Origin of the sequence: Streptosporangium amethystogenes (assembly GCF_000721075.1) — a bacterium.
GTDB lineage: Bacteria > Actinomycetota > Actinomycetes > Streptosporangiales > Streptosporangiaceae > Streptosporangium > Streptosporangium amethystogenes.
The window spans coordinates 170588-223539 of record NZ_JOEQ01000024.1; the positions used below are offsets into that span (position 1 = coordinate 170588).

A 52952-nucleotide genomic window follows, 5' to 3' on the forward strand; every position below is an offset into this window, starting at 1 on the left:
GTATACGGCCACCGCCGGGGCGGTGGCCGTTCGCGCGTGTGTCGATCAGGTGGGGTTGGAGACCGCCGCCCCGATGGTGTGCACGCGCAGGGCGTTGGTGGAGCCCGCGGTGCCGGGAGGGGCGCCGGCCACGATGACGACCTTGTCGCCCTTCTGCAGGCGTGAGTGGGCCAGTAGCGCGGCCTCTACCTGGCGGACCATGTCGTCGGTGTGGTGGACGAACGGCACCTCGAAGGTCTCCACGCCCCAGGTCAGCGCGAGCTGGTTGCGGACGTGGCTGGCGGAGGTGAAGGCCAGCAGCGGGATCGGGGAGCGGTAGCGGGCCAGGCGGCGGGCGGTCTCGCCGGACATGCTGAACGCCACCAGCGCCTTGGCGCCCACGATGGCGCCGACCTCGGCGGCGGCGCGGGCGATGGCGCCGCCGGTGGTCTCCGGCAGCCGTTCGAGGCTGTGGGTGGCCTGGAGCGAGCTCTTCTCCGCGGTCGTGGCGATGCGGCTCATGGTCTCGACGACCTCGATGGGGTAGTTGCCGACCGAGGTCTCCCCGGAGAGCATGACCGCGTCGGCGCCGTCCATGACGGCGTAGGCGACGTCGGAGGCCTCGGCCCGGGTGGGGCGCGGTGCGGTGATCATCGATTCGAGCATCTGGGTGGCGACGATGACCGGGCGGGCCTTCTCGCGGCAGAGTTCGATGGCCCGCTTCTGCACGATGGGCACCTCTTCGAGGGGCAGCTCGACGCCGAGGTCGCCTCGGGCGACCATGATGCCGTCGAAGGCCTCGATGATCTCGGGGAGCCGCTCCACCGCCTCCGGCTTTTCGATCTTGGCGAGCAGTGGGAGGCGGATGCCCTCCTGCTCCATGATGTTGCGCACCACGTCGGCGTCGGAGGGACGTCTGACGAAGGAGAGCGCGATCAGGTCGAAGCCGGTGCGCAGGGCCCAGCGCAGGTCGGTCTCGTCCTTGTCGGTGAGGACGGGGGCACTGACCTTGACGCCCGGCAGGTTGAGGCCCTTGTTGTCGGAGATCATGCCGCCGATGATCACGCGGGTGGTGACGCGCTGGCCCTCGACCCGGGTCACCTCCAGGCGGACCCGGCCGTCGTCGACCAGGATGTTGTCTCCGGGGTGGACGTCCTTGGGGAGTCCCTGGTAGGAGGTGGAGACCTGCTCACGGTCGCCGGGGACCTCCTCTGTGGTGATCGTGAAGACGTCACCGAAGCCGAGGCGGACGGGGCCCTCTTCGAATTTGCCGACTCGGATCTTGGGGCCTTGGAGGTCGGCCAGCAGACCTACGCCACGTCCGAGCTCGGCGGCAGCCTCCCTCACCCTGTCGTAAACCTCCTTGTGCAGCTCGTGGCTGCCGTGGCTGAGGTTGAAACGGGCCACGTCCATCCCGGCCGCGATCAGCTCGCGGAGACGTTCGGGAGAGGAGGTGGCGGGGCCGAGAGTGCAGACGATTTTCGCGCGACGAGTCACGGATCCCACCCTAATTGGTACAGACCACTTGGTCGTGACGTTGGTCATGGCGGCGATGAAAAATTCGGTGACATCAACGCTACCCTCGGTGAACGGGAGGTTGCGAATCGCCCCTCGCCTCACGCTCACCGTGACCTTTCTCATCGAGGTCACAGATCCCCGCGTTCCCGGGCGACCGCGGGTTCCAGAACGTGGGCTCGGCCTGTCGCGAAAGCCGGGCCGTACCGGCGCCTTCTCTCTCCGTACCGTGACGTGTCCGGCGGGGAACGGAGGCGCGGATCACTCGTAGATGAGTTCCTCCATGACCAGTCCGGCGCCGATGCCCAGCAGCCAGACGTCCTTGACGAACGGGAGGCCCTGCTGGGTGGGGCGCAGGCCGCTCTCCTCCCGCATGCCCGGTGTCTTGAGGTAGAGCCCGAGCAGCCCTCCGGCGAAGGCGGTCAGCCCGGCGCCCGCCAGCAGCGAGGGCACCGCGGGGACCAGTAGTGCCGTACCCAGGGCGATCTCCGCGGCGGAGAGCAGTTTCACGAACCGCGTCGCTTCGATGTTCTTGAGGAACGGGTAGGTGCCCACCGCCATCCCGTGGACCCCCGCGGCGGTCTCCTCGTCGGCGGACCACTTGCTCAGCCCCGAGTTCAGGATGATCGCACCGGCGGCGGTTCGGGGTGGAATCTGGTGTGGACGCGCTAGAAGTCTCATGGATCCTCACAGTGACGAGATGGAGCCGGAAAACCGTTCTTCTTCCCCGGCCTGACCGCTCCACCCACCTGTTGATCCTCTTTTGAACACGACAAAACGAACATAACGGAGCGCCGTCTCCGTCGTGACACCCTTCCGCGGCCGGCGTTCCCATCGGATCCGCGGTGGGTGGCCGCAGTGGACCTGCGGCCGGGCTCTCCTGGATCCAGGGGAGCCCGGGCCCAGGTCGACCTCGATCTCTGTCACTGCGGCGCCTGACAACCGGGGGCGGCCGCTCCCCAGGAGAACCCCGACGTGGCCCTCGGGGACCTCGGTGCGGCCTCAGGGGGTGACGGAGGCCGCCTTGGCGGCGTCGACGATGCCGTGGCCGTAGAAGCCGTTGCGCGCCTTCGGACCCTCGCACTTGTGAACCTCGTCCGCCAGGAGGTCGATCTTGTAGACGTACTTGCGGGGCGAGGGGCAGGCCGTGCTCGTGGCGGTGGCGTACAGCAGGCGCTGGACGTCGGCGGGAGGCATGGTGAGGCCGCTCTTGTCCGGCTTGCCGAAGCGGCTGATCAGGATGGCGGCCACGCCGGTGGCGTGCGGGGCGGCCATGGAGGTGCCGACCAGGTACTGGTAGTAGGCGCAGACGTTGTCGCGGCACTCCCGAATGATTGATTTGTCCTTCGGCGTGCCGTCGGCGCTGATCCGTCCCTTGGCCCGCAGCGCGTTCTCCGGGGCGGCCGCCAGGATGCCCCTGGTCGGGTCGTAGAGGCCGCCGCCGTCGAACTCGTCGCCGCCGGGTGCCGACAGGTCGGTCTGCTCGATGCCGTAGTCGGAGTAGTAGGCCTTGCGCTTGCTCGGGCCGACCGCGGAGACCGAGATGACGCCCTTGGACTCGGCCGGGACGTTGAGGCAGGAGTTGTCGACCTTGCGGGTGCGCTCGGCCTCGTTGGGGTAGTCGGGACTGGTCTCGTCCGTCTTGGGCCTGCCGAGGTCGGTGGAGCCGTTGCCGATGGCGCTGATGAGGGTGACACCCCGCTTGCGGGCGTAGTCGAGGGCGCGCTGCATGCCGGTGATGACGCCGCGCTGCTCCAGTTGCTCGGCCTTGGAGTCGGCGGGGTTGGCCTTGCAGTTGAACAGCCACGGGTCGACGTAGAAGCTCATGTTGACCACGTCGATCCCGGCGTCCGCGGCGTAGGTGAGCGCCTCGATGCTGGGCTTGAGGAAGAACAGGCCGGAGTCCCGGCCGGCGCGCAGGTTCACCAGGGAGACCCCGGGGGCGACGCCGGCGACGCCCCGGCCGTTGACCGGCGAGGCGATGGTGCTGGCCACATGGGTGCCGTGGCCGTCGTCGTCCCAGTCGACCGGGTCCTTGCAGTTCTTGAACTCGCAGGGCCCGTCGAGGGTCTTGCCGTTGGGGTCCTTGGGCCGGTCGGTCACGAAGTTGCGGCTCAGGGCGTAGTTGAAGTTGGGGGCGATGTCGGGGTGCCTGCCGTCGATGCCGGTGTCGATGACGCCGACCAGCACCTTCTTGCTGCCGGGGGCGGTGGCGTGGGAGCCGTCCGCGGTGGCGCCGATCATCTTCATGTCCCACTGCCGTTCGGCCAGCGGCTCGGAGGTGCCGATTCCGGATTTCCGGATGTCCGGGGTGCCGCTCTGCCCGAAGGCTCCGGAAGGGGGAAGGGCCGCGGGAATCGCGGTGGCGGAGCCGATCCTGCGGTCGGAGGAGACGCCCACGACGGCGTCGCTGCCGGCGAGGTTCTCCACGAACCGGGAGCCTGGACCGCTGGCGACGACATAGCCGAGCCGCGTCTCGGTGGACAGCGCGGTGCCGCCGCTCGCGTCGATCGCGTCGATCGCGCGGTCATGGGCGCCGTTGGCGTAGAAGACCAGGTACTCGCGGGCCTGGCTCGCGACCGTGGTAGCCCCGCCGTCCAGGGCTCCCGCCGTGAGAGTGGCCGCCAGGGCGAGAACCGCTCCCGCGCCCGTCAGGCTTCTGATCCCGCGTCCCATCGATCCTCCGCACCTGGCCTGATCACGAAAATTTATCCTTCAGGGATACGCACGACAAAGCGAACTCAATATCCGCTCTGCCCGTTTTTCCGCGAAGGGGTCAGTGAAACAGCCGATACACACGGCGTTCCCGGGTGCGGCGCCGCACCCGGGAACGCCGTGACGTGCTCATATCGGCCGTGACATAAACGGACCAAATACAACCTACTCAGTGTTCAGACCGGCTGTGCTCAGACCAGTGGCCTCGCGGTCGGCGGGATCGCCACCGGCAGGGCCGTGGAGCCGGTGAGATAGCGGTCGGCGGCCGAGGCGGCCGAGCGCCCCTCGGCGATCGCCCACACGATCAGGGACTGGCCGCGGCCCATGTCCCCGGCGACGAAGACGCCGTCGACCGAGGACATGTAACCCCTGTCCCGGGCGACGTTGCCCCTGGCGTCGAAGAACTCACCCTCGGCGACCTCGGCGAGCTCGGTGAGCAGGCCCTTCTTCTCCGGTCCCACGAAGCCCATCGACAGGGTGACCAGCTCGGCGGGGATCTCCCGCTCGGAACCGGGCACCGGCTTGAACCCGGCGCCGGGGCCCTCCACCTCGACCAGGCGCAGTGCTTGGACGTTGCCGTCGGCGTCGCCGACGAACTCGGTGGTGGAGACCGCGTAGACCCGGTCGCCGCTGCCGTCGGCCAGCTCCTCGTGGGCGCTCTCCATCTTGAACAGGATGGGGAAGGTGGGCCACGGCTGGCTGCCGGGGCGCTCCGCCGGGGGCTGGGGCATGATCTCCAGCTGGGTGACCGAGGCGGCCCCCTGCCGGATCGCGGTGCCGATGCAGTCGGCACCGGTGTCGCCGCCGCCGATCACGACGACATGCTTGCCCTCGGCACTGATCGGCGAGACCGGGAAGTCACCCTCCTGGACCTTGTTGGAGGGCGGCAGGAACTCCATCGCCTGGTAGACGCCCTTCAGGTCGCGCCCGGCGACGGGCAGGTCCCGCCACTGGGTCGCGCCGCCGGCCAGCACGATCGCGTCGAACTCCGCACGCAGCCGCGCCGCCGTGATGTCGACTCCGACGTTGACCCCGGTACGGAACTCGGTGCCCTCGGCCCGCATCTGGGCGAGCCGACGGTCGATGTGCCGCTTCTCCATCTTGAACTCGGGAATGCCGTAGCGGAGCAGGCCGCCGATCCGGTCGGCGCGCTCGAACACCACCACGTCGTGCCCGGCGCGGGTGAGCTGCTGCGCGGCGGCCAGGCCCGCGGGACCCGAGCCGACGACCGCGACTCGCTTACCGGTCTTCGAGGCGGGGGGCTGGGGGGTGACCCAGCCCTCGTCGAAGGCGCGGTCGATGATCTCGACCTCGACCCGCTTGATCGCGACCGGGTCGGAGTTGATACCGAGCACACACGCCGCCTCGCACGGAGCCGGGCACAGGCGGCCGGTGAACTCCGGGAAGTTGTTGGTGGCGTGCAGGCGCTCGATGGCCTCCTGCCAGTCGTCCCGGTAGACCAGGTCGTTCCACTCGGGGATCAGGTTGCCCAGCGGGCAGCCGTTGTGGCAGAACGGGATGCCGCAGTCCATGCATCGTGCCGCCTGCTTGGTCAGTGTGGGCTTGGGGAAGTCCTCGTAGACCTCCCGCCAGTCGCGGATGCGGACGTCCACCGGGCGGCGCGCCGGCAGCTCGCGTCCGTGCGTGAGGAAACCCTTGGGGTCGGCCATCGGTCGTACCTCCCTTATCCCTGAACAGCCTGAGCGGTGTGAACGGTATGGGTGAGCGCGGACATCGGCCTCACCCCTGGACCGCGGCGATCATGACCGCCTCGTCGATGTCACGGCCCTCCAGCCGGGCGGACTCGGCGGCCCGCAGGACCCGCTTGTAGTCCGTCGGCATGATCTTGCCGAACCGGGACGGGTCCCAGTCGGCCAGCAGCGACTTGGCCACCGTGGAGCCGGTCTCGGCCAGGTGCGTCTCGACGATCTCGCGCAGCACCTCGGAGTCGGCCTCGTCGAGCTCCTCGATCTCCACCATCTCGCGGTTGACCCGCTCGACGTCGGGATCGAGCAGGTAGGCGATGCCGCCCGACATGCCGGCCGCGAAGTTGCGGCCGGTCGGGCCGAGGATGACCGCCTTGCCGCCGGTCATGTACTCGCAGCCGTGGTCGCCCACGCCCTCGACCACCGCGGTGGCACCGGAGTTGCGGACGCAGAACCGCTCCCCCACCACGCCGCGGATGAACGCCTCGCCGGAGGTCGCGCCGTACAGGCCGACGTTGCCGGCGATGATGTGCCCCTCCAGCGGGGCCGCCTCGTGCGGCTGGACCGAGATCCGGCCGCCGGACAGGCCCTTGCCGACGTAGTCGTTGGCGTCGCCGGTCAGCCGCAGCGTGACGCCCCTGGGCAGGAAGGCGCCGAAGGAGTTGCCCGCGGAGCCGGTGAAACGCACGTCGATGGTGTTGTCGGGCAGGCCTGCGCCGCCGTACCGCTTGGTCACCTCATGACCGAGCATGGTTCCGACGGTGCGGTTGACGTTGCGGATGGGCAGTTCGAGGGTGACCCGGGAGCCGTCCTTGAGCGCGCCCTCCGCGAGCTGGATCAACGTGTTGTCCAGCGCCCTCGCCAGCCCGTGGTCCTGTCCCACCACGCGACGGAGCGAGGCTCCGGTGGGCAACTCGGGCTGGTGCAGGATCGGCGCCAGATCAAGACCGGCGGCCTTCCAGTGGTTCTCCGCCGAGGTGGTGTCCAGCAGCTCGGCGTGGCCGACGGCCTCCTCCAGGCTGCGGAAGCCCAGCGCGGCGAGATACTCGCGGATCTCCTGGGCGACGAACTCGAAGAAGTTGACCACGAACTCGGGCTTGCCGGTGAACCTCCTGCGCAGCTCGGGGTTCTGGGTGGCGACGCCGACCGGGCAGGTGTCCAGGTGGCAGACACGCATCATCACGCAGCCGGAGACGACCAGGGGCGCGGTGGCGAAGCCGTACTCCTCGGCGCCGAGCAGCGCGGCGATGACCACGTCGCGGCCGGTCTTGAGCTGGCCGTCGACCTGGACGGTGATCCGGTCGCGCAGGCCGTTGAGCAGCAGCGTCTGCTGGGTCTCGGCCAGCCCGAGCTCCCAGGGGGCGCCCGCGTGCTTGAGCGAGGTCAGCGGGGAGGCGCCGGTGCCCCCGTCGTGGCCGGAGATGAGCACCACGTCGGCGTGGGCCTTGGACACGCCCGCCGCGACCGTTCCGACGCCGACCTCGGCCACCAGCTTGACGTGCACGCGGGCGGCGGGGTTGGCGTTCTTCAGGTCGTGGATGAGCTGGGCGAGGTCCTCGATGGAGTAGATGTCGTGGTGCGGCGGTGGCGAGATGAGGCCGACGCCCGGGGTGGAGTGCCGGGTCTTGGCGATCCACGGGTAGACCTTGTGGCCGGGCAGCTGGCCGCCCTCGCCGGGCTTGGCGCCCTGGGCCATCTTGATCTGCAGGTCGTCGGCGTTGACCAGGTACTCCGACGTCACGCCGAACCGGCCGGAGGCCACCTGCTTGATGGCCGAGCGGCGGGCCGGGTCATGGAGCCGCTCGGGGTCCTCGCCGCCCTCACCGGTGTTGGACTTGCCGCCCAGCCGGTTCATCGCAATGGCGAGCGTCTCGTGCGCCTCCATCGAGATGGAGCCGTACGACATGGCTCCGGTGGAGAACCGCTTGACGATCTCGCTGACCGGCTCGACCTCGTCGATCGGCACCGGCTCGCGGACACCGTCCCTGAGCCTGAACAGGCCGCGCAGCGTCATCAGCCGCTCGGCCTGGGAGTCCACCAGGCCGGTGTACTCCTTGAAGATCTCGTAGCGGCGCGAGCGGGTGGCGTGTTGCAGCTTGAAGACGGTCTCGGGGTTGAACAGGTGCGGCTCGCCCTCGCGGCGCCACTGGTACTCGCCGCCGACCTCCAGACGGCGGTGGGCGTTCTCGGCCCGGGGGTAGGCGTGCCGGTGGCGCAGCGCCGCCTCCTTGGCGAGGACGTCGAAGCCGACACCGCCCAGCCGGGAGGTGGTCCCGGTGAAACAGACGTCGACGACCTCCTGGCTCAGGCCGAGCGCCTCGAAGATCTGCGCACCGGTGTAGGAGGCGACGGTGGACACCCCCATCTTGGACATGACCTTCAGCACGCCCTTGCCGTACGCCTTGATGAGGTTGCGCACGGCCTTGTGCCTGTCGACCCGCAGCGCACCGGAGTCGACCATGTCCTCGACGGTCTCGATGGCCAGGTACGGGTTGACCGCACCCGCGCCGTAGCCGATGAGCAGCGCCATGTGGTGCGCCTCGCGCGCCTCGCCGGTCTCGATGACCAGGCCGACCCTGGTGCGGGTCTTCTCGGCGATCAGGTGGTGGTGGACGGCACCGGTGAGCAGCAGCGACGGGATCGGCGCCAGCACGTCGGAGGAGCCCCGGTCGGAGAGGACGATGATCCGCGCCCCGCTCTCGATCGCCTCGGAGACCTCGGCGCGGATCTCCTCGATACGGCCGAGCAGTGCCTCGCCACCGCCCGCGACCTCGTACAGGCCACGGACCACGTGCGGGCGGAAGCCCGGCAGCGCGCCCTCGTCGTTGATGTGGATGATCTTCGCAAGCTCGTCGTTGTCGATCACCGGGTAGGGCAGCACCAGCTGGCGGCAGGAGGCCGGGCCCGGGTCGAGCAGGTTGCCCTCGGGGCCGATGGTGGTGGCCAGGGAGGTGACGAGCTCCTCCCGGATCGCGTCCAGCGGCGGGTTGGTGACCTGCGCGAACAGCTGGCTGAAGTAGTCGAACAGCAGCCGGGGCTTCTCACTGAGCACCGCGACGGGGGTGTCGGTGCCCATCGAGCCGATCGGCTCGGCGCCCGCCCTGGCCATCGGCGCCAGGATGATCCGCAGCTCCTCCTCGGTGTAGCCGAAGGTCTGCTGACGCCTGATCAGCGCCTCGTGCGTCGGGACCTCGTGCGCGCGGGCGGGCAGCTCCTCGAAGCGGACCAGCCCGGCGTGCAGCCAGTCGGCGTACGGCAGCTCGGCCGCCAGCTCGGCCTTGATCTCGTCGTCCTCGATGATCTTGCCGAGCTCGGTGTCGATCAGGAACATCTTGCCGGGCTGCAGGCGGCCCTTGCGGACCACGTCCTCGGGGGCGATGTCGAGCACGCCGGCCTCGGAGGCCAGCACGACCAGGCCGTCGGTGGTGACCCAGAACCGTCCCGGGCGCAGGCCGTTACGGTCGAGTACCGCGCCGACCAGGGTGCCGTCGGAGAAGGTGATCGAGGCCGGGCCGTCCCAGGCCTCCATGAGGGTGGAGTGGAACTCGTAGAACGCCCGCCGGGCGGGGTCCATCTCGGTGTGGTTCTCCCACGCCTCGGGGATCATCATCAGCACCGCGTGCGGCAGCCGGCGCCCGGCGAGGTGCAGGAGTTCCAGGGTCTCGTCGAAGGAGGCGGTGTCGGAGCCGGCCGGGTCGCAGATCGGGAAGAGCCGCGACAGGTCTCCCGGCAGGTTCGCGGTCCGCAGCATGGCCTCGCGGGCCCGCATCCAGTTGCGGTTGCCCTTGACCGTGTTGATCTCACCGTTGTGGGCGATGTAGCGGTACGGGTGCGCCAGCGGCCACGAGGGAAAGGTGTTGGTGGAGAAACGCGAGTGGACCAGCGAGATCGCGGTCTCGTAGCGCTCGTCGCTGAGGTCGGGGAAGAACTGCTCGACCTGCAGCGGGGTGAGCATGCCCTTGTAGACGATGGTCCGGCAGCTCAGCGAGGGGAAGTAGACGTTCGCCTCGTGCTCGGCCCGCTTGCGCAGGCAGAAGGCCAGCCGGTCCAGCTCCAGGCCGGTCTCGCCGTTGGGGGACGTCACGAACAGCTGGCCGAAGAACGGCATCACCGCGCGGGCGCTCGGCCCGGGCAGGTCGGGGGTGGTCGGCACGTCCCGCCAGCCGATGACCGTCAGGCCCTCCTGCTCGGCGATCTCCTCGATCAGCCGCACCGCCCCGGCGCGGGCCGACGCCTCGGCGGGCAGGAAGGCCGTGCCGGCGGCGTAGGCTCCGGCCACGGGCAGGGGGAAGTCCACCACCGTGCGAAAGAAGGTGTCGGGGATCTGGGTCAGGATCCCGGCGCCGTCGCCGGTGTCAGGTTCGCTGCCCTGTGCGCCCCGGTGATCGAGGTTGCACAGGGCGGTCAGTGCCTTCGCGACGATGTCGTGGCTGCGGCGGCCGGCCACGTCCGCGACCATGGCGACGCCACAGGCGTCGTGCTCGTGCGAGGGGTGGTACAGGCCTTGGGGCTCGGGAAAGCCGAGGTGGGCAGCGGGCATGGAATCCCTCCCGTCGTCTTGCTTCATTGGAACAAGCAAGGGACGACGTTGGCCCTGCTGCGTGGTGGGTAGAGGTTACCGTACCCTGCCGGATACCGGCCTACCCGGTCAGGTCACACCGATTTGGCGCCGATTCGCCCGGTTTGTTTAACACGCGCTGATGGCACGACATTCCAGGTCCGGGCTTTAAGGTGGCCGAATGGAACCGACCGCCCCCAGTGGACCGACCGACACCGGAACCTCCGACACCTCGGGCGTGTCGGAGGTGCCAGGCGGCCCGGCCGCCCACGAGGGGGTCGGGGCGCTCGTCGCCCGGCAGGGCGTCGACGGCAGGCGGCTGAGGATCGCGCTGGCGGCGCTGGGCGACGGCCGCTGGTGGACTCTCGCCGACCTGGTCAGGCGGACCGCGACGTCGCGGCGGACCATCGAGGCGCTGCTCCGCGAGGTGGACGGCGAGCTGGAACGCTCCGGCGACCGTTTCAGGCTTCCCGCCCACTGGGCCGGGCAGGAGGTGAGCGCCCTGGCACCGGCCGACCCGGTGGCGCACCTCCTCTCCGACCGGGCGGAACTGGTCGCGCGGATGGACGGGCTGATCGCCAAGGCCCCCCGTGGCCGCCACACGCTGGACCACGTCGCCGCGACCGGCGACACCGTGGTCCGGCGGGCACTGCTGCTGGACGCCCGGTTCTGGCTGGACGGCGCCCGGCTGCTGTGCGTGGGCGACCACGACCTGACCTCGCTGGCCACCGCGATGCTGCACCCCGGCGTCGAGGTGACGGTCGTCGACGTCGACGAGCGCATCCTGGCCTACATCGCCGGCCAGGCCGACCGGCTCGGGCTGGCCGTGCGGACCCGCTGGGCCGACCTGCGCCTGGGACTGCCCGCCTCCGCGCGGGGCTGGGCCGATCTGGCGATCACCGACCCGCCCTACACCCCCGAGGGGGTCGGGCTGTTCGTCGCCCGCTGCGCGGAGGGACTGCGCGACCGTGAGCAGGGCCGGATCATGCTGGCGTACGGAGCGAGCGAGCGCACCCCCGCACTCGCCCTCAAGGTGCAGCAGGCCCTGTCCCAGCTCAATCTGGTCAACGAGGCGATCTACCCCGACTTCAACCGCTACCTCGGCGCCGAGGCCATCGGCTCGGCCGCCGACCTGTACGTCCTGCGCCCCACCACAAGGACCTGGCCGGCCGCTGCCGCCCGTACCGACTCCTCCGGCACCGCCATCTACACGCAGGGCCCCCAGTCCGTGGAGTCCACAGCCGACTCCGCCGCCTCCGCCCCGGATCTCGCGGCCGGTTTCGAGGACGGGTTCGTCCCGGAGGTGCTGGTGGGCGAGTGGCCCCGCGACGTGCTGCCCAAAGCCCCCAGAGCGCGCCTGGCGACCTGGCTGGCCAAACCTTACGCCAGTGCCCCGGCCAGGGTGGCGATCTCCGTACCGGCCGGGCTGGAGGCCGCGCTGCCCCGGCTGCTGCTGGCCACCCGCGCCGGGGAGGTCCGGGTCACCCTGGCCACGGCCCCCGGAAACCTCCCCGCCGACCTGCTCGCCCCCGTCTACGACCTCACCGTCAAGGGCTCGTCCGTACGCGCCGTCCGGACGGCACCTCACCAGGACGACGCGGCCCGGATCCTGCGCCGCGTCCTGGACAACGCGCACGGCAAGCTCGCCAACACCTGGCGCGAGGCCCTGATCAAGGTCAGGGGCGAGTTGACGAAGAAGCAGGCCAGGGCGGTCATCGCCGCCGTCGCCCCGTGGGCGGACGACGTCACGGTCCTCGAACTGCCCGCCCACCGGCTCCTGGAGCTCCGGGCCGCGGTGCAGAGCTCCCTCAGCGCACCAGCCGGCGCTGGAGCGCCAGACTGAGGCCGTCCACGGCGACCTGCGGGTAGGTGAGATCCACCTGGCCCCCCTCGACCACCGGGGCGACCCAGCTCACCGTGGCGTAGTGCCCCAGAGCACGGGCCTGTGCCCAGCTGCGTGAGCCGTCGAAACCCTCGGGCGTGTCGGGGGCGGGCCGGACGAAGCCGTCGCCCCTGAGCGCCGCCACCAATCTGTCCGCGGCGGTGGAGTCCGCGAGGTTGAAAATCAGGAACTGGCCGGAGACCTCGCCGTCCTCGCTCTCGTAGCGGGCCCGCAGCGCCTGCGTGCACCCGTCGAGCGCGTCCAGCGCGCTCCCCCAGGCCGCCTCGGCGCAGTCGGCGAGGGTTTCGGTGGCCTTGAGCGCGAGCCTGGTGGTGCCCGCCGACACCGAGGGGCCGGGGAACATCTCGGCGACGGTCAGCGGCTGGGGGTCGAGGACACGGGTCGCGATGGGCGCGTAGTGGGCCGTGCTGGGCTCCGTGCGAAGGACGGCCGCGCGCGGATCGGGCCTGCCCCCCAGCAGAAGGAAGGCCGCCACCCCGGCGACCACGACCAGCACGGCGACGGTGACGGCGATCCACTTTCGCATGAGGAGAGAGCTTACTTCGACGGGCGGGACGCCAGGGACCACTGAGCCGAGACGGACACCGGGGTGGCGGGGACTACTTGGACGGGGCGGGCACGGGAGAGGCGGCGACGATGCGGCGGAAGATCGCCTTCTCCACACCGCGGACCGTCAGAGCCAGCGAGACGAAGTCGTCCTTCGGGCCGGGATCGGCGCCGTCGGTCCTGCCGATCCAGACCAGGCCCGCGTAGTGCCCCATGGCGTGCCCGCTGGACTCGGTGTGCCCCCCGACGGGGAAGACGGCCTTGCCCGCCTGGAGCGGCCGGACCCAACCGCCTCGGTGCAGGGTGGTCAGCGTGTTCACCAGCGTGTCGGCCGAGGCGGTGTCGCGGAGGTTGAACAGGGTGTATTGAGCGACGTGGCGGCCGTCCGCGCTGACGTAGAGGCCCCTGGCCACCTGGGTGCACCCGCCCTGGACGAGCAGGTCGGCGAGCCCCTGCCCCCAGGTCGCCATCGCGCAGTCGGCCTCCAGGCGGGTGGCCGCCAGCCTCAGCGTGATCCTGCCCTCCTTAAGGGTCCTGGTGGCGAAGAGATCCTTGACCGTCAGCGGCTTGGGGTCGGCCTTGCTCTGCGCGATCGGGGCGAACACCTTGGAGGAGGGCCAGCCCTTGTAGGCGTCGGGCCTCGGCTCGGTGCCGATGACCGAGGCGGTGGCCCGTTCGGGCACGAAGTCGTTGCCGATCGCGGAGATCGCGAGGGTGAGGGCGAGCGCGGCGACCAGCACGCCCGCCACCGCCCCGAGGACCATCAGCAGCCGCTGCTGGCGCCGGGTCAGCCCCCACTCGTCCAGCCGGGTGATGTTCTCGGTCTGGGGCTGCGCCCTGGCGGAGGTGCGGCGGCGCTTGCGCGCGGGTGTGGCGGGCGGGCCGGCCGGAGGGGTCACAGTCCGACCCCTCCCAGGAGGGTGCCCAGGCCGAAGGTCAGGGCCGCGGCGACCGCGCCGACAAGAAGCTGGCGCAGTCCGCTGTACCACCAGCTGCGCGCGGTGACCCGGGAGACCAGCGCGCCCGCGCCGAACAGGGCCAGACAGGAGATCACCGCCGAGGTCGTCAGGCTGGTGACCCCGAGCAGGTACGGCAGCAGCGGCAGGAGCGCGCCCACGCCGAACGACAGGAACGAGGAGATCGCGGCGATCCGGGGCGAGGGCAGGTCCCGGGCGGTGACCCCCAGCTCGGCCTGGGTGTGCACCTCAAGCGCCCGGTCGGGGTCCATCGAGATCTGCCGGGCCACCTCGGCCGCCACGGCGGGCTCGACGCCCCGGTCCTCGTAGAGCTTGGCGAGCTCCAGCTGCTCGGCCTCGGGATGGCGTTCGAGCTCGCGCCGTTCGACGTCGATCTCGGCCAGGGCGAGTTCCCGCTGGCTGGCCACCGAGACGTACTCACCCCCGGCCATGGAGAACGCGCCCGCCGCCAGCCCCGCGACTCCGGCCAGCACGATGACCGTGGTGCCGGCGTTGCCGCCGGCGACACCGGCGATCAGGGCGAAGTTCGAGACGAGGCCGTCCATCGCGCCGAACACCGACGGCCGCAGCCAGCCGCCGTTGACGTCGCGATGCCGGTGGTGCATCTCGGCGCGGCCCCCCGAGTCGTCGCCACTCACCGGGACCCTTTCTCCTCCTGGTCGGCCAGGTCGGACGGGTGGGCCGGATCGACCGAGTCGTCGGCCGCGAGCGTGCCGGAGACGAGCCTCGGCTCATCCTCCTCCTTCGCCGGGCCGCTCTCGTCGGAGTCGGCCAGGTCGGACGGGTGAGCCGGGTCGGCGGTGTCCTCCCCGTCCGAGGCGGCCGGGGTGAGGACCGGCTCGGCATCGGTGTCGGCTCCGGCCTCGCCCTTGTCCGCGTCGCCGGTCTCGACCTGCACGGGCTCGACGGCCGAATCTGACAGCGGGCGGACCTGCTCGGTGTTGCTCTTGTTCCTGGCGTACCAGAAGTAGGCCATCGCCCCGATGAACAGGATGATCGAGGTCCACTGGTTGAGCCGCAGGCCGAGGATGTGGTGGGCGCTGTCGACCCGTAGCCCCTCGATCCAGAAGCGGCCCACGGTGTAGCCGGCGACGTAGAGCGCGAACAGGCGGGCGTGGCGGAGCGCGAATTTGCGTCCTGCCCAGATGAGAACCAGTGCCAGGCCCAGGTCCCAGATCGACTCGTACAGGAAGGCCGGGTGGTAGGTGGCCTCACCCGGCACCGTGCCGGGCCGGTCGGGGTCGATCTCCAGACCCCACGGCAGGTCGGTGGGGCTGCCGAACAGCTCCTGGTTGAAGTAGTTGCCCCAGCGGCCGATGGCCTGGGCCACCGCGATCCCGGGGGCGACGGTGTCGGCCACCGCGGACAGGGAGATGCCCCTGTTGCGGCACCCCAGCCAGACACCGACTCCACCCAGCGCGACGGCACCCCAGATGCCCAGGCCGCCGTTCCAGATGAACAGCGCCTCGATCGGCTCGTTGGGTGCGTCCGGCCCGAAGTAGAGCTGCCAGTCGGTGATGACGTGATAGAGGCGTCCGCCGACCAGGCCGAACGGCACGGCCCAGACGGCGAGATCCACGATGGTCCCCGGCTCACCGCCGCGGGCACGCCAGCGGCGCTCGCCGATGACTACCGCGACGACGACGCCGAGCACGATGCACAGTGCGTAGGCCCGGATGGGGACCACACCGAACAGATACCAGACCCCCTGGGAGGGGCTGGGAATCGAGGCGAGGGGCATGTCAGGTGACGTTACCGTGTCCCGGGCTACTTGGCGGCATCAAGAACGGCCTGACGCAGATCGGCCGGTTTGAAAGCCACGTTCGTGTCCAACTCGGTGCCGTTGAGCTTCAGCGTCGGGGTGCCCGTGAGCTTCTGGGAATCCATGACCTTGGTGCTGTATTCGAGGTGCGCGGGCGCCTTCTCCTGGCTGGTCACGCATGCCTCGAAGCCGGAGTCGGTCACCCCGGCGTCCTTGCCCCAGGCGATCAGATCGGGGATCTTGAAACCCTCCACGAGCTCCGAGGGCTGCTCCTTGAACAACTTGTCGTGGAAGGCGATCCAGGGGGCGCCCCCGGGGATGCAGCGGATCGCCGACGCGGCGCGCAGCGAGTTGGCCCGGGTGATCCCCTTGTTGGTCTGCTCCTGGAAGATCGTGATCGGGTGGTAGACCACCTTGGCCTTGCCCTCGGCCGCCAGGTTCTTGATCGTTGGGCCGCTGGTCTCCTCCAGCGCCCTGCAGGCGGGGCACTGGAAGTCCTCGTAGACGTCCAGGACCGGCTTCTCCACACCCGCCCTGGCCATGACCACCGAACCGTCCCCGGCGACGGTGATCGGCGCGAGTGAGGCCCCGACCTGCTCGGACTTGCTGCTCTGGGCGGCGAACCACCAGCCGCCGCCGACGGCGGCGATCGCGACGACGGCCACGGTCGCGATGGTCGCCACGCGCTTGCGCTTCTCCCTCCGCAACTGTTCCTCGCGCTGCGCCTTGATCCGATCACGCGCCGACTGCTCCCGCGCGGCCTTGCCCATCAGTAAGCCTCCTTCTCCTGAAGCTCCTCATCATCGCTCTCGACGTCCTCGTACGACTCCTCGCCCGGGGTGAGCCCCAGCGCGGAGTCCAGCGCGAAGCGCCCCGGGGGGAAGACCGCGACGAACACGCCGAGTCCGAAGAGACCGAAATCACGCAGGATGTCGATGAGGTAGTCGGGCTCCACCCCGGCCGCCAGCTGACCGCCACCGCCGAAGCAGCCGCAGTCGATGCGCAGCCCGCGCGCCCACGCCGAGGCGATGCCGATGACGAACGCCAGCATGAGCAGCGCCGAGATGACACCCGCCGCTCGGGTGAGCAGCCCGACGACCAGCAACAACCCTACGACGATCTCCAGGATCGGCAGGCCGTAGCCGACCGCCGTGGCGAGCGATTTGGGGAGCAGATCGTATGCCTCGACCGCCTGAACCGAGAGCACCGGAGTGCCGATCTTGCCCCAACCCGCGACGATCAGCACTCCCGCCAGCACCAGCCGCGAGACGGTCGTTACCCAGGGTAGCGTCGAAATCACGATACGCGACCTATTGGGCGCGGGGTTATCAGAGGTCACGAGCACCATTCTCCTATTCCAAGCCCCGTTCACAGACGTCTTCGGCGAATGCCAGGTATTCGAGGAAAACCTCATCACGAGCCCGATAAGCATCGAATAAGCCCGCCTGGCAGGCGCGGAAACCGGAGCGCCCCCTTTTCTTCGAGCAAGGGAGGCGCTCTCGAACGGGCTCGTCAGCCGCGGACACCCGCCGCCAGCTCGGCGCCCAGCTCACGGACCGATGCCAGCCCCGAGGCCTCGTCCGGCGCGTCGAGAACGCGGCGGATGAACGCCGACCCCACGATGACGCCGTCGGCGTACCCCGCCACCTCGGCTGCCTGCCTGCCGGTGCCGACGCCCAGGCCGACGCAGACCGGAAGGGAGGTGTGCGAGCGGGTGCGCTCGACCAGGCCCTGCGCGGCCGCGCCGACCGAGTCGCGGGCACCGGTGACGCCCATCAGCGAGGCCGCGTAGACGAAGCCGGTGCAGCTGTCGACGACCGCCTTGATGCGGGCCTCGGTGGAGCTGGGCGCGACCAGGAAGACCGTGTCGATCCCGGCCCCGGCACTGGCCTCGCGCCAGGGCCCGGCCTCCTCGGGGGTCAGGTCGGGCGTGATGGTGCCCACCCCGCCCGCGTTCGCCAGGTCACCGGCGAAGCGCTCGGCACCGTAGCGGTCGATCGGGTTCCAGTACGTCATGACCAGGGTGGCGGCACCGGTCTTGGCCACGCCCTCGACGGTGCGCAGCACGTCGGCGATACGGGTGCCGTTGGTCAGCGCCCGGTGCACGGCGTCCTGGATCGTCGGGCCGTCCATCAGGGGATCGGAGTAGGGCAGGCCGATCTCGATCACGTCGCAGCCGGCGTCCACCATGGCGGTGGCGACGGCGATCGCGCCCTCCTTGCTGGGGAACCCAGCGGGGAGATATCCGATGAGGGCGGCGCGGCCGTCCGCCTTGGCCTTGGCGAACACCGTCTGAAGAGTCGTCATCGTTGTTTCCGTTGCGGTTCGTCCCCTCCGGCACGCCGGAGGGGAGGCAAGTCGGTCGTCAGAGGTTGAAGTACTTCATCGCGGTGCCCATGTCCTTGTCGCCCCGTCCCGAGAGGTTGACCAGGATCGTCGCCTCGGGACCCAGCTCGCGACCGAGCTTGAGGGCTCCGGCGAGCGCGTGCGAGGACTCGATCGCGGGGATGATGCCCTCGGTGCGGGCGAGCAGCGAGAAGGCCTCCATCGCCTCGGCATCGGTGATGCCGTGGTAGGTGGCGCGGCCGGTGTCCTTGAGCCAGGCGTGCTCGGGGCCGACGCCCGGGTAGTCGAGTCCGGCTGAGATCGAGTGCGACTCGACGGTCTGCCCCTCCTCGTCCTGCAGCACGTAGGTGCGCGAGCCGTGCAGCACCCCGACGGAGCCCTCGGTGAGGGTGAGCGCGTGCTCGCCGCTCTCCAGGCCCCGGCCGCCCGCCTCGTAGCCGTGCAGCTGGACGCCCTCGTCCCCGAGGAAGGCGTGGAAGATGCCGATCGCGTTGGAGCCGCCGCCTACCGCCGCGGCGATCGCGTCGGGCAGCCTGCCGGTGAGCTCCAGCATCTGACGGCGGGCCTCGACGCCGATGATGCGGGCGAAGTCGCGGACGATCTCCGGGAACGGATGCGGCCCGGCGATGGTGCCGAAGAGGTAGTGGGTACGGTCGACGTTGGCGACCCAGTCGCGGAAGGCCTCGTTGATGGCGTCTTTGAGGGTCTGGCTGCCGTTGGTGACCGGGACGACCGTGGCGCCGAGCAGCTTCATGCGGGCGACGTTGAGCGCCTGACGCTCGCAGTCGACGGCCCCCATGTAGATCACGCACTCCAGGCCCAGCAGGGCGGCGGCGGTCGCGGTGGCGACGCCGTGCTGGCCGGCGCCGGTCTCGGCGATCACCCGCGTCTTGCCCAGGCGCTTGGTCAGCAGGGCCTGGCCGAGCACATTGTTGATCTTGTGGGCGCCGGTGTGAGTCAGGTCCTCGCGCTTGAGGATGATCCGGGCACCCCCCGCCTGCTCGGCGAAGCGGGGCACCTCGGTCAGCGTGGTCGGCCGCCCGGCGTAGGTGCGCAGCAGGTGGTCGAACTCCCGAAGGAACGCCACGTCGTTCTTCGCCTTGTCGTACTCCGCCGCGACCTCGTCCAGGGCCGGGATGAGCGCCTCGGGCACGTAGCGGCCGCCGAAGACGCCGAACTTGCCGTGGATGTCCGGGTCGTTGCCGTGGAGGCCGTTCCCGGCGAGATCCGCGGCGGTGAGGACGGTTCCCTCGTGCGTTGTCACTGCTTACTGCCCCTCGGGTCGGGATGCGGGGTGGGCACCGGCGGTGACCAGGTCGACCACGGCGGCCCGCGGATCCTTGCCGGTCACCAGGCTCTCGCCGACCAGGACGGCGTCGGCGCCCGCCCTGGCGTAGGCGAGCAGGTCGTGGGGGCCGCGCACGCCCGACTCGGCGATCTTGATGATCCCGTCGGGAATCTTGGGGGCGAGCTTGGCGAACACGTCGCGGTCCACCTCAAGCGTCTTGAGGTTCCGCGCGTTGATACCGATGATCTTGGCTCCGGCGGTGAGCGCCCGGTCGAGCTCCTCCTCGGTGTGCACCTCGACCAGCGGGGTCAGCCCGATCGACTCGGCCCGCTCGATGAGCGAGACCAGTGCGTTCTGGTCGAGCGCCGCGACGATCAGCAGCGCCAGGTCGGCGCCGTAGGCACGGGCCTCCCAGAGCTGGTACGAGGTGACGATGAAGTCCTTGCGCAGCACCGGGATGTCGACGACGGCGCGCACGGCGGCCAGGTCGTCGAGGCTGCCGCCGAAGCGGCGTCGCTCGGTGAGCACGCTGATGACGTGGGCACCGCCCGACTCGTAGTCGCCGGCCAGCGCGGCGGGGTCGGCGATAGCGGCCATCGCGCCCTTGGACGGGCTGGAGCGCTTGACCTCGGCGATGACCGCCACCTGGTCGCCGCCCAGCGCCGCGTAGACGTCACGGGGGGCGGGCGCCCGCCCGGCCCGCTCCTTGAGCTCGGCCAGCGTCACCCTCTCCTGCCGCTCGGCCAGGTCGGCGCGGACTCCTTCGAGGATTTCCTCAAGAACGCTCATTTGCCCTCCCCGCGAAGTTCAGAGGCCAGGTTCGCGAACGCTGCCGTGCCCGTGGTTCGCTCGCTCCGCTCGCTCACGAGTAAGGCCCCTCCCGATCGACTGCCCTTGTCTCGCCGATGCTATCGGCCCAGCCGGGGTCGCCTCGCCACTGGGTGAAGCACAAAGGCGACTATGGGCCCAAGAATTCCCCAAAAGGGAGATTTCGTACTATCCAAAACACGATCATTAAAACAAGAAATAACCAGACATAGGCCGGGCGTATGGATTTCGCCACGGGCGGCCCACCTGATTCTCCCCCGGACCGGCCACCCCACCAGGCACGCATCGCCCAGCGGCCCCAGAGCACGACCAGCACCGGGGCCATGAGGGTGACGAGCGGGTTGAGCCCCAGCGCCGTCACCGGATCGCCGTGCACGAGCGCGTGCACGGTCCGCAGACCGCCGCAGCCGGGGCAGTACAGACCGGTGAGCATGAGGAACGGGCAGGTCGGGTAGTGGCCGGGCTCGTTCGGATCGACCGCCCCCACGAACGCGACCGCGGCACCCGCCACCAGCGCGGCACCCAGCGGCGCCAGCACGGCCCGCGCGCGCGAGCTGGCGATCTTCCCCATGAGCACGGCCGTCGACACCCCCTCACCGGCCACCCTACTCGCGCCGGACGCGGCCCCGCCTCAGACGACCGTCAGGTCAGGAACCCGTCAGGGAGGCACTGCCGACGATGGCGCCGACCGCGATCAGCCAGGCCAGCACCGCCAGCCAGCACGCGATCCCGAAGTAGGACAGGACCAGGCCGGCGATGGCCATGCCCCGCCCCTCCTCACCCGTCCGCTTGATCTGCCCCAGCGAGATGTGGCCCAGCACCACGCCCACGATCGAGGTGAGGCCGCAGACGAACAGCCCCGCGATCCCCATGATCAGCGCGGCGATGGCCATGCCGTTGTTACCCCGGGGAGGCGGCGCGCCGTAACCACCGTAGGCGTCGTAACCGCCACCGGGCGGCGGGCCGTAACCGCCGGACGAACCGTAACCCCCCGGAGAGCCATAGCCACCGCCTCCCGGGGGTTGCCCGTAACCACCCGGCTGATTGCCATAGCTCATGAATGACTCCTATTTATCTAAGTTGAGGGCGAAATCTTAGCGAAAACACCCCCGGGCCGAAGGGGTCCGGGCACGCCCGTAAGCAAGTCGTAGCCGGGGCGCACCCCTCGGCTCGCAGAATCAGGGGAGAGCTCGCGAAGGCCGCGTCGCCGCCGAGGTCAGCGCTCCCGGGGATCTGGATCGATCGTCGGGTCGGTGCCCTCGTCGAGGGCGTCCCACAGTGCCCGCTCGCTGGGGGCGCTCTTGGTGGGGGCGGAACCCCGGCGGTTGTAGCGATCGGACATGCCCGGCCACCGGCCGCCCCGCAGGAGGGCCGTCACTCCCCCGGCCAGCAGGAGCAGCCCCCCTGCGGAGGCGACGATCGGCCAGACGACGGCCGAGGCGACCCGCGGCACGGAGTCCACGACCACCGGCGCCTGCTCCGCGGAGATCCGCAGCGCGGCGCTCGCGCCGCTCCCCCACCAGGAGGCGGCCACCACCCCGGCCCCGCAGAGCGCCATCACCGCACCGACGACCCTGCGCCACACGCCTGCCGTCGCGAGCACGGCGACCACCGCGGCGAGTGCCGCCCAGGCCGCGGGCCCCAGCGCGGGGGCCAGTTCCGCGGCGGGGACCGCCACCTCGCGGGTGCCGTACGTCACGGTGAACCAGTCGCGCCCGGCGGCGAGCAGCACGAGCGCGGCGCCGGCCACACACACCACCAGCCAGGTCCACAGCTCCCGCTTGGCCGTCACGTCCGGGTCACCACCAGCTCGCCGGCGTCGAAGCAGGTCCGATCGCCCGTGTGGCAGGCGGCGCCCACCTGGTCGACCCTGAGCAGGATGGTGTCCCCGTCACAGTCGAGCGCGGCGGACTTGACGTGCTGGACGTGGCCTGAGGTCTCACCTTTCACCCAGTAGGACCCTCTGCTGCGTGACCAGTAGGTGGCCCTGCCGGTGGTGAGCGTGCGATGCAGCGCCTCGTCGTCCATCCAGGCGAGCATGAGCACCTCGCCGGTGTCGTACTGCTGGACGACGGCGGGAACCAGCCCGTCGGCGGTGTGCTTCAGCCGGGCCGCGATGGCAGGGTCAAGGGGCATGCGGCAATTGTGCCGCAACCAGGGACAGGGGTAGCGTCCGGCATGGCCTCGCGAGCAGACCGGGGGCTCCCCTGAAGACCGATCCGGCGAGCCATCTGGCGGTGGTGGAGGCCACCACCCTGCCGTGCGCGTTCACCAGGAAGGCCGGTCCTCCCACCCTGCGGAGCAGCGGCGAGACGGCGATCTCGAAACGGCGCACGAACACGTCGGCCGCCGCCACGCCGACGAACTCCCCGCCCTTCAGCACGGGCACCGACAGGGTCAGGGAGTACTCGGTGCTGCAGAGGAAGTCCACGTACGGGCCGGTGAGAGTGTGCTCGGCACCGGAGCGCGGACCGGCGAACCAGTCCCAGTGCGTGTAGTCGTAGAAGGCGCTGCTGGAGGGGTCCATGTCCCGGAGCAGCTGCACCGGCTCACCCGAGGCACCCTCCTGCCACCACTCCAGGTACCAGGGCGCGTCGGTGAGCAGGCCGGGCGCGGCGATGAACCCGATGCCGGAGATCAGCCCGCCCAGCCGGGGAAAGAGCAGCGGGCGCAGCGCGGCCAGGTCGCCGCGCACCGGCGCGCCGCCCAGCAGCCCGACCACGGCGTCGCGCACCTGGTGGAGCCCCTCGAAGACACCCTCGACGATGCCGCCGACGGCTACGGCCACCTCGGCCGCGTCGCCGGGCGCCAGCAGCGCACCGTGTTCACTCACTTGATCCATCCGCCCCAGGCATTCGACGCTCACGGCTCCCGCAGACGCAGCTCGATGAGGTGTTCCATCGCGTCGAGCACGTGCCGCTCCGCCAGGAGCCTGGCGTGGTCGTCGTCCCCGCGGTGGATGGCCTCGGCGATGGCGTGGTGCCGCGCCGACGTTCCATCGTCCCCCCCGCGAGCGGACCAGAGCAATGGTCCGATGTCAGCCTGTAACCTGATCTCTTCCTGAGTGAGTCGTGCCGACTGGGAGGCCGCGGCCACCTCGATGTGGAAGCGTCCGTGCAGCCTGCGCAGCTGGGCCTGGTCACGGGAGGCGGCCATCTCCTGCAGCGTACGGCGGAGCGGCGCGATGTCCTCCGGCAGTGCCCGCTGCGCGGCCAGCCTCGCGGCGGCCCCGGCGATGGCCGCGTAGTGGTCGCCCAGGTCGCGGAGCTCCTCAGCGGTGAAGGCGCACAGTCGGTCGAGTGCCTGGGGAGCCTCGCGCGGGGCCCGCACGAAGCTACCGCCTCCGCGCCCCCGCCGCGTCTCGACCATGCCCTGCTGACGCAGGGCCATCAGGGCCTCCCGCAGCGTGACCGTGGACACGCCCAGCTGGGCGGCGAGCTCCGCCTCGCTGGGCAGCTGCTCGCCATCGGCCACCAGGCCGAGCACTATGGCGTCGGTGAGCCGCCTGACCACGGCGTCGACCCGCGCGGTGCTGTCGACCGGCGCGAACGCGGCCAGCCGGGCACCACCGGAGATGTCTGCCGTGCTCATCCGCCCTCCCTCGCCTTCGACGGTCAACCAGTCTCCCACCTGGGGTCCCGTCCGAGGTCTCCCCGGGTGCCGCCCGCACGCGGCCGGCACGTGGCCGGCACGTGGCCGGCACTGCCGCGAGGATCTCACTTCGCCTCCCCCGGCGGTGATGTCCGAACGGCTCTTGCCAGCAAACATCTAACATCATATGTTTTCGGTCATGTCAGACCCAGCGGTGAGGTTGACCGGCCTCCGCAAGAGCTTCGGGGCCGTGGACGCGGTCACCGGCGTCGACCTCGACATCGCCGACGGCGAGTTCTTCGCCATGCTCGGCCCCTCGGGCTCGGGCAAGACGACGGTGCTGCGGATGATCGCCGGCTTCGAGACGCCCAGCGCGGGCACCGTCGAGCTCGGCGGGGTCGATGTCACCCGGCTCGCCCCCTTCGAGCGCGACGTCAACACGGTCTTCCAGGACTACGCACTGTTTCCGCACATGAACGTGGCGGACAACGTGGAGTACGGCCTGCGGGTCAGGCGGGTCCCCCGGGCCGAGCGGCGCGAGCGCGCACTGGCCGCGCTGGCCTCGGTCCGGCTGGAGGGCATGGAGCGGCGCAGGCCCAGCCAGCTCTCCGGCGGCCAGCGCCAGCGGGTCGCCCTGGCCCGCGCCCTGGTCAACCGCCCCCGGGTGCTGCTGCTCGACGAGCCGCTCGGCGCTCTGGACCTCAAGCTCCGCGAGGAGATGCAGGTCGAGCTCAAGTCGATCCAGCGCGAGGTCGGCATCACCTTCCTGTTCGTCACCCACGACCAGGAGGAGGCGCTGACCATGAGCGACCGGGTGGCGGTGTTCGACCGGGGACAGATCGAGCAGGTCGGCACCCCGGCCGAGGTCTACGAGAGGCCCGCGAGCACGTTCGTCGCGGGGTTCGTCGGCACCTCCAACCTGATCTCCGGCGAGGCCGCGCAGGCGGTGCTCGGCCGGGAGGGCACGTTCAGCGTGCGCCCGGAGAAGCTGCGCCTCGCCGGCCTCGACGAGACGGTCGACGGCACCGAGCACAGCGCGACGGGCACCGTCGCCGAGGTCGTCTACGCGGGCCCGGCCACCCGGTTCGTGGTCGAGCTCGACGCGGGCGGACGGCTCATCGCCCTCCAGCAGAACCTGCAGGTCTCGTCAATGGACGTGATGGGCCTGCGTGGCACCAGGGTCCGGCTCGTCTGGCACCGCCGGCACGAGTTCGCGATCGTCCCGTAAGAAAGGTCGTCATCCCATGCGGTCCACCCCCTGGATTGTCATCAGGCACGGCGCGGTCGTTCTCTCCGCGCTCGCCCTGGCCACCGTCACCGCCTGCGGCACCGGTCCCGCGCCCGGGGTCTCCGCCGTCCCCGGCCAGACCGGCTTCACCCCGCCCAAGATCGAGGCGCCGACGTCCCTGGGTCCGGGGGAGGGGCAGGTCAACCTGGTCAACTGGGCCGGGTACGTCGAGGACGGGAGCAACGACCCCAAGATCGACTGGGTCACCCCGTTCGAGAAGGCCACCGGCTGCCAGGTCAACTCCAAGACCGCCGGTACCTCCGACGAGATGGTCAACCTCATGAAGACCGGCGAGTACGATGCGGTCTCCGCCTCGGGGGACGCCTCGCTGCGGCTGATCGCCGGCGGGACCGTCGCCCCGGTCAACACCGCCCTGATCCCGAACTACGCCGACGTCTTCGCCGGCCTGAAGGACAAGGCGTGGAACTCGGCCGGCGGGGCCGCCTACGGCGTGCCGCACGGGCGCGGGGCCAACCTGCTCATGTGGCGCACCGACAAGGTCAAGCCCGCACCCGACTCCTGGAGCGCGGTGTTCGACCCGGCCTCGCCGTACGCGGGGAAGATCACCGCGTACGACTCCCCGATCTACATCGCGGACGCGGCGCTGTACCTGATGGCGACCAGGCCCGAATTCGGCATCAAGAACCCGTACTCCCTGGACGAGGGGCAACTCCAGGCCTCGGTCGATCTGCTCAAGCAGCAGCGGAAGATCGTCGGCGAGTACTGGTCCGACTACACCAAGGAGGTCCAGGCCTTCAAGAGCGGTGACTCCGTGCTGGGCACCACCTGGCAGGTCATCGCCAATGTGGCCCTGGCCGACAAGGCACCGGTCGAGGTGACGCTGCCCAAGGAGGGGGCCACCGGCTGGTCGGACACCTGGATGGTCGCCACCGCCGCCAAGAACCCGAACTGCGCCTACAGGTGGCTCGACTGGATCATCTCGCCCCAGGCCAACGCCCAGGTCGCCGAGTATTTCGGGGAGGCGCCCTCGAACGCGAAGTCCTGCGAGCTGACCGCCGACCCGAAGCACTGCGACACCTTCCACGCGACCGACGAGGACTACTACTCGAAGGTCTGGTACTGGACCACCCCCATCGCCCAGTGCCTGGACGGGCGCACCGACATCACCTGCAAGGACTACTCCGAGTGGACCAGGGCCTGGACCGAGATCAAGGGCTGAGCCCCGCCGGAACCACCGGTGCGGCGGGCACCCGGGTGCCCGCCGCGCCCGCCCCGCGAGAAGGGCCGGAAGCCCGCCTCGCCCGGAGAGAGGACCGACGTTGAACACCGCGGCACCGGCGAGACCCGCACCGCTCCGCACCCCTCGACGCAGACTCGCGGCCTTCCTGCACCGGCATGCGGGCGTACGGCTCTCGCTACTGCTGTCGGCCCCCGCGCTCTGGCTCGGCCTCGCCTATCTCGGCGCGCTGGCCGCCCTGTTCGTGACGGCCTTCTGGAGCACCGACACCTTCACCGGCGACCTGGTCAGGGTGCCGACCTGGGGGAACTTCCAGGACCTGCTCACCGCCGACGTCTACCGCACGATCGCGCTGCGCTCGGTGGGCGTGGCGGTCGCGGTGACGCTGATCGACCTGCTGATCGCCTTCCCGATGGCGTTCGCGATGGCCAAACTGGCCTCGCCGCGCGCCCAGCGCTGGTTGGTGATCGCCGTGCTCACCCCGCTCTGGGCCTCCTATCTGGTCAAGGCGTACGCCTGGCGGGTGATGCTCGGCTCCGAGGGCCTTCTCGGCTGGGGATACGGGCTGACCGCCACCGTCCTCACCCTGTCCTACCTGTGGTTGCCGTACATGATCCTGCCGATCTACGCGGGGCTGGAGCGGCTGCCGGACTCGCTGCTGGAGGCCGCCGGAGACCTCGGGGCGCGTGGCTGGCGGACGTTTCGCACCGTGGTGTGGCCGCTCGCCCTCCCCGCCGTGATCGCGGGCTCGGTCTTCACGTTCTCGCTGTCGCTCGGCGACTACATCACCGTGAAGATCGTGGGCGGCACCTCGCAGCTGATCGGCAACGTCGTCTACGACAACATCGGCGCGGCCAACAACCTCCCCTTCGCCGCCGCGGTCGCCACCGTCCCCGTGATGATCATGCTGGTCTACCTCGCCGCGGTCCGCCGCACCGGCGCCCTGGAGAACCTGTGAACCTGTCCCGTACGGCGCGCACGGCGCTGTGGGCCATGCTGGCCGCCGGGCTCGGCGTCGTCTACGTTCCGCTGCTGATCGTGATGCTCAACTCCTTCAACACCGACCGGACGTTCGCCTGGCCGCCCAGCGGACTCACCGTGCGGTGGTGGGAGGCGGCGTGGAACTCCACCGGCGTGCGCGACGCGCTGTGGACCTCGGTCCAGGCGGGGGCGGGCGCCACGGTGATCGCCCTGGTGCTCGGCACGATGGTGGCCTTCGCGATCCAGCGCTACGACTTCTTCGGCAAGAACGCGGTCTCACTACTGGTCCTGCTGCCGATCGCGCTGCCCGGCATCGTCACCGGCATCGCGCTCAACAACGCCTTCCGCGCGGTGCTGAGCCCGTTCGGGGTGAGTCTGGGGCTCTTCACGGTGATCGTCGGGCACGCCACCTTCTGTGTGGTGACCGTCTACAACAACGTGCTGGCCAGGCTGCGGCGTACGGGCATCTCGCTGGAGGAGGCCTCGGCCGATCTGGGTGCCGACACCTTCACCACGTTCCGGCTGGTCACCTTCCCGATGATGCGCTCGGCGCTGCTCGCGGGCGGGCTGCTGGCCTTCGCCCTGTCCTTCGACGAGATCATCGTGACCACGTTCACCGCCGGGGCCGGGGTCAGGACCCTGCCTCTGTGGATCTTCGAGAACCTGTTCCGCCCCAACCAGGCGCCCGTGGTCAATGTGGTCGCCGCGGCTCTCATCGTCGCCTCGGTCGTCCCGATCTATCTCGCCCAGCGCCTGTCGGGCGGTGACGCGGGAGTCCGCTGAGCGGGGGCGGCTCAGCGGGCACGGTCGTCGTCGAGCACGTCGGCGGCGTGGACGACGATCCTGGGGTCGGGGGTGCCGACCACCTCGTGGTCCTTGTTCTCGTACTCGAAAAGGCTCAGCACGTGGCGCATGGCCTCGACCCTGGCCCGCTTCTTGTCATTGCTCTTGATCACCGTCCACGGCGCCTCCTCGGTGTCGGTGTGGACGAACATGTCCTCCTTGGCGGCGGTGTACTCCTCCCACTTGTCGAGCGACTTCAGGTCCATCGGCGACAGCTTCCACTGCCGGATCGGATCGACCTGGCGGATGACGAACCGGGTGCGCTGCTCGGAACGCGAGACCGAGAACCAGAACTTCACCAGGTGGATGCCGTCGCGGACGAGCATCCGCTCGAAGTCGGGCGTCTGTTCCAGGAACTCCAGGTACTCCCCGGGAGTGCAGAAGCCCATCACCCGCTCGACCCCGGCGCGGTTGTACCAGGAACGGTCGAAGAAGACCATCTCTCCGGCGGACGGCAGGTGGTAGACGTAGCGCTGGAAGTACCATTGGGTGCTCTCGCGCTCGCTCGGCTTCTCCAGCGCCACCACGTTCGCCCCGCGGGGGTTGAGGTGCTCCATGAACCGCTTGATCGTGCCGCCCTTGCCCGCCGCGTCACGCCCCTCGAAGAGGACGACCAGGCGTCCCCCGGTGTCCTTGATCCAGTACTGGAGCTTGAGCATCTCGATCTGGAGCAGCCGCTTGAGCCGGTCGTACTCGGTCCGGTTCATCCGTTCCCCGTAGGGATACTTCTCCCGCCAGGTGTCGACGGGGGTGCCGTCCAGACGGATCAGGACGGGGTCGTCGTCGTCATCGTCGTCGACCCGCAGACTGGACAGATCGTCGAGCAGGCCACCGCGGGCCAGTGCCGAGCGGAGGTCCAGAACAGGAAACCGCCCTTCTGAGGGCTCCGCCTCTACCATCGTTCCCTTCCCCTCGGGCGGACACGGAATCCGCCCTCGTCCTGCCCTCTACCTCGCTTTGAGCAGGCTAATCATCGGCGGGCGGCCCGGTTTGCACCGCTTCCGCGCGGCGCCGTATAAAACCTACTAAACAAGTAGGTCTTGACGGAATTATGAACGCGTGCTGAAGTGATGTCATGCGCCCAGAGCTCCGGCCGGCGGTCCGCGGGCACATCGGCCCGCGCCCCCTCCGCCTCCCCTCGTGTCACCGCTGACCTGCTGACGATTCGCCGGCGACGCCCCCTCGCGCCCGTCCCCCTCCTCCTGGACGAACCAGCCAGAAAGGCCTCGACCATGCCCGTCGAATTCTCAGGCACCGACGGCGGTGACACGCACGGAGCCGCCGCGAAGGCGGCGAAGGCACCGCCCGCTCGGGTGCGCACCCACCGCGGGTACGGGGGGAACCGGGTGCTGCTCGCCTCCACCTCCCGGACCGCCACCCTCCCGGCGGGCGGAGCACCGGCCGACAGGGGAGACACGAGAGAGACAAGGACCGGCGAGCCTCCGCCGAAGGTGATCACCACCCGTCACCCCTGGCGGTGGGTGGCGGCCGCGGGCATCGCGGTGCTGCTGGCCATGGCGGCCAGCGCGCTGATCACCAACCCGGCCTGGGAGTGGGAGGTGGTCGGGGAATACCTGTTCGCCCCCTCCGTGCTGCGGGCCGTCGTCTTCACGCTGGAGCTGACCGCGCTGGGGATCGTCTTCGGCTTCCTGCTCGGCACCGTCCTGGCGCTCATGCGGCTGTCGGGGAACCCGCTGCTCAACTCGGTCGCCTGGGGCTACATCGCCCTGTTCCGGTCGGTCCCGCTGATCCTGCAGCTGCTGTTCTGGTACAACCTGGCCCTGCTGTATCCGAGAATCTCCTTCGGCGTGCCGTTCGGCCCGGCGTTCTTCGACATCGGCACGATGGACCTGATCGGCCCGGTCACCGCCGCCGCGCTCGGCCTCGCCCTGCACCAGGCCGCCTACGCCGCGGAGATCGTCCGGGCGGGGCTGCTCTCGGTGGACCACGGCCAGCGGGAGGCCGCCGCCGCACTGGGCATCCCCAGGGCCAGGCAGCTGTTCCGGATCATCCTGCCGCAGGCCATGCGGTCGATCGTGCCGACCGCGGGTAACGAGATCATCGGCCTGGTCAAGGGCACCTCGGTCGTCTACATCATGGCCCTGCCCGAGCTCTTCTACCAGGTACAGGTCATCTACAACCGCAACGGCCGGGTCATCGCCCTGCTGCTGGTCGCGACCATCTGGTACCTCGTCATGACCTCGGTGATGTCCGTCGCGCAGCACTACATCGAGCGGTACTACGGCAGGGGCCGCGGATGAGCGCCGCGATGGTCGAACTGCGGGGCGTGCACAAGAGTTTCGGGTCGCTTGAGGTGCTGCGCGGGGTGGACCTGCGGGTCGACCCCGGCGAGGTCACGGTGATCCTGGGCCCGTCGGGGTCGGGCAAGTCGACGCTACTGCGCACCGTCAACCACCTGGAGAAGGTGGACAGCGGGTCGATCAGCGTCGACGGCGAGCTGGTCGGCTACCGCAGGATCGGCGACCGGCTGCACGAACTGCCCGAGCGCGAGATCCTCCGGCAGCGGACCAAGATCGGCTTTGTCTTCCAGAACTTCAACCTCTTCCCGCACCTGACCGTGCACCAGAACGTCACCGAGGCGCCCCTGTCGGCCCAGCGCAGGCCGAAGGCGGAGGTGAACGCGCTGGCGACCCGGCTGCTTGAGCGCGTCGGGCTCGCCGACAAGGCCCGCTCCTACCCCGGCCGGCTCTCCGGCGGCCAGCAGCAGCGGGTGGCCATCGCCCGCGCCCTGGCCCTGGAGCCCAAGGTCATCCTCTTCGACGAGCCGACGTCCGCACTGGATCCCGAACTCGTCGGTGAGGTGCTCGACACGGTGAAGGACCTCGCCGGGAGCGGCACCACCATGATCGTCGTCACCCACGAGGTCGGCTTCGCCCGCGAGGTCGCCGACACGGTGGTCTTCATGGACGAGGGCCGGATCGTCGAGCAGGGTCCCCCCTCCGAGGTGCTGGACGCCCCCCGGCACGAGCGCACCCGCCTTTTCCTCAGCAAAGTCCTCTGAACCCCGATCCACTCATACAAGGACCGACATGTCGTTCATATCGAGGCTCGCCCCCGCCGTCGTCGCCCTGCCTCTCCTCCTCGCCGCCGCCTGCGGCACCACCGAACCCTCCGCCGGCACCACGGACAGGGCCGAGGTCCCGGCCGCCGCCGCCCCGTCCGGGACCGGCGGCGTCAGGATCAACACCTCGCCGCAGCAGAACCGGATCCGCGCCGACAAGGTGGACGCGATCGCCGCCAAGGTCCCCGAGGCGATCCGGTCCAGGGGCGAGCTCACCGTGGGCTTCAACGGCGAGGGCGCGCCGCCCCTGGTGTCCCTGGCCGACGACGACACCACTCTGATCGGCGTCGAGACCGATCTCGCCTATCTGATCGCCGACGTTCTGGGCCTGAGGGTGAAGGAGGAGAACACCTCCTGGGAGAATCTGTTCCTGGCCGTCAAGTCCGGCAGGTACGACGCGGTGCTCAACAACGTCACGGTGACCGAGGAGCGCAAGGACATCTACGACTTCGCCACCTACCGGGTGGACCAGCTCGCCTGGCAGGTGGGCGCCTCCAGCCCGATCACCAAGATCGAGAAGCCCGCCGACATCGCCGGTCTGAACGTGTCCGTCGGATCGGGCACCAACCAGGAGAAGATCCTGCTGGAGTGGGACGCGCAGAACCAGAAGGCCGGGCTCAAGGCCGCGCGGATCCAGTACTACCAGAAGTACGGCGACGTCCTGCTCGCCCTGAAGTCCGGCCGCATCCAGGCCTACCTGGGCCCGAACCCGCCCATCGCCTACCAGGTCGCCGTCGGCGGCGACAGCAGGATCGTCGGGACGCTCTCGGGCGGCGGATCGGTCGAGGGCCTGATCGCGGTGATGACCCTGAAGGGCAACGGCCTGGCCCAGCCGATCAACGAGGCGATCAACACACTGATCGAGAACGGCAGGTACATCGAGGTGCTCAAACGCTGGGGCCTGGAGAACGAGGCGCTGCCCAAGTCGCTGATCAACCCGCCCGGCCTGCCCAGGCAGCCCAAGTGACGGTCGACTCCACCAGGCCCGCCCCCGGCGCCGAGGACATCCTTTGGGCGACGCCCCCGCCACGACGGGTCGGCGGAACCGTCGAGATGCACCACGTGGCCGTCCGCGACCCGCGGGTCAGGCCGCTCCTTGAGGACCTGCACGCCGAGTACAACAGCCGGTACGGCCCCAACGAGGAGATCAACCGCTACCCCGACGAGCGGTTCACCCCTGAGCAGGGGGGTGCGTTCCTCATCCTCACCGAGGACGGACAGACCGTCGCCGGGGGCGCGTTCTTCCGTCGCGACGAGGAGACCGCCGAGCTCAAGCGGATCTGGACCCATCCGGGTCACCGGCGGCGCGGCCTGGGCGTCGCCGTCGTCCGGGAGCTGGAGCGAGAGGCCGCGCGGCAGGGCTACCGCCGGATCCACCTGACCACCGGTCCCCGTCAGCCCGAGGCCGCCGGGCTGTATCTCGCGACCGGATACACCCCGCTCTACGACCGGGGCGCCGATCCCGAGACGATCGGCCCCCACCCCTTCGAGAAGACCATCCGGGAGGCGCGGACCGGCTGACCGTGCCACCGTCCGTTCCGGCGAACACTCCCCGGCACTCGGCTCGCGGGCCGAGAGGCGCCGGAGAGGGCGTCCGCCGGACGTCGACGGCCCCGATCCCGGCTTCCTAGGAACGGGCCGACGAGACCCAGGAGGCGTGCAGGTCGGCGTAGACACCCGGCTGCCGTACCAGCTCGGCGTGCGGGCCGCGCTGCACGATCCGGCCCCGGTCGAAGACGAACACCTCGTCGGCCGCCTCGGCGGTGGAGAGCCGGTGGGCGATGGAGACGGCGGTGCGGCCCCGGGTGGCCCCCTCCAGGGCACGGGCCAGCCGTACCTCCGTCGCCGGATCCACCGCGGAGGTGGCCTCGTCCAGCAGCAGCAGGTCGGGGTCCGCCAGGTAGGCGCGGGCGAGTGCGACGAGCTGGCGCTCGCCGGCCGACAGTGACTCGCCGCGCTGGCCCACCCTGGTCGACAGGCCGGCGGGCAGCCCCTCCAGCCAGTCGGCGAGCCCCAGCTCGGTCATGGCCAGCCGGATCTCCTCCTCGGTCGCCGAGGGGCGGCCGAAGGCGATGTTCTCGGCCAGGGTGCCGTCGAACAGGAATCCGTCCTGCGGGACCATGACGATGCGCCGGCGCAGCGAGGAGAACCTCACGGTCCGCAGGTCGTGGCCGTCCACCGTGATCCGCCCCGAGGCGGGGTCCATCAGGCGGGTGAGCAGCTTGGCGAAGGTGGTCTTGCCGGAACCGGTCTCCCCCACCACCGCGATCCGCGAGCGTGGCGGGATGTCCACCGAGACCTCGTGCAGCACCGGCACCCCGCCGGGGTAGGAGAACCCGACGTCCTCGAAGGAGACCGAGATGGGACCGCGCGGCAGCTCGACCCCCTCCGGGCCGGGGTCGGCGACGTCGGGCGGGGTGTCGAGCACGCCGAGGATGCGCCGCCATCCGGCGATGGCGTTCTGCGCCTCGTTGAGCACCTCGGTGGCGATCTGCATCGGCGAGACGAAGAGCGTGATGAGGAACAGGAAGGCGACCAGGCGGCCCACGGTGATCTCACCGGCCAGGCCGAGCCGCACCCCGACCAGCACCACGGCGGCCAGGGCCACCGCGGCGACGATCTCGGTCAGCGGGAACACCGTCGCGACGACCCGCTGGGTACGGGCCTGCGCCGCCTTGTTGGCGTCGATCGCGACGTCGAGCCTTTCCGCGGTACGGGCCTCGGAGCCGTGGGCCCTGATCACCGCGGCGCCGACCACCGACTCGCTGACCGCCGAGAGCATGTCGCCGGTGCGCTCGCGGACCCTGGTGTAGGCGCTCGACAGCCACCGCTGGAAGCGCGGCAGGACGACCATGAGCGGCAGGAAGCAGGCCCACACCGTCAGGGTGAGCTGCCAGGAGTAGACGAACATCAGCACGGTGGCGACCAGGAGCTGCCCCAGGGCGATGATGATCATCAGTCCGCCCCACTGCATGAACGTGCTGATCTGGTCGACGTCGCCGGTGACCCGGGAGACGAGGGCGCCGCGCCGCTCGGAGTTCTGGGTGAGCACCGACAGGTCGTGCACGTGCCGGAAGCCGCGCACCCTGAGCGTGGCCAGGGAGGACTCGGTGGCCCGGTAGAGGCGGACGTTCATCAGGTACGCGCACAGCGCGGTGAGCACCACGGCGGCGGCGCACAGCAGCACCGCGGTGCGCACGTAGGCCAGGTCGGGGGCCGCTCCGCCAAGCCCGGTGTCGATGGTCTGCTGCACCGCGATCGGTACGATGATCTTGCCGACCGTGGCCACCACGGCCAGCACGAGCGTCCCGGCCAGCCCCTTGCGGAACTCCGGCGTGAGCGAGAGCCCATGCCTGACGGTGGCCATCCCGGAACGCTCGACCCCCTGAAACGAGCTCAAGCGCTGACCTCTTCCTCTTGCTCGGCGTCGAGCGCCTCGCGCTCAGCTTCCTGACGTTCGTAGGCGGTGACCAGGTTGCGGTAGCCCTCGCAGCGGACGAGCAGCTCGGCGTGGCCGCCCTGGTCGACGACCCGGCCGTGCTCCAGGTAGACGACCTCGTCGGCCAGCGCGATGGTGGCCATCCGGTAGGCGATGACGACCACCGTGGAGACCTGGGCCGCGTCCCTCAGCCCGTACAGGATCCTGGCCTCGACCTGTGGGTCGACGCTGGAGGTGGCGTCGTCCAGGACGAGCAGCCGGGGACGGCGCACCAGCGCGCGGGCCAGCGCGACCCGCTGGCGCTGGCCACCGGAGAGGCTGGTGCCGCGCTCACCGACCTGGGTGTCCAGCCCCGAGGGAAGGGCGCTGACGAACCCCTCGGCCTGGGCCAGGCGCAGCGCCGCCCAGACGTCCTCGTCGCCGACCGGCAGGCCGAGGGTGACGTTGCCTCGTACGGTGTCGTCGAACAGGAACGTCTGCTGTGGCACCAACGCCACCGCGTCGCTGACCCCGCCCCTGGTGACCTCGCGCAGGTCCGTGCCGTCCAGCAGGACGGCGCCGCGCGCCGGATCGACCAGGCGGACGAAGGTCTGGGCGAGCGTGGACTTGCCGGACCCGGTGGGGCCGACCAGGGCGACGGTGCGGCCGGGGGCGACCTTCAGGCTCACGTCGTGCAGGACGGGGAAGTCACCGTCACCGTAGGCGTAGCCGAGGTCGCGGACCTCCAGCCTGGCGGGGGCGGCACCGGTCAGCTCGACGGCGCCGTGCTCCATGGAGCCGGTCGCGTCGAGCACCGCCCTGATCCGCTGGTAGCCGACGACGGCCCGGGGCAGCTCGGCGAGCACCCAGCCCAGCGCGCGGATCGGGAAGGCCAGCAGGGTGAACAGGTAGGCGACCTGGACGAGCACGCCGGAGCCGATCGCGCCGCTCTCCAGCCGCATCGCGCCGATCAGCAGCACGGCGAGCACGCCCAGGGTGGGCAGCGCCTCAAGCACCGGGTCGAACAGGCCGCGGACCCGGCCGACGGCGATGTTGGCGTCGCGCAGCTCATTGGCCTTGGCCAGGAACCTGGCGGTCTCCTCGTCCTCGCGGCCGAGGGTCTTGACGACCAGGGCTCCGTCGAAGCTCTCGTGGGCGATCTCGCTGACCTCGGCGCGCAGCTGCTGGGCGCGGGTGGCCAGCGGGTTGAGCCTGCGCTGGTAGACCAGGTTGAGCACGGCGATGGCGGGAAAGACCAGGAAACCGACGAGAGCGAGGATCGGGTCGGTGATCACCATTGCGACGGCCGCGGTGACCAGCATCACCACGACGCCGACCGCCATCGGCAGCGGCGCGAGCGGCGCCCAGGCGGCCTCGACGTCGGAACCGGCGTTCGACAGCAGCTGCCCGGTCGGGTGCCGGTGGTGCCAGGCCAGCGGGAGCCTCAGGTACTGGCGGGTGACGTCCCGCCGGGAGCGGGCCTGCATCCGGTACTGCATGACCCCGGCGAAGTACCGCCGTCCCGCCACGCCCAGCGCCTTGAGCAGGGAGACCCCGAGGATGAGGAGCGCGCCGAAAGCCAGCGCGCCGGTCGTGATCCGCCCGTTCTCGAAGGCGGGCAGCACGACGTGGTCGGTCGCCCAGCCGAGCGCCCACGCCGCGGCGACGGTCATCAGGCCGTACAGGGCGCTGGACAGCACCGCGGCAGCGAAGATCGACTTCTCAGCCCGGATCGCCACCCCGAGGACACCGAGCCCCTGTCGCATGACTGCGCCTGTCACCTTGCTCGCCACGCGGAAGGTGTCCTTTCGATGGGAAACATTGCTACCTGAATCCCAATCACCTTGGATCATGCGGTTATTCCCGAACCACCTCCGACAAGATCGCAGCCACACCTCTGATTGCTCGCACAACGACCTTGTTAGGATCACCAGATGAATCACGCCCGCGCCGAACGCGCCGCGCTCAGCGACCTGTTCGCCCAGCTCGGCCCGGATGCCCCTACGCTCTGCGAGGGCTGGACCACCTTCGACCTCGCCGCCCACCTCGTCCTGCGCGAGCGTCGCGCCGACGCGCTCGCAGGCATCCTCCTCAAGCCACTGGCCGGATACACCGACAGGGTGCAGGAGTCGTTGAAGACCAGGAAGGGCTACCCGGGGCTCGTCGAGCTCGTGCGCTCGGGCCCGTCCGGGCCCTACCGCCTTCCCGGCCTCGACCAGACCGTCAACACCGCGGAGTTCTTCATCCACCACGAGGACGTGCGGCGCGCACAGCGGATCTGGGAGCCGCGCGAGCTGCCCGCCGACCTTGAGGAGAGGTTCTGGAAGCAGATCCGCGCCGGCATCCGGGTGTTCCTCCGCCGCTCCCCGGTCCGGGTGGTCCTGCACCGCATCGGCGGGGGCGTCGCCATCGGCGGCCCCAGACACGCTCCGCAGCAGGTCGAGGTGACCGGCCGAGCCGGGGAACTGCTGCTGTTCTGCTTCGGCCGCCAGGCCCACGCCAAGGTCGACGTCAGCGGCGACGACGAGGCGGTCGCCAGGCTGATGGACGCCCCCCTGGGCGTCTGAGCCGGACCGGCGGCGGCACGGGGCCGCCGCCTCCCTGGCCGTACGGGCCCGATCAGCCCACGTTCCGGCGCGGGGCCTTCGGCGGGAGCGGGAGGAACCCGCTGGTGCGGCGGACGTAGTCGGCGTAGCCCGGCCGAGAGCGCGACAGCTGACTCTCCAGCAGCGGCTTGCCGGTCTTGGCCACCAGGAAGTACGTCATGAGCACCGGGGAGAGCACCGTCAGGACACCGGGCCACTGGTCGGCGGCGACGAGGAACAGCCCCCACCACACGCAGGCGTCGCCGAAGTAGTTGGGGTGACGGGTGTAGCGCCACAGCCCGGTGTCCAGCACCTTGCCCCTGCTGCCCGGGTCCGCGCGGAAGCGGGCGAGTTGCCGATCGCCGACCGCCTCGAAGACGAACCCCACCAGCCAGACGACCACCCCCGCCCAGGCGATTCGGCCCGGCGGCTCGGTGCCGAACATGGCCACCTGGACCGGAAGCGAGACGAACAGCAGGGTGGCGCCCTGGATGAGGTAGACCACGCGGACCGCGTACCAGGTCCGGCTGCCGGGCGCGCGGGCGAGCATCCGCTCGTAGCGGGGATCCTCGCCCTCGCCGACGTTGCGCCGCCCGATGTGCACCGCCAGCCGGACCCCCCAGATCGCGGTGAGCGCCAGCGCCAGCAGCCGCCGCAGCGGATCCCCGTCCGACAGCAGGTAGCAGACCAGGGCGACGAGCGTGAACCCGAGCCCCCAGGCCACGTCGATCACCGAGTGCCGGCCCACCCGCAGTGCCACGGCCAGGGTCAGCGCCAGCAGTACCGCGACGGCGGCGGCCGAGGCCGCCAGGGACCACCAGAACATCACGATTCCCTCCCTAGAGTGAGCTGCCAGACATCCAGGTAGCGCGACCGGAAACCCGCCTCCGAGTAGGCGAGGTAGAGCGTCCACATCCGGTGGAAGACCTCGTCGAAGCCGAGCGCGCCGATGGTGTGGACGCGCTCCAGGTAGCGCTCGCGCCAGAGCCGCAGCGTCTCGGCGTAGTCCTCGCGCAACGAGAGGCGATCCAGCACGCGCAGCCCCCCGAGGTTCTCCTCGACCGCTCGCACCGAGGGCAGCATGCCGCCGGGGAAGATGTACTTCTGCACCCAGGTGTGGGTGTCGAGGGTGGCCAGCATCCGGTCATGCGGCATGGTGATCGCCTGGATCGCGATCCGGCCGCCGGGGGCCAGTAGCTCCTCCAGCGTGCGGAAGTAGACGGGCCAGTAGCGGGCGCCGACCGCCTCGATCATCTCGACACTGACGATCGCGTCGTAGCTCCCGTCCACCTCGCGGTAGTCGGCCAGCAGGATCTCCACCCGGTCCGACAGCCCCGCCTCCGCGACCCGCGCACCGGCCAGCGCCCATTGCTCCTGCGAGAGCGTGACGGTGGTGACGGCCGCGCCACGCGAGGCGGCGCGCAGCGCGAGCTCGCCCCAGCCGGTGCCGATCTCCAGCAGCCGGGTGCCGGGACCGACCCGCGCCTGGTCGAGCAATCTGTCGATCTTGGCCCGCTGGGCGCCGGCGAGCGTCTGCCACGACGCGGGCCCGTCGAACAGGGCGGCCGAGTAGGTCATGGTCTCGTCCAGGAACTCGGCGAACAGCTCGTTGGACAGGTCGTAGTGGCGACGCACGTTACGCCGGGTGTCCGCCTCGGCGCCACGCTGGTCGCCGGGCACCCGGCGCACGGCCAGCCGCCGTAGCCGCTGCAGCGCCGGCGGTACCAGCGTGGTCAGCCGCCCGGCCAGCACCGTGAGCACCCCGGGCAGGTCGTCGGCCTCCCAGTCGCCCGCCATGTACGCCTCGCCGAAGCCGATCAGTCCCGAGGCGCCGACCCTGCGGTGGAAGTCGGCGGGGCGGCGCAGGCGCATCACCGGGCCGCCGGTGCCGAGCCGCTCCCCACCGGGCAGTTCGACGGTCAGGGGCAGCCGTCGTACGGCGCTCAGGAAGAGCAACCGGGCGATCGCGCCGCGCGGACGCGAGGTGGGAACCGTGCGGATGTCTGGCCAGAACACGGGGGCGTGTCCGGTCGTCGCGGTCATCTGGACCCTCCCGAGGGAATTGGTTTGAGGCCGCGCAGGTACAGGGAGATGCCCTGGCGGCGGATCCTGGCGCTGCCCGCCAGGGGGGCCATCGGGTATCTGGCGGCCAGCCGGTAGAGCCAGGCCGCGGTCGCCGGGCGGCGGCGCCCGCGCAGCCCCGCCACGAAGGGCGGCTGACCCTCGCGGTGCAGCACGACGCTGAGCGCGAGCCGCTCACCGGGCTCGGGCAGGCTGAGCCGGTAGTGGCCGTCCACGCCGTTGAACGGCGAGACGCGGAACTCCTTGGCCACCTCGCTCTCGCCGGGGCGCAGCAGGTAGCGGTGGCGCCCGCCGTAGGTGTTGTGCACCTCGGCGACCACGGCGAGGCCGTCGGCGGTGTCACACCAGTAGACGGTCAGCGGGTTGAACACGTGGCCGAGCACCCGGGCGTGGGTGAGCATCCTGATCCGGCCCGCGACGATCCCGCACGCGGCCAGGAAGACCTCGACGTTCTCCCTGATGCTCAGCGCGGGGTCGCCGGCGTGGTCGCGCGCGTGGAACGCGGCCAGCAGGCGGTTGCGCGGCAGCCGGTCCAGGTCCACCAGCCACATGTAGGAGCGGTAGCCGAAGGTGTTGCGCACCGGTGCCGAGCGGGCGTGAGTGATCACGCACTCGTACAGCGCGGCCTCGTCCGGCGCGCTCACCAGCGCGCCCCGAGCGCCTCGGCCGCGCGCACGCCCGAGCGGCAGCCGTCCTCGTGGAAGCCCCAGCCGTGGTAGGCGCCCGCGTAGACGACCGTCCCGTCGTTGAGGCCGGGCAGCCGTTCCTGGGCGGCGACCGACTCGGGGGTGTGGACCGGGTGCTCGTAGACCATCCTGGCGATCACCCGCTCGTCGGGGATCTCGGTGCCCAGGCTCACCAGGTGCGCCTCGGGCGCGCCCAGCCGTTGCAGCCGGTTCATGTCGTAGGTGACCCGCACCCCGTCCGCACCCGCCGCGCACGAGTCCATCCGGTAGTTCCACGAGGCCCGCGCGCGCCGCGCCCCGGGCAGCACCGAGGCGTCGGTGTGCAGGGTCGCCGGGTTGCGGGAATAGGCGAACGCGCCCAGGATGTCGCGCTCGTCGGGGGTGGGGTCGGCCAGCAGGCGCAGTGCCTGGTCGGGGTGGGTGGCGACGACCGCCGCGTCGAAGTGGTGCACGGCGCCGTCGGCCTGGAACTCGACTCCCGCACCGGTGCGGCGCAGTGCCCGTACCGGAGTGGAGGTGTGCACGGCGGTGAGGGACTTGGCGATCCGCTCGACGTACTCGCGCGAGCCCCCGGTGACCGTACGCCACTTCGGGGAGCCCGAGACGCTGAGCATGCCGTGGTTGGCCAGGAAGGCGAACAGGTAGCGCGCCGGGTAGCGCCCGACGACGGACGGGGGGCACGACCAGACCGCCGACACCAGCGGGGTCACGAAGTGGGCGACGAGGTAGGGGGAGAAGCCCGCGACGAACTCCCCCAGCGTGCGGTCGTCGCCGCGCTCCAGCGCCGCGCGGGCCAGCCGGTGGAAGCGCGGCACCTCGGCGAGCATCCTCAGGTAGGCGGGGCGGGTCAGGCTGGAGACCGTGGCGAACAGGCCGGGCGCCTTCCTGCCGCCCGCGTACTCCAGGCCGCAGCCCCCGCACGAGACCGACATGCTCATGTCGGACGGCTGGGTCCGCACGCCCAGTTCGGCGAAGAGCCGGATGAGGTGGGGATAGGTCCGCTCGTTGTGCACGATGAACCCGCTGTCCACCGCCAGCGTGCGGCCGTCGCCCGACGGCACGTCGTGGGTGTGGGCGTGCCCGCCGATCCGCTCGTCGGCCTCGAACACCGTGACGTCGTCGCTCCGCTGCAGCACGTACGCCGCGGTCAGCCCGGCCACCCCGCTGCCCACGACGGCGACCCTGCGCCTCTCCATCAATGTCCTCTCATAACAGGGCAAATCACACCGTCAGTTGAGGCGATCCTGCGGTGGCTCACCGGAAGGCCGAGGGGCCGCCGAGCCGCTCGACGGTCTCGCGCGGGGCCGCCACCGGCGAGGTCTCCTCGCCGTTCCGGCCACGCGCCCGGAATCTCGACCGTGGGACCACGACGTCGTGTCCGCGCACGGCCCGCTCGAAGGGGATCATCCGCAGGACGGCGAGCACGCCCGCCGGGCAGGGGGAGCACCGTGCAGACAAATCGAGTCATACAGGGCCTCCCGGGTCGGTTCGCCCCTTTATTCGGAGCCCCGGGGCACCCGGATGCCACAGGCCACCAAGTTCCCCTGGTTTTTTCGGCAGGGGTTGCGCACACCGGTATCCGCGATCCCGCCGCCCGCCCCTAGCCCTACCGGTATACCTGGCTGTGAGGATTGGACAGGAGCGCCTCAGCCACCGCACGATGGCTGGTGTGACCTATGCCAAACTCGCGACCAGACCATGGTTTGCCCCTGTGGGATGGGTATGATCATCAAAATCCGGGAGCCACCCGGGCCGCAGATGCCAAAGATCGATAAAATTCGGGTATATACGGCTGGGATTGGAACTGCCAGGAGGCCCCCATGCAGGTCAAGAAGGTCCTCACCTACCTCGGGGTAGCGTTCGTGGTCTTCTATCTGTTCACCAAGCCCGCCGAGGCGGCGGGCGCGGTCAACGGAGTCTTCGACGGGATCGTGAGGGGAGCAGACCAGTTGGCTCTGTTCGTGACACGAGTACTTAGCTGACCGACCGGCGGGAACCCACCCGCCCCGAGCCATGTCATCCGCGCTCCCGGCCGATCCACGGGGGAGCGCCACACTCCCCCCGGCACCGAACCGCCGCACCGTCCGCTTCGCCGATCCCGAGAGCACATCACGAGGATCGTCGCAGGCCACCCCCCTGCCCGTGAGCCCCCGACGAAACCCCCACCCGCCGCCCAGAGCCGTGCGGCGAACGCCCTGACCCGATCATGGATGACCACGGGAAACATCACGGCACTCCCTTGATGATCTTTCCGGCACCTTGAGGGGAAGGTCCGTTTCTCGTACGGGGAGATCGTTCATGCGGGGCACTCGGGGTTTCTCCCTGGTCGGGTCGCTCATCGCCGGAGCCGTCACGTTCGGCCTACCGGCGACCTCACAGGTCGCCTTCGCGACCCCTACGTCCGTCCGGGCACCGTCCCCCGCCCCATCACCGGCCTCCACCTCGGCGTCCGGCTCCGAGGGCTCGGCAACGGCGGGGACGGCGGCCGGACGGCCCGTCGTACGGGGCGCCGCTCCCCTACCGCCCTCCGCCCACCCGTTCCTCGGCCACTTCGGCGCCCCCGTCGACCGGCCACTGAAGGGCCGGATCACCCTGGCCGACCCGACCGGCGCGCCGCTCGGCTTCAGGGTGGCCGACCCCACCCTGCTGCCCGCCGGGATCACGCTCGACGCCGACGGCCTGCTCGGCGGCGCCTCCCGGGTGCCCGGCGTCTGGACGGTCCCGGTCGAGGCGTGCACTCCCTCCGGCACCTGCGCCACCGGTGCGGTGACGATCACCATCACCTGCCGCTGCGCCCACCCGCTCCCCCCGGCCTCTTTCCCCTCGGCCTCTTTCCCCGCGGCCGACCCCGCGGCGCCGAACGCCCGGTAGTAGCGCGGTTCCACCACAAAACATGCTGGATCTCCACGAACCGATTCAGCGGAAACACCAAGGTGCTTCCGCTCCTCCCGGAGACGTGTTACGCAGACAGCGTGGGAGATCATCACAACGCCGGCGGGGCCGGCACGCTCGACGCCGCGACACGGCGCGTCATCGAACGTGTCACCGAACGCGTCAACACCGACGGCATCAAACTGATCCGCTTCCTGTACGCCGACCACGGCGGCGTGATCAGGGGTAAGGCCACCTCCCACTCCCTGCTGGCCGAACGGCTCCGTACCGGCATCGGGCACACCGTCGCGATGATGGCGATGAACATGCTCGACGAACTCCAGGACGTCAAGGGGCTCGGCCCGGTCGGCGAGGTCCGTCTTATCCCCGACCCGGCCACCTTCGTCCAGTTGCCCTACGCCCCGGGCTCGGCCGCCATGCTGTCGGACCTGCGCCAGGTCGACGGCTCCCCCTGGCCCGCCTGTCCGCGCACCTTCCTGCGCGAGGCGATGGCCGCCTTGGCCGACGAGGGCCGGATCCTCGTCGCCGCCTTCGAGCCCGAGTTCACCCTCGGCCGCCGCGAGCCCGACCCCGAGGGCGGCCTGGACCGCCTGGTCCCCGCCGACGACAGCCTCTGCTACTCGACGACCGGCTTCAACCAGGCCCACGACTATGCGACGACCCTGGTCCACGCCCTGGAGAGCCAGGGCCTGCTGGTGGAGCACTACCACCCGGAACTGGGCCACGGCCAGCAGGAGCTGTCGATCCGCCACGCCCCCGCCCTGCACGCCGCCGACAACCACCTGATCTACCGCGAGACCGTCAGGGGTGTCGCCACCCGCATGTCGATGTGGGCCTCCCTCGCCCCCAAACCCCTCGCCGACCAGGCGGGCAACGGCACCCACCTGCACCTGTCCCTCTGGGACCCCGCCCTGCGCACCAACATCTTCGCCGACCCCTCCGACCGGTACGGCCTGTCGGTCACGGCCTACCACTTCATCGGCGGCCTGATCGCCCACCTGCCCGCGCTCACCGCGCTGACCTGCGGTTCGGTGAACAGCTTCCGGCGTCTCACCCCGAGGGCATGGTCGAGCGCGTACGCCTGCTACGGAATGGACAACCGCGAGGCCGCGGTGCGCATCTGCTCCCCCACCGGCCAGGACGCCGCGGCGTCCACCAACCTGGAGCTGAAACCCTCCGACTCCTCGGCCAACCCCTACCTGTCGCTCGGCGCCGTCATCCACGCCGGCCTGGACGGCATCCGCCGCCGGCTCGACCCCGGCGCCCCCGTCAACGTCGACCCCGCCACCCTCCCCACCGGTCAGGTCCCCCGCCTGCCGGCCTCCCTGGACGAGGCCCTGGACGCCCTGGAGGCCGACGACGTCCTCATGCACGCCCTCGGCCCGCTGCGCGCCTCCGCCTACCTCGCCGTCAAACGCTCCGAGGCCCGCTCCTTCGCCGCCCACGACGCCGCCTACGAACTGTTCCACCACTTCCGGGTCTTCTGACCGCCTTCCCGAACCGAAACACCACCCGGCCCGGATGCCGTCAGAGCGTCCCCTCGTGACCCGGCAGGACCAGGCCGAAGAAGTCCTGCGCCGTGTAGCCGCCGATTCGCCGCGCCTTGCCGGTTCCGACGTTCAGCGCGTAGGCGGTGACGGTCACATAGGGCGGATCCGTCGTCGTGGCCGGGGCGTCATCCGCGTCGGGAAGCCGTTTGCCCGTGCACACCGGGTTGGGAATGGCGATGACGGTGATCTCCCTGGGGTTCAGCCAGGCGCGCAGGGAGACGTTGTGGGTCTTGGTGGGCAGGCCGCTCACCGTGACCTTCCGGCGCACCTTGCCGGTCCTCGCGTCCAGGTGTGCGAGGGCGCCCGTCAGGCACGGCTTGGAGTTGACGGTCATACGGTTCTCCAGTCCGACGACCGTTTCGCCGTCGGGAGCCAGCGCGCCGAACTTGTAGGCCCGCGGGAGGGTGACCGCGACCTGGTTTCCGGCCGTGGACGTCGTCCACAGGTGGGACATCATCTGCAGGCGGGACTTGGGCGAATACTCCGCCAGCATCACGGTGTCGCCGTCCTTGGAGATGCCGATGGGGTTCCCCCCGTTCGGCAGCGGCCGGGTCATCCGCTCGCGCATGTCGATCAGCATGGCCGGGTCCTTCAGGGGAGGACGCTTGGTGAACGCCAGGAAGCGGCCGTCGTCGGACATCAGCAGGTGGGAGACGGAGCCGAGCCACGCTGTGGGGATCTTGACAGGAGCCGCCGACTCGCCGCCGCTGTCCAGCTCACGGACCTTGAAGGTGCCCTCCTTGACGGCGTAGTAGGCGATCCTGCGCCCGTCCTGGCTGATCGCCAGCGGGCTGCTGAAGCCGGTCAGCGCGTCGGGAACGTGGTAGGTCCTCCCCGCGCGGGTGACCACCCGCCAGGCGCCGTCCCTGCAGTCCGGCGGGGCCGTGCCTTCGGACGGGTTGCAGAAGGTCTTGTACGCGTGGCTCAGCGGGCCCACTCCCCGGTCCGGCAGATCGGCGACTCCGCCGGTCCCGGAGGAGTCCTGCCGTTCCGTGGGCAGCAGCCGCGCCCCGGCTGTCGCGCCGAGCACGATGACGGTGACCGTGACGGCCGCGACGAGTGCGGTGACGGTCCGGCGCCTGCGTTCGTGGATTCTGATCGTCCGCTCGGCCAGATCCACCCTCGGGGAGTCTTCGGCGATGTCGTCGAGCACCTGCCGCAGCCAGGTCATCGGTGTGCCTCCTGAGTATCGGCCTGATCTTCCAGTGCGGAGAACTTGGGGGCCAGTTCCGGCGCCAGGGCTCGTAAACGGTTCAGTGCCTGATGGGCCTGGCTCTTGACCGTGCCGACCGAACAGCCCATCAGCTCGGCGGTCTCACGTTCGGTGCGGTCCTCGTAGAAACGCAGGACGATCACCGCGCGCTGTTTCGGGGGCAGTCGCAGGAGCGCCTGGCGCACGACGATCCGGATGACCGTGGAGTCCTCGCTCGAATAGGCCACCTCGGGCGGGTCGGCCCGCGGAAGTTCGTTCCCGCTCCGGCGCCGCAGCCATGAGATGTACTGGTTCACCAGCGCTTTCCGCGCGTACGCCTCAGGCCTGTCAAGGCTCAGCACCTTCGACCAACGCCTGATGATCTTAATCAGGACACTCTGCAGCAGGTCCTCGGCAAGATGCGCGTCTCCGGTGAGCAGGTACGCCGTGCGCATCAACGACTGCTGGTGAGCGTCCACGAATTCACGGAAGCTGTCATTGCGATCCAATATTTCTCCTCCCGACTGGTACAAACGCCGACGAGGAGCAGGAAGGTTGGGTGGCAGACCCGAATTAAACGACCTGCGCGAACCTGCGACCCAGGAGCCGGGAAACGCCAACGAACCACTACAGGGCCTTGGCCGCGCTCTCGATCGCGCGCCGGATGGGTTCGCACAGGTTGGAGGTGAGCAGCTCCCGCAGCCGCTCCGGGTCGTCGACGATCGCGGGGTCGGACTCCGGCGCGGCGACGGCGAGCATGAGGAACCCCGGCGTGCAGAAACCGCACTGCAGCGCGTGTTCGGCGGAGAACGCCCGCTGCAGCGAATGCGGCTCACCGTCGCGGCCCGCCGACGGAGGCGGGCCGGTGTTACGGGCGGCGTACCAGAAGGCGCAACCCCAGGCGCCCGAGCAGGCCGGAGGCCTGAACGACCAGACCCCCGCCACGACGGCCGCCCGGAACACCGGACCGCCGCAGCGTGAACCACGCCGACCGGCAAGGCGAAACAGACCCGGCCAGTCAACCGAACGACGTCAGCGGACGGGGTGCCCCGCCGCCCGCAAAGCGTCCTTCACATCACCGATCTTCAACTGCCCGAAGTGGAACACCGACGCCGCCAGCACGGCGTCCGCCCCCGCCTCCACCGCCGGAGGGAAATCGGCCACCGAACCCGCACCACCACTGGCGATCACCGGAACCGACACCACGGCCCGTACCGCCCGGATCATCTCCAGGTCGTAGCCGTCCCGGGTCCCGTCACCGTCCATCGAGTTGAGCAGGATCTCCCCCGCCCCCAGTTCGGCGCCCCGCCGGGCCCACTCCACCGCGTCGATCCCGGTCCCCCGGCGACCGCCGTGCGTGGTCACCTCGAAACCGGACGGCGTCGGCGGCCCGTCGACGACCCGGCGGGCGTCCACCGAGAGCACGATGCACTGCGCCCCGTACCGCCGCGCCGCCTCGGTCAGCAGCTCGGGCCTGGCGATCGCCGCGGTGTTCAGCCCCACCTTGTCCGCGCCCGCCCGCAGCAGCCTGTCGACATCCTCGACCGAGCGCACTCCCCCGCCCACGGTCAGCGGGATGAACACCTGCTCGGCCGTCCGGCTGACCACGTCGTACATCGTCGACCGGTCGGAGCTGGAGGCCGTGATGTCAAGGAACGTCAGCTCGTCGGCCCCCTCCGCGTCATAGCGGCGGGCCAGCTCGACCGGGTCTCCGGCATCACGCAGGTTCTCGAAGTTGACACCCTTGACCACCCGCCCGGCGTCCACGTCCAGGCAGGGAATCACTCGTACCGCGACACTCATCGACGACTCCTCACGAACGGACGGCGGCGAGGGCGTCTTCGAGGGTGAAGGCCTGCGCGTACAGCGCCTTGCCCACGATGGCCCCCTCGACGCCGATCGGGACCAGCGCGGCCAGCGCGCGCAGGTCCTCCAGGGACGAGACCCCGCCACTGGCGACCACCGGCTTGTCGGTGCGGGAGCAGACCTCGCGGAGCAGGTCCAGGTTGGGACCGCGCAGCGTGCCGTCCTTCGTGACGTCGGTGACGACGTAGCGGGAGCAGCCGTCCTTCTCCAGCCGGGCCAGCACCTCCCACAGGTCACCGCCCTCCTGGGTCCAGCCCCGGGCGGCCAGGGTGGTCCCCCGGACATCGAGACCGATCGCGACCCGGTCACCGTACTCAGAGATGATCTTTGAGCACCAGGCGGGGTTCTCCAGCGCCGCGGTACCGATGTTCACCCGGCGGCAGCCGGTGGCCAGCGCGAGCTCCAGGGAGACGTCGTCACGGATGCCCCCGGACAGCTCCACCTTCACATCCAGCGCGCCGACCACCGTGGCGAGCAACTCGCGGTTGCTGCCCCGGCCGAAGGCCGCGTCGAGGTCGACCAGGTGGATCCACTCGGCGCCGGCCTCCTGCCAGGCGAGCGCCGCGGACAGGGGGTCGCCGTACGACGTCTCGGTGCCGGCCGCGCCCTGGACCAGGCGGACCGCCTGACCGTCGGCGACGTCCACGGCGGGGAGCAGCTCAAGCGACATCTGTTCAAGACCTCCGGTCGAAGACAAGGGTGAGAAAAAGCGGAACGAACAGCAAGGAAAGCACGAGCACGCCGAACCGCGCCGCCCAGGAGGACCACAGCAGCCAGACGATCACCTGCACGATCAGGAACAGCACCGCCGCGACGCCGTTCTGCGCCCGGCGGCGGCGGGCCTTGATGCCCCCCTGGGAGACGATCCGGACGGGCCTGCCCGGCAGCAACGCGGTCACCTTGCCGACGCGCTCGCGCCGCCGCGCCAGCCGCGCCTCCCGCTCGGCGCGCAGCGCGGCCAAGCGCGCCTGCTCGGCCTCCCGCTCGGCCCTGCGCCGGGCCCGTTCCCTACTCATCAAAGGCCCATCAAAAACTCACCCGACGGTCCCGAGCCAGTTGGTGAGCAACTGCGCTCCGGCGTCGCCCGACTTCTCCGGATGGAACTGGGTGGCCATCAGCGGTCCGTTCTCCACCGCCGCGACGAACGGCACCCCGTGCTCGGCCCAGGTGACCAGCGGGTCGGCGAACCCGGGTCCCGGCTGGAGCTCCCAGGTTCGCACCCCGTACGAGTGCACGAAGTAGAAGCGGCTGTCCGCGTCGAGCCCGGCGAACAGCACGGTGCCGGCAGGCGCCTTGACGGTGTTCCAGCCCATGTGCGGCAGGACCGGCGCCTCCAGGGACTCCACCGTGCCCGGCCACTCCCCGCAGCCCTCGGTCGTGACACCGTGCTCGACGCCCGTCTCGAAGAGGATCTGCATGCCGACGCAGATGCCCAGCACCGGCCGCCCGGCCGCCAGGCGCCGCGCGATGATCCGCTCACCTCGCACCGCGCGCAGCCCGGCCATGCACGCGGCGAACGCCCCCACGCCGGGGACGAGGAGCCCGTCGGACTCCATCGCCGCCTCGTAGTCGGCGGTCACCGTGACCTCCGCGCCGACCCGGGCCAGCGCGCGCTCCGCCGAACGGAGGTTGCCCGAGCCGTAGTCGAGAACGGTTACCTTCTTCACCACCAGAGCACCGCCGCCGTGGTCGCCAGGGCCGCGAGGGCGGTGAGCAGCACCGCGCCCTTCTTCAAACCCTGTTTGAGGAATGAGACGATCCCACCCACCAGGAAAAGCGCGACGAAGGCCATCACCATGGCCGACCAGTTGTCACTCACGGTCGCGTCCCCCTCCCGTCGGGAAGAATCACAGCACGCCCTTCGTGCTCGGCACCCCGGTGGCACGCGGGTCACGCTCGGATGCCGCCCGCAGCGCCCTGGCCAGGGCCTTGAACTGCGCCTCCACGATGTGGTGGGCGTTGCGGCCGTAGGGCACGCGCACGTGCAGGCAGATCGCGGCCTGGGCGACGAACGACTCCAGGATGTGCCTGGTCATCGTCGTGTCGTACTCCGGACCGATCATCGGAGCCATGCCCTCGGGCTCGCTGTGCACCAGGTACGGCCGCCCTGACAGGTCGACCGTGACCTCCGCCAGCGACTCGTCCAGCGGGCAGGAGGCGTTGCCGAACCTCCGCAGGCCCGACTTGTCGCCCAGAGCCTCACGGAACGCGGCGCCCAGCGCGAGCGAGGTGTCCTCGATCGTGTGGTGGGCGTCGATGTGCAGGTCACCCTCGGTCTTCACGACCAGGTCGAACAGCCCGTGCTTGCCGAGCTGGTTCAGCATGTGGTCGAAGAACCCGACACCGGTGGACACCTCGACGTTCCCGGTGCCGTCGAGGTCGACCTCGACCAGCACCGAGGTCTCCTTGGTGACGCGCTCGACGCGACCGCGACGCGGTGCGGCCTCGCCGCCGGCAGTGATGCTCACAGGATCTCCTCCAGGGCGGCGCGGAACGCCGCCATCTCCTCGGTCGTTCCGATGGACACTCTCAGCCACCCGGGCGGTCCCACCTCGCGGATCAACACCCCGCGATCCAGCAGGCCCTGCCACACCGCGCGCCGGTCCGGAAACAGCCCGAACAACACGAAGTTGGCGTCCGAGTCGGCGACCTTCAGCCCCCGGGCGCGCAACCAGTCCACGATCGCGTCGCGCTCGGCCCGCAGCGCGTCGACCGCGCCGAGCAGCTCGGCGCGGTGGGCGAGCGCGACGCGCGCCGCCGTCTGGGTGAGCGTGGACAGGTGGTAGGGCAGGCGGACCAGAAGCAACGCCTCGACCACCGCCGGATGGGCGGCCAGGTAACCGAGCCGGGTGCCGGCCATGGCGAACGCCTTGGACATCGTCCGCGTGACGATCAGCCGGGGATTGTCCGGCAGCAGGGTCAGCGCCGACGGGGTGCCGGTACGGGCGAACTCGAAGTAGGCCTCGTCCACCACCACCATGCCCGGCGCCGCCTCGACGATCCGGGCGATCACCTCCGGGCCCAGGGCGGTACCGGTCGGGTTGTTGGGCGAGGTCAGGAAGACGACGTCGGGCCGGTGCTCCTCGATCGCGGCGACCGCCTTGCCCGGGTCGATCCCGAAGTCGTCCTCACGCGCCCCGGAGATCCACTCGGTCGAGGCACCGGTGGTGATGATCGGGTGCATCGAGTAGGACGGCTCGAAACCCATCGCGGCGCGGCCGTGACCGCCGAAGGCCTGCAGGATCTGCTGGAGCACCTCGTTGGAGCCGTTGGCGGCCCAGACCTGCTCCGCGGCGAGGCCGTGACCGAGGTAGGCGGCCAGCTCCCGGCGCAGGTCGAGCGCGTCGCGGTCGGGGTAGCGGTTGAGGTCGGCGGTGACGCCCCGTACGGCCTCGGCCAGCTCGGCGACCAGCGAGGCCGAGGGCCCGTAGGGGTTCTCGTTGGTGTTCAGCCTGACCGGAACGTCGATCTGGGGGGCACCGTACGGCGTGCGCCCCCGGAGATCGTCTCGGATCGGCAGGTCTTCGAGCTTCACGACGGGATCTCCACCTCGAACCGGAAAGGGCAGGGCACTCACGAGGGCACCTCCCAGGCGAACCGCGCCCTGATCGCCGCACCGTGCGCCGGCAGGTCCTCGGTGTCGGCCAGCACGCACACGTGGGCGGCGGCACCGGCCAGCGCCTCGCGGCTGTAGTCGACGACGTGCACCCCGCGCAGGAACGTCTGCACCGACAGCCCCGACGAGTGGCAGGCGCAGCCGCCGGTGGGCAGCACATGGTTGGAACCGGCCATGTAGTCGCCCAGCGAGACCGGCGCGTACGCCCCGACGAAGATCGCCCCGGCGTTGCGGACCCGGGCGGCCAGCGCGGACGCCTCCGCGGCGTGGATCTCCAGGTGCTCGGCGGCGTAGGCGTCGACGACGCGCAGCCCCGCCTCCATGTCGTCGACCAGCAGGATGCCGGACTGGCGCCCGGAGAGCGCCTCGGTGATCCGCTCGGTGTGCTTGGTGGCGGCGACCTGCCGGGGCAGCTCCCGCTCGACGGCCTCGGCCAGCTCCACCGAGTCGGTGACGAGCACGGCGGCGGCGATCGTGTCGTGCTCGGCCTGGCTGATCAGGTCGGCGGCCACGTGCACCGGGTTGGCCGTGGAGTCGGCGAGGATCGCGATCTCGGTCGGACCCGCCTCGGAGTCGATGCCGATACGGCCCTTGAGCAGGCGCTTGGCCGCGGCGACCCAGATGTTGCCGGGGCCGGTGACCATGGTGACCGGCGGGCACTCCTCGGTGCCGTAGGCGAACATCGCCACCGCCTGGGCGCCGCCGACCGCGTAGACCTCGTCCACACCGAGCAGCGCGCACGCCGCCAGGATGGCCGGGTGCGGCCATCCGCCGAACTCGCGCTGCGCGGGCGAGGAGACCGCCAGGGAGGCCACCCCCGCCTCCTGGGCGGGGACGACGTTCATGACCACGCTGGAGGGGTAGACCGCCCGGCCGCCGGGGACGTACAGCCCCACCCGGTCGACGGGCACCCAGCGCTCGGTGACGGTGCCGCCCGGCACGACCTGGGTGGTGACGTCGGTGCGCCGCTGGTCACGGTGGACGAGGCGGGCGCGGCGGATCGACTCCTCCAGGGCCGCCCTGACCTTCGGGTCGAGCCCCTCCAGCGCCCCGGAGATCGCCTCGGCCGGCACCCGGGTGGACTCCAGCTCGACACCGTCGAACCTGGCGGTCAGCTCCCGCACCGCGGCGACCCCACGATGATGCACGTCGTCGCAGATGGGCCGCACCTTCTCCAGGGCGGCTTCGACGTCGAGGTCGGCGCGGGGCAGCACGTCGCGAAGGTCCTCGGGAAGAGGGCCTCGCAGATCGGTACGCGAAATCACCCGTTCAGTCTACGGAGGTCCGCCACCCGGTATCGTCGCGTCCATTATCCGGACAGCGCCTTTACTATGTAGATTTTAACCAGCCGCTACTCTTCCTCCGTGAGCAAGAGCAAGAGCAAGGGCGGTCAGGGAACCCCCGCGACCGTGGCCCTGACCCAGGCGGGAGCCGACTTCACCCTGCACCCCTACGAGCACGACGCGAACGCGCAGGCCTACGGCGAGGAGGCGGCAGACGCCCTCGGCGTGCCGTACGGGCAGATCTTCAAGACCCTGGTGGCCGAGGTGGAGGGCGGTCTGGCCGTCGCGGTGGTGCCGGTGGCGGGCAAACTCGATCTCAAGGCGTTCGCGGCGGCGCTGCGGAGCAAGCGGGCCGCGATGGCCGACGCGGCCAAGGTGGAGCGGGTGACCGGCTACGTGGTCGGCGGCATCAGCCCGCTGGGACAGCGCAAGCGGCTGCCGACCGTGGTCGACGCCTCCGCGCTGGACTTTCCGACGATCTACTTCTCCGCCGGCCGGCGCGGGCTGCAGATCGAGACCTCCCCCTCGGAGCTGGTGCGCCTCACCGGGGCCGTCACCGCGCCCATCGGCAAGAGCGGCTAGTGCCGTGACCGCATAGGTTCACCGGGTTGAAGTCGAACTGGTCCTCGTCGCCCGTGTGCCCCTGGCAGGATCTTGCCCATGTTCGAAGAGAAGC

General features: G+C 70.5%; 53 protein-coding genes. 14 read left to right on the forward strand and 39 right to left on the reverse strand.

Annotated features, from left to right (window positions below; translation table 11 throughout):
• Window positions 1–45 precede the first annotated feature (45 nt).
• The 5 genes from pyk to gltB form a co-directional block, all read right to left on the reverse strand.
• On the reverse strand, window positions 46–1476 hold the full coding sequence (pyk, locus tag IG98_RS0129480; RefSeq protein ID WP_030919352.1) for a pyruvate kinase: 1431 nt from the start codon (window positions 1474–1476) through the stop codon (window positions 46–48).
• 279 nt (window positions 1477–1755) lie between these two features.
• Window positions 1756–2175 carry a hypothetical protein gene (locus IG98_RS0129485; protein ID WP_030919356.1) on the reverse strand — a complete coding sequence of 140 codons (420 nt, stop codon included), beginning with the start codon at window positions 2173–2175 and terminating at the stop codon, window positions 1756–1758.
• Between the two features lie 321 nt (window positions 2176–2496).
• Window positions 2497–4170 carry a S8 family peptidase gene (locus tag IG98_RS0129490; protein WP_037971569.1) on the reverse strand — a complete coding sequence of 558 codons (1674 nt, stop codon included), beginning with the start codon at window positions 4168–4170 and terminating at the stop codon, window positions 2497–2499.
• 230 nt (window positions 4171–4400) lie between these two features.
• Window positions 4401–5879 carry a glutamate synthase subunit beta gene (locus tag IG98_RS0129495; RefSeq protein WP_030919360.1) on the reverse strand — a complete coding sequence of 493 codons (1479 nt, stop codon included), beginning with the start codon at window positions 5877–5879 and terminating at the stop codon, window positions 4401–4403.
• Between the two features lie 70 nt (window positions 5880–5949).
• Window positions 5950–10455: a glutamate synthase large subunit gene (gene gltB, locus IG98_RS0129500; RefSeq protein ID WP_030919362.1), complete on the reverse strand. Its 4506-nt coding sequence runs from the start codon at window positions 10453–10455 to the stop codon at window positions 5950–5952.
• 199 nt (window positions 10456–10654) lie between these two features.
• On the opposite strand from gltB, the gene IG98_RS0129505 reads away from it, so the two are divergent.
• Window positions 10655–12316, forward strand: a complete 1662-nt coding sequence (locus tag IG98_RS0129505) for a bis-aminopropyl spermidine synthase family protein (RefSeq protein WP_084195745.1) — start codon at window positions 10655–10657, stop codon at window positions 12314–12316.
• On the opposite strand, the gene IG98_RS0129510 is transcribed toward IG98_RS0129505, so the two are convergent.
• From IG98_RS0129510 to IG98_RS0129580, 15 genes are all read right to left on the reverse strand, one after another.
• Entirely contained in the window at window positions 12282–12902 is a 621-nt protein-coding gene (locus IG98_RS0129510) for a hypothetical protein (protein ID WP_030919367.1), read from the reverse strand. The two genes, IG98_RS0129505 and IG98_RS0129510, sit on opposite strands and share 35 nt — an antisense overlap.
• A gap of 73 nt (window positions 12903–12975) precedes the next feature.
• Window positions 12976–13821 carry a hypothetical protein gene (locus IG98_RS0129515; RefSeq protein WP_030919370.1) on the reverse strand — a complete coding sequence of 282 codons (846 nt, stop codon included), beginning with the start codon at window positions 13819–13821 and terminating at the stop codon, window positions 12976–12978.
• Window positions 13818–14537 (reverse strand): VIT1/CCC1 transporter family protein, encoded by a 720-nt coding sequence (locus IG98_RS0129520; RefSeq protein WP_030919373.1) that lies wholly within the window; start codon window positions 14535–14537, stop codon window positions 13818–13820. Before IG98_RS0129520 ends, IG98_RS0129515 begins: the two co-directional genes overlap by 4 nt.
• On the reverse strand, window positions 14534–15640 hold the full coding sequence (gene lgt / locus IG98_RS0129525; protein ID WP_030919376.1) for a prolipoprotein diacylglyceryl transferase: 1107 nt from the start codon (window positions 15638–15640) through the stop codon (window positions 14534–14536). The genes IG98_RS0129520 and lgt overlap by 4 nt, the downstream gene beginning before the upstream one ends.
• Before the next feature lie 26 nt (window positions 15641–15666).
• Window positions 15667–16431 (reverse strand): DsbA family protein, encoded by a 765-nt coding sequence (locus IG98_RS0129530; RefSeq protein WP_030919380.1) that lies wholly within the window; start codon window positions 16429–16431, stop codon window positions 15667–15669.
• Complete coding sequence (locus tag IG98_RS0129535; protein ID WP_342666858.1) at window positions 16431–16961, reverse strand: MauE/DoxX family redox-associated membrane protein; 531 nt, start codon at window positions 16959–16961, stop codon at window positions 16431–16433. Before IG98_RS0129535 ends, IG98_RS0129530 begins: the two co-directional genes overlap by 1 nt.
• 212 nt (window positions 16962–17173) lie before the next feature.
• Window positions 17174–17968: a tryptophan synthase subunit alpha gene (trpA, locus tag IG98_RS0129540; RefSeq protein WP_030919388.1), complete on the reverse strand. Its 795-nt coding sequence runs from the start codon at window positions 17966–17968 to the stop codon at window positions 17174–17176.
• 58 nt (window positions 17969–18026) lie between these two features.
• Window positions 18027–19196, reverse strand: coding sequence for a tryptophan synthase subunit beta (gene trpB, locus IG98_RS0129545; protein ID WP_211264161.1), 1170 nt, complete (start codon window positions 19194–19196; stop codon window positions 18027–18029).
• Between the two features lie 78 nt (window positions 19197–19274).
• Window positions 19275–20084 (reverse strand): indole-3-glycerol phosphate synthase TrpC, encoded by an 810-nt coding sequence (trpC, locus tag IG98_RS0129550; protein ID WP_030919394.1) that lies wholly within the window; start codon window positions 20082–20084, stop codon window positions 19275–19277.
• 169 nt (window positions 20085–20253) lie between these two features.
• Window positions 20254–20712, reverse strand: coding sequence for a DUF2752 domain-containing protein (locus tag IG98_RS0129555; RefSeq protein WP_245651768.1), 459 nt, complete (start codon window positions 20710–20712; stop codon window positions 20254–20256).
• 58 nt (window positions 20713–20770) lie between these two features.
• Window positions 20771–21181 (reverse strand): DUF4190 domain-containing protein, encoded by a 411-nt coding sequence (locus IG98_RS0129560; RefSeq protein WP_030919399.1) that lies wholly within the window; start codon window positions 21179–21181, stop codon window positions 20771–20773.
• Between the two features lie 158 nt (window positions 21182–21339).
• A complete protein-coding gene (locus IG98_RS0129565) occupies window positions 21340–21915 on the reverse strand; it encodes a Trp biosynthesis-associated membrane protein (protein ID WP_051753126.1) in 576 nt (191 codons plus the stop codon).
• Window positions 21912–22259 (reverse strand): phosphoribosyl-AMP cyclohydrolase, encoded by a 348-nt coding sequence (gene hisI, locus IG98_RS0129570; RefSeq protein ID WP_030919408.1) that lies wholly within the window; start codon window positions 22257–22259, stop codon window positions 21912–21914. The genes IG98_RS0129565 and hisI overlap by 4 nt, the downstream gene beginning before the upstream one ends.
• Window positions 22249–22956, reverse strand: coding sequence for a cache domain-containing protein (locus tag IG98_RS0129575; protein WP_211264148.1), 708 nt, complete (start codon window positions 22954–22956; stop codon window positions 22249–22251). The genes hisI and IG98_RS0129575 overlap by 11 nt, the downstream gene beginning before the upstream one ends.
• Window positions 22957–22985: 29 nt before the next feature.
• Window positions 22986–23714 (reverse strand): FadR/GntR family transcriptional regulator, encoded by a 729-nt coding sequence (locus IG98_RS0129580; protein WP_030919413.1) that lies wholly within the window; start codon window positions 23712–23714, stop codon window positions 22986–22988.
• A gap of 199 nt (window positions 23715–23913) precedes the next feature.
• On the opposite strand from IG98_RS0129580, the gene IG98_RS0129585 reads away from it, so the two are divergent.
• The 4 genes from IG98_RS0129585 (at window position 23914) to IG98_RS0129600 (ending at window position 27964) form a co-directional block, all read left to right on the forward strand.
• Complete coding sequence (locus IG98_RS0129585; RefSeq protein WP_030919416.1) at window positions 23914–24942, forward strand: ABC transporter ATP-binding protein; 1029 nt, start codon at window positions 23914–23916, stop codon at window positions 24940–24942.
• Window positions 24943–24958: 16 nt separating this feature from the next.
• A complete protein-coding gene (locus tag IG98_RS0129590) occupies window positions 24959–26182 on the forward strand; it encodes an ABC transporter substrate-binding protein (RefSeq protein WP_037971571.1) in 1224 nt (407 codons plus the stop codon).
• Window positions 26183–26282: 100 nt separating this feature from the next.
• On the forward strand, window positions 26283–27158 hold the full coding sequence (locus tag IG98_RS0129595) for an ABC transporter permease (protein WP_051753127.1): 876 nt from the start codon (window positions 26283–26285) through the stop codon (window positions 27156–27158).
• Window positions 27155–27964 carry an ABC transporter permease gene (locus IG98_RS0129600; protein WP_030919424.1) on the forward strand — a complete coding sequence of 270 codons (810 nt, stop codon included), beginning with the start codon at window positions 27155–27157 and terminating at the stop codon, window positions 27962–27964. Before IG98_RS0129595 ends, IG98_RS0129600 begins: the two co-directional genes overlap by 4 nt.
• Before the next feature lie 11 nt (window positions 27965–27975).
• Here the strand turns inward: IG98_RS0129600 and ppk2 are convergent, their stop codons facing one another.
• Window positions 27976–28923 carry a polyphosphate kinase 2 gene (gene ppk2 / locus IG98_RS0129605; RefSeq protein WP_030919426.1) on the reverse strand — a complete coding sequence of 316 codons (948 nt, stop codon included), beginning with the start codon at window positions 28921–28923 and terminating at the stop codon, window positions 27976–27978.
• Window positions 28924–29256: 333 nt separating this feature from the next.
• Between ppk2 and IG98_RS0129610 the strand changes: the two genes are divergently transcribed.
• The 4 genes from IG98_RS0129610 to IG98_RS0129625 are packed head-to-tail and all read left to right on the forward strand — an operon-like array spanning window position 29257 to window position 32627.
• On the forward strand, window positions 29257–30285 hold the full coding sequence (locus tag IG98_RS0129610; RefSeq protein WP_245651769.1) for an amino acid ABC transporter permease: 1029 nt from the start codon (window positions 29257–29259) through the stop codon (window positions 30283–30285).
• Window positions 30282–31046 carry an amino acid ABC transporter ATP-binding protein gene (locus IG98_RS0129615; RefSeq protein WP_030919431.1) on the forward strand — a complete coding sequence of 255 codons (765 nt, stop codon included), beginning with the start codon at window positions 30282–30284 and terminating at the stop codon, window positions 31044–31046. Before IG98_RS0129610 ends, IG98_RS0129615 begins: the two co-directional genes overlap by 4 nt.
• 28 nt (window positions 31047–31074) lie before the next feature.
• Entirely contained in the window at window positions 31075–32073 is a 999-nt protein-coding gene (locus tag IG98_RS0129620) for an ABC transporter substrate-binding protein (protein ID WP_030919435.1), read from the forward strand.
• Window positions 32070–32627, forward strand: a complete 558-nt coding sequence (locus IG98_RS0129625) for a GNAT family N-acetyltransferase (protein WP_030919437.1) — start codon at window positions 32070–32072, stop codon at window positions 32625–32627. The genes IG98_RS0129620 and IG98_RS0129625 overlap by 4 nt, the downstream gene beginning before the upstream one ends.
• A 106-nt stretch (window positions 32628–32733) precedes the next feature.
• Here IG98_RS0129625 and IG98_RS0129630 read toward each other — a convergent pair whose 3' ends face one another.
• A complete protein-coding gene (locus IG98_RS0129630; RefSeq protein ID WP_169750208.1) occupies window positions 32734–34473 on the reverse strand; it encodes an ABC transporter ATP-binding protein in 1740 nt (579 codons plus the stop codon).
• Window positions 34474–34502: 29 nt separating this feature from the next.
• Window positions 34503–36290 (reverse strand): ABC transporter ATP-binding protein, encoded by a 1788-nt coding sequence (locus IG98_RS0129635; protein WP_051753150.1) that lies wholly within the window; start codon window positions 36288–36290, stop codon window positions 34503–34505.
• Between the two features lie 168 nt (window positions 36291–36458).
• Here IG98_RS0129635 and IG98_RS0129640 point away from each other — a divergent pair, with 168 nt between their 5' ends.
• Window positions 36459–37091, forward strand: coding sequence for a TIGR03085 family metal-binding protein (locus IG98_RS0129640; protein WP_030919446.1), 633 nt, complete (start codon window positions 36459–36461; stop codon window positions 37089–37091).
• Window positions 37092–37143: 52 nt separating this feature from the next.
• On the opposite strand, the gene IG98_RS0129645 is transcribed toward IG98_RS0129640, so the two are convergent.
• Genes IG98_RS0129645 through IG98_RS50940 form a run of 5 tightly spaced genes read right to left on the reverse strand, consistent with a single transcriptional unit; the run spans window position 37144 to window position 41335 of the window.
• Window positions 37144–37935, reverse strand: a complete 792-nt coding sequence (locus IG98_RS0129645) for a DUF1295 domain-containing protein (protein WP_030919449.1) — start codon at window positions 37933–37935, stop codon at window positions 37144–37146.
• On the reverse strand, window positions 37935–39152 hold the full coding sequence (locus tag IG98_RS0129650; protein ID WP_030919452.1) for an SAM-dependent methyltransferase: 1218 nt from the start codon (window positions 39150–39152) through the stop codon (window positions 37935–37937). The genes IG98_RS0129645 and IG98_RS0129650 overlap by 1 nt, the downstream gene beginning before the upstream one ends.
• Entirely contained in the window at window positions 39149–39835 is a 687-nt protein-coding gene (locus IG98_RS0129655; RefSeq protein ID WP_030919456.1) for a DUF1365 domain-containing protein, read from the reverse strand. Before IG98_RS0129655 ends, IG98_RS0129650 begins: the two co-directional genes overlap by 4 nt.
• A complete protein-coding gene (locus tag IG98_RS0129660; RefSeq protein WP_030919459.1) occupies window positions 39832–41073 on the reverse strand; it encodes an NAD(P)/FAD-dependent oxidoreductase in 1242 nt (413 codons plus the stop codon). Before IG98_RS0129660 ends, IG98_RS0129655 begins: the two co-directional genes overlap by 4 nt.
• 58 nt (window positions 41074–41131) lie before the next feature.
• Window positions 41132–41335, reverse strand: coding sequence for a hypothetical protein (locus IG98_RS50940; protein ID WP_157594592.1), 204 nt, complete (start codon window positions 41333–41335; stop codon window positions 41132–41134).
• A 362-nt stretch (window positions 41336–41697) separates the two neighbouring features.
• On the opposite strand from IG98_RS50940, the gene IG98_RS52040 reads away from it, so the two are divergent.
• From IG98_RS52040 to IG98_RS0129680, 3 genes are all read left to right on the forward strand, one after another.
• A complete protein-coding gene (locus IG98_RS52040; protein ID WP_169750203.1) occupies window positions 41698–41859 on the forward strand; it encodes a hypothetical protein in 162 nt (53 codons plus the stop codon).
• A 316-nt stretch (window positions 41860–42175) separates the two neighbouring features.
• Window positions 42176–42748, forward strand: coding sequence for a hypothetical protein (locus tag IG98_RS0129675; protein WP_030919462.1), 573 nt, complete (start codon window positions 42176–42178; stop codon window positions 42746–42748).
• 101 nt (window positions 42749–42849) lie between these two features.
• Window positions 42850–44256 carry a glutamine synthetase family protein gene (locus IG98_RS0129680; RefSeq protein WP_030919465.1) on the forward strand — a complete coding sequence of 469 codons (1407 nt, stop codon included), beginning with the start codon at window positions 42850–42852 and terminating at the stop codon, window positions 44254–44256.
• A gap of 40 nt (window positions 44257–44296) precedes the next feature.
• On the opposite strand, the gene IG98_RS0129685 is transcribed toward IG98_RS0129680, so the two are convergent.
• From IG98_RS0129685 to hisD, 11 genes are all read right to left on the reverse strand, one after another.
• On the reverse strand, window positions 44297–45490 hold the full coding sequence (locus IG98_RS0129685; protein WP_030919468.1) for a TolB-like translocation protein: 1194 nt from the start codon (window positions 45488–45490) through the stop codon (window positions 44297–44299).
• Window positions 45487–46020, reverse strand: coding sequence for a SigE family RNA polymerase sigma factor (locus IG98_RS0129690; RefSeq protein WP_030919473.1), 534 nt, complete (start codon window positions 46018–46020; stop codon window positions 45487–45489). Before IG98_RS0129690 ends, IG98_RS0129685 begins: the two co-directional genes overlap by 4 nt.
• A gap of 118 nt (window positions 46021–46138) precedes the next feature.
• Window positions 46139–46474: a 2Fe-2S iron-sulfur cluster-binding protein gene (locus IG98_RS53645; RefSeq protein ID WP_051753129.1), complete on the reverse strand. Its 336-nt coding sequence runs from the start codon at window positions 46472–46474 to the stop codon at window positions 46139–46141.
• Window positions 46475–46543: 69 nt separating this feature from the next.
• Window positions 46544–47314 (reverse strand): imidazole glycerol phosphate synthase subunit HisF, encoded by a 771-nt coding sequence (hisF, locus tag IG98_RS0129700; protein ID WP_030919479.1) that lies wholly within the window; start codon window positions 47312–47314, stop codon window positions 46544–46546.
• A 10-nt stretch (window positions 47315–47324) separates the two neighbouring features.
• Window positions 47325–48047 carry a bifunctional 1-(5-phosphoribosyl)-5-((5-phosphoribosylamino)methylideneamino)imidazole-4-carboxamide isomerase/phosphoribosylanthranilate isomerase PriA gene (gene priA, locus IG98_RS0129705; protein WP_030919482.1) on the reverse strand — a complete coding sequence of 241 codons (723 nt, stop codon included), beginning with the start codon at window positions 48045–48047 and terminating at the stop codon, window positions 47325–47327.
• Between the two features lie 4 nt (window positions 48048–48051).
• Window positions 48052–48393 carry a hypothetical protein gene (locus IG98_RS0129710; RefSeq protein ID WP_030919485.1) on the reverse strand — a complete coding sequence of 114 codons (342 nt, stop codon included), beginning with the start codon at window positions 48391–48393 and terminating at the stop codon, window positions 48052–48054.
• A gap of 18 nt (window positions 48394–48411) precedes the next feature.
• Window positions 48412–49047 carry an imidazole glycerol phosphate synthase subunit HisH gene (hisH, locus tag IG98_RS0129715; RefSeq protein WP_037971573.1) on the reverse strand — a complete coding sequence of 212 codons (636 nt, stop codon included), beginning with the start codon at window positions 49045–49047 and terminating at the stop codon, window positions 48412–48414.
• Complete coding sequence (locus IG98_RS52045; protein ID WP_169750204.1) at window positions 49041–49196, reverse strand: hypothetical protein; 156 nt, start codon at window positions 49194–49196, stop codon at window positions 49041–49043. Before IG98_RS52045 ends, hisH begins: the two co-directional genes overlap by 7 nt.
• Window positions 49197–49224: 28 nt before the next feature.
• Entirely contained in the window at window positions 49225–49845 is a 621-nt protein-coding gene (hisB, locus tag IG98_RS0129725; RefSeq protein WP_030919489.1) for an imidazoleglycerol-phosphate dehydratase HisB, read from the reverse strand.
• Window positions 49842–50912 (reverse strand): histidinol-phosphate transaminase, encoded by a 1071-nt coding sequence (locus IG98_RS0129730; RefSeq protein ID WP_030919492.1) that lies wholly within the window; start codon window positions 50910–50912, stop codon window positions 49842–49844. The genes hisB and IG98_RS0129730 overlap by 4 nt, the downstream gene beginning before the upstream one ends.
• Window positions 50913–50950: 38 nt before the next feature.
• A complete protein-coding gene (gene hisD / locus IG98_RS0129735) occupies window positions 50951–52258 on the reverse strand; it encodes a histidinol dehydrogenase (RefSeq protein WP_030919495.1) in 1308 nt (435 codons plus the stop codon).
• 99 nt (window positions 52259–52357) lie between these two features.
• On the opposite strand from hisD, the gene ybaK reads away from it, so the two are divergent.
• A complete protein-coding gene (gene ybaK, locus IG98_RS0129740; RefSeq protein WP_030919497.1) occupies window positions 52358–52858 on the forward strand; it encodes a Cys-tRNA(Pro) deacylase in 501 nt (166 codons plus the stop codon).
• Window positions 52859–52952: the final 94 nt, after the last annotated feature.

Coding starts and splice junctions, on each gene's coding strand:
- IG98_RS0129485 (WP_030919356.1), bottom strand. CDS start 2,175: ATGAGACTTCTAGCGCGTCCACACCAGATTCCACCCCGAACCGCCGCC.
- IG98_RS0129490 (WP_037971569.1), bottom strand. CDS start 4,170: ATGGGACGCGGGATCAGAAGCCTGACGGGCGCGGGAGCGGTTCTCGCC.
- IG98_RS0129495 (WP_030919360.1), bottom strand. CDS start 5,879: ATGGCCGACCCCAAGGGTTTCCTCACGCACGGACGCGAGCTGCCGGCG.
- gltB (WP_030919362.1), bottom strand. CDS start 10,455: ATGCCCGCTGCCCACCTCGGCTTTCCCGAGCCCCAAGGCCTGTACCAC.
- IG98_RS0129505 (WP_084195745.1), top strand. CDS start 10,655: ATGGAACCGACCGCCCCCAGTGGACCGACCGACACCGGAACCTCCGAC.
- IG98_RS0129510 (WP_030919367.1), bottom strand. CDS start 12,902: ATGCGAAAGTGGATCGCCGTCACCGTCGCCGTGCTGGTCGTGGTCGCC.
- lgt (WP_030919376.1), bottom strand. CDS start 15,640: ATGCCCCTCGCCTCGATTCCCAGCCCCTCCCAGGGGGTCTGGTATCTG.
- IG98_RS0129530 (WP_030919380.1), bottom strand. CDS start 16,431: ATGGGCAAGGCCGCGCGGGAGCAGTCGGCGCGTGATCGGATCAAGGCG.
- trpA (WP_030919388.1), bottom strand. CDS start 17,968: ATGACGACTCTTCAGACGGTGTTCGCCAAGGCCAAGGCGGACGGCCGC.
- trpC (WP_030919394.1), bottom strand. CDS start 20,084: ATGAGCGTTCTTGAGGAAATCCTCGAAGGAGTCCGCGCCGACCTGGCC.
- IG98_RS0129560 (WP_030919399.1), bottom strand. CDS start 21,181: ATGAGCTATGGCAATCAGCCGGGTGGTTACGGGCAACCCCCGGGAGGC.
- hisI (WP_030919408.1), bottom strand. CDS start 22,259: ATGCCCCTTGACCCTGCCATCGCGGCCCGGCTGAAGCACACCGCCGAC.
- IG98_RS0129580 (WP_030919413.1), bottom strand. CDS start 23,714: ATGAGCACGGCAGACATCTCCGGTGGTGCCCGGCTGGCCGCGTTCGCG.
- IG98_RS0129585 (WP_030919416.1), top strand. CDS start 23,914: ATGTCAGACCCAGCGGTGAGGTTGACCGGCCTCCGCAAGAGCTTCGGG.
- IG98_RS0129590 (WP_037971571.1), top strand. CDS start 24,959: ATGCGGTCCACCCCCTGGATTGTCATCAGGCACGGCGCGGTCGTTCTC.
- ppk2 (WP_030919426.1), bottom strand. CDS start 28,923: ATGGTAGAGGCGGAGCCCTCAGAAGGGCGGTTTCCTGTTCTGGACCTC.
- IG98_RS0129610 (WP_245651769.1), top strand. CDS start 29,257: ATGCCCGTCGAATTCTCAGGCACCGACGGCGGTGACACGCACGGAGCC.
- IG98_RS0129615 (WP_030919431.1), top strand. CDS start 30,282: ATGAGCGCCGCGATGGTCGAACTGCGGGGCGTGCACAAGAGTTTCGGG.
- IG98_RS0129620 (WP_030919435.1), top strand. CDS start 31,075: ATGTCGTTCATATCGAGGCTCGCCCCCGCCGTCGTCGCCCTGCCTCTC.
- IG98_RS0129630 (WP_169750208.1), bottom strand. CDS start 34,473: ATGGCCACCGTCAGGCATGGGCTCTCGCTCACGCCGGAGTTCCGCAAG.
- IG98_RS0129635 (WP_051753150.1), bottom strand. CDS start 36,290: ATGCGACAGGGGCTCGGTGTCCTCGGGGTGGCGATCCGGGCTGAGAAG.
- IG98_RS0129640 (WP_030919446.1), top strand. CDS start 36,459: ATGAATCACGCCCGCGCCGAACGCGCCGCGCTCAGCGACCTGTTCGCC.
- IG98_RS0129645 (WP_030919449.1), bottom strand. CDS start 37,935: ATGTTCTGGTGGTCCCTGGCGGCCTCGGCCGCCGCCGTCGCGGTACTG.
- IG98_RS0129650 (WP_030919452.1), bottom strand. CDS start 39,152: ATGACCGCGACGACCGGACACGCCCCCGTGTTCTGGCCAGACATCCGC.
- IG98_RS0129660 (WP_030919459.1), bottom strand. CDS start 41,073: ATGGAGAGGCGCAGGGTCGCCGTCGTGGGCAGCGGGGTGGCCGGGCTG.
- IG98_RS52040 (WP_169750203.1), top strand. CDS start 41,698: ATGCAGGTCAAGAAGGTCCTCACCTACCTCGGGGTAGCGTTCGTGGTC.
- IG98_RS0129675 (WP_030919462.1), top strand. CDS start 42,176: ATGCGGGGCACTCGGGGTTTCTCCCTGGTCGGGTCGCTCATCGCCGGA.
- IG98_RS0129685 (WP_030919468.1), bottom strand. CDS start 45,490: ATGACCTGGCTGCGGCAGGTGCTCGACGACATCGCCGAAGACTCCCCG.
- hisF (WP_030919479.1), bottom strand. CDS start 47,314: ATGAGTGTCGCGGTACGAGTGATTCCCTGCCTGGACGTGGACGCCGGG.
- priA (WP_030919482.1), bottom strand. CDS start 48,047: ATGTCGCTTGAGCTGCTCCCCGCCGTGGACGTCGCCGACGGTCAGGCG.
- IG98_RS0129710 (WP_030919485.1), bottom strand. CDS start 48,393: ATGAGTAGGGAACGGGCCCGGCGCAGGGCCGAGCGGGAGGCCGAGCAG.